The organism is Pseudomonas sp. GW821-FHT01C01 (assembly GCF_059422645.1).
In genome coordinates this window covers 1-56,365 of record NZ_JBWKXF010000021.1, presented here as the reverse complement: position 1 = coordinate 56,365, position 56,365 = coordinate 1, and the positions used below count along the sequence as shown (strand labels likewise).

Here is a 56,365-nt window from a genome sequence, read left to right as displayed (position 1 = left end):
CGCGACGTTCGCCGCGCTGATCGTGCTGCCGGCGATGGGCTTGCCGGTGTCACTGGTAGCGTTGTTGATTTCGGTCGAGCCGCTGATTGATATGGGGCGTACGGCGTTGAACGTCAGCGGTTCGATGACGGCCGGTGCGATTACCAGCCAGGTGATGCAGCAGACCGATAAGGCGCTGCTGGATGCAGATGAGCATTCGGCGTTGGCGCAGGCTTAAATCCTTCAGCGACTGAGGGGGGCCCCTTCGCGAGCAAGCCCGCTCCCACATTGGAATGCATTTCCCTGTGGGAGCGGGCTTGCTCGCGAAGCTCTTAAGCTTTTTCCCACACTTCGAAGTTGTACGCCGGCTTGTCGCCCTCCGCCGGGTTCGGCACATTCGACACCAGTTTCCACTGGTTCAAATCAAACTCCGGAAACCACGCATCCCCTTCCGGGCTCAACGCTACGCGGGTCAGGTACAAACGATCAGCCTGTGCCAGGCCTTGCGCATACAACTGAGCACCGCCAATCAGCATCAACTCATCGACGCCCTGTTCCTTCGCCCATGCTTCGGCGCGAGCGACGGCGGCTTCCAGCGATGGATAAACCTCCGCGCCTTCGAGCACCAGGTCCGCCTGACGGCTGACCACGATGTTCAAGCGGCCCGGCAGCGGGCGACCGAGGGAATCCCAGGTCTTGCGACCCATGATGATCGGCTTGCCGAGGGTGGTGGCCTTGAAGTATTTGAAGTCCCCCGGCAGGTGCCAGGGCATGCTGTTGTCGACGCCGATCACACGGTTTTCACCGAGGGCTGCAATCAGGCTGAGGGGGAGTGATTTAGTCATGCCGGCGAGGATACCAGAGCCTTGCTTTCGCCGATAAGCGCCACAGCGGTTATGCTCACAGCTCATTTAAGCGACGGGATGCCGCGTGACTGAACTCAATACCCTCTGGCTGACAGAAACCATCCGTCTGCGCGAAGAACACGCAGGCCCCCTGGACGATCTGGAAGCCAACCGACTGGCCCGCAGCGTCGGCGGCGATTTGCCGTCGCGCATTCAACGCCGGGCCCTGTGGCTGGCCGAACGCGATGGCCTGGCGGCGGCCCTCAAACACTGGCTGCAAGGCGCACGACTGGCGCTGCTGGTGTTGGCGGTGCTGGCCGTGATCAGCGGCACCGGCCTGGCGTTTGCTGCATTAAATGACGGGCAAACCCCGGTGAATGTGTTCTGGGCCTTGGGCAGTCTGCTCGGGCTGAACCTGATTCTGCTGCTGAGCTGGGCCCTGGGCCTGGTATTCGCCGGCGAACACGGCGCCAGCCTCGGGAGATTGTGGCTGTGGCTAAGTGAAAAACTCGCCCGGGACGCCAAGGCCGCACAACTGGCCCCCGCGCTGCTCCTGTTGTTGCAACGGCAGAAGCTCAATCGCTGGGCCCTCGGCGTGCTGGTCAACAGCCTGTGGTTGCTGGCGATGCTCAGCGCGCTGGTCATCCTGCTGATGTTGCTGGCAACCCGGCGCTACGGCTTCGTCTGGGAAACCACGATTCTCGGCGCCGACACCTTTATTGCCGTGACCCAGGCCCTAGGCGCGTTGCCGGCCCTGCTCGGCTTCAGTGTGCCGACCGAGGAAATGATCCGCGCCAGCGGCGATGCGGCGTTGAACATCGAAAGCGCCCGACAGGCCTGGGCCGCGTGGCTGGTCGGTGTGCTGTTGGTCTACGGCGCGGTGCCACGCCTGCTGCTCGCGCTGTTTTGCCTGTGGCGCTGGAAGACGGGTCAAACTGCGCTGCGCCTGGACTTGAATCTGCCCGGCTACGCCCAACTGCGCGAACGCTTGATGCCCACCAGCGAGCGCCTCGGCGTCAGCGATGCGGCACCGGCACAACTGCATCGCGTGGAAAGCGGTGTCACCGAGCAGCAAAGCGACGGCGCGCTGTTGGTCGCCATCGAGCTGGACGACCAGCGCCCATGGCCGCCGCATTTACCGAAAAACGTCAGCAACGCCGGCATCCTCGACAGTCGCGAATCGCGGCACAAACTCCTCGAACAATTGAGCCGTTTCCCTCCGGCGCGCCTGGCCATCGCCTGCGATCCACAGCGTTCGCCGGATCGCGGCAGTCTGGCGCTGATCGCCGAACTGGCCCGCAGCGCCAGCGCCACTCGCGTGTGGTTGTTGCAGGCGCCCCCCGGTCAAGCGCTGGACGCCGAACGCCTGGGCGACTGGCACGTGGCGCTGCAACAGCTTGAGCTGCAGTTTGCCGATTGTGCACCGATGAACTGGCTGGAGACGGGTCATGACTGACACCTGGAAGCAGCCTCTGAAACTCGCCGTGGTCGGCCACACCAATGTCGGCAAAACCTCGTTGCTGCGCACCCTGACTCGCGACGTCGGCTTCGGTGAAGTGTCCCATCGCCCCAGCACCACGCGGCATGTCGAAGGCGCACGGCTGTCGGTGGACGGCGAGCCGCTGCTCGACCTCTACGACACCCCGGGCCTGGAAGATGCCATCGCCCTGCTCGATTACCTCGAACGCCTGGAGCGTCCCGGCGAACGCCTCGACGGCCCGGCGCGGTTGGCTCGGTTCCTGGAGGGCAGCGAAGCACGCCAGCGCTTCGAACAGGAGGCCAAGGTGCTGCGGCAATTGTTGACCTGCGATGCCGGCCTCTACGTGATCGACGCCCGCGAACCGGTGCTGGCCAAGTACCGTGACGAACTGGAAGTGCTGGCCGGTTGTGGCAAACCACTGCTGCCGGTGCTGAATTTTGTCAGCAGTGCCAACCACCGCGAACCGGCGTGGCGCGAAGCCTTGGCGCGTCTCGGTTTACATGCGTTGGTGCGGTTCGACAGCGTCGCGCCGCCCGAGGATGGCGAGCGTCGACTCTATGAAAGCCTCGCGCTGTTGCTGGAACATGCCCGCCCGCAACTGGAGCGGTTGATTGCCGATCAACAGGCGCAACGCCTGGCTCGTCAACAGAGTGCCGCGCGGCTGATTGCCGAGTTACTGATCGATTGCGCCGCCTGCCGGCGCAGTGTGGCCAGCGATACCGAACAAGAACAGCAGGCGATCAGCGAACTGCGCAAAGCCGTGCGCCAACGTGAACAGCGTTGCGTCGAAGCCTTGCTCAAGCTCTATGCCTTCCGCCCCCAGGATGCCGCGGCCAGTGATTTGCCGCTGCTCGATGGCCGCTGGGGCGACGATTTGTTCAACCCGGAAACCCTCAAGCAATTGGGCGTGCGCGTCGGTGGTGGTATCGCAGCGGGTGCCGCTGCCGGGGCCGGAGTCGATTTGCTGGTCGGTGGCATTACCCTCGGTGCGGCCGCACTGGCCGGTGCCATCGCCGGCGGCGCGCTGCAAACGGCGCGCAGTTACGGCAGCCGCTTATTGGGCAAGATCAAGGGCCAGCGCGAACTGACCGTCGATGACAATGTGCTGCGGCTGTTGGCGCTGCGCCAGCGACAACTGCTGCACGCCCTGAATGCCCGCGGGCACGCGGCGATGGACAGCATTCAGGTGGCCACGCCCCAGGACAAAACCTGGCGCGAAGGCAAACTGCCGGACGCCCTGAACAAGGCCCGGGCGCATCCGCAGTGGTCGTCGCTCAATCCTCATCCCAAGTTGAATCAGGCGGAACGGCAGGAGCAGGTTGAGGTGTTGGCGCAGCAGCTTTAGTGGCCTGACCGATGATTTATGGTGTCAGCGCTGGCCTCTTCGCGAGCAAGCCCGCTCCCACAGGGTTTTGTGCTGGAACATCCATCAGTGACCAGATGCAAATCCAATGTGGGAACGAACTTCAAAAACTCGCGCACCAAAGCCCTGACCCGGTTCCGATCCGTGCGATTTGCCCGGCCGTCATTGTCCACATCGCTGCTCAAGATCACCTCGAACACCCCGTCGCGATCAAGGTCATGGGCCGCGGCCTTGTAGACGACCGTTTGGCCGTCATGGAAATGCAGCCGCACCGAACCGGGGGTTGGCGAGAACATTCGCAGGTGCCGTTCTTCATGTTCGCCCGCGTTAAACCAGGCGCACTTCAAATAGGTCACCCCCAACGACTTGAGCTGCCGAAGCTCAGCGGGAGTCGCTTCACGCTGCATCTGTTCATTTTCATGAAACCGAAAATGCAGACTGTCCGGCAGCCCCTTGCCGCCTCGATCCTGTGCGATGACTTTTAAATAACGCATCCGTGCGCTCCTTGCCGAAAAGCTCAGTCTGAACCTTGCCGGCAACGCACTCCATGCGCTCTTTCGCTATCGCCAGTCAGACAACTCAACAGGCTTCGCGGGACAACAGACCGGCAGCCTTGCCTTTCAAAATACTGAGGTCGATCACCGGTACGTGCATTTCCTTGGCCAGCTCATCCCACTGGCGCATGCGCAAACTCACGGCACACAGCGGATCCTGTTCGAACGCCTCAGCCTCTTCAGCCGTCATCACCCCGCCCTGATACTCCAGGGTCCGGCGGCTGGCTTCGCTCAGGCGATCGTAGTATCCCGCCTCCTTGAGCGTCAGATAACGCTTGGCCTGCACGTGGTATTCGACCAGTCGTGCCATGCGTTCGCTGAAGCCGGCGCGGCGCAGGTAGTCGGCACCGAGGCGCTCATGGCTGACCACCCCGAAGCCGCCCATGTTCTGCGCGCTTTCAGCGCAGATATGCCCGATGTCATGAAAGAACGCCGCCAGCACCACTTCATCATCGAAACCTTCGGCCATGGCCAGCTCTGCTGCCTGGGACATGTGCTCGATCTGCGACACCGGCTCGCCGATGTAGTCGCTGTCGCCAAAGCGCTCGTACAAACCGAACACCTCGGCGATCACTTGTTCATTGCGCTCCATCAGATTTCTCCCAATACCGTGGCCACATTGCGTTCGGCCATTGCCGGTCCGACGCTCATGCCGACGCCAGTGTGCATCAACGCCACACTCAGGCCTTTTGCCGGGCGCAGGAACGAGAACGGTCCCGGCCCCCGTGAACCATAGACACCCTGCCAGCGTTCGACCACTTGCACCTTGCAGCCCAGGGTCTGCTCGGCCAGCTCGATCATCCAGTCGTCGACCTGCTCGGCATTGAAGGGCAACGGATCGCGGCCGTAATGGTGCGAATCGCCAATGATCAACTCGCCATAGGGCGTCGGGCTGATCAGCAGGTGAATGCCGTTTTCCTGCAGGTGCGGCGCGTACTGCAGAATTTCTGCCTGCACCGCCACGGCCTCCGGCAAGTCGGCGAAGGCGCCGTAGTGCACACAACTCAAACCGGTGAGCAACGCGTGTTGCAGGTTGAGGTTGATGTGCGGGCGGGCGCGGAGCATTTGCAGGCGGCAGATTTGCGGGTCGAGTTCGGCGATCTGCTCGGCCAGCAAGGTCTGATAATCATGGCCGGAACAGACGATGATCTGCTCGGCGCTGAAGCTGCCGGCGGTGCTGTGCAAACGGCCCGGCTCGATGTCACGCACCAGGGTGGAGAAGTGGAACTTGACGCCCAGGTCGCGGCGCAGAAAGTCGATCAGTGCCGGAATCGCTTCGCGCGAATACAGTTGCTGGTCGTCCATGCCGTGCAACGCCGCGCGGTGGTGGCGGAACTGGCCGCCGTACAAATCGCGCAATACGGCGCCGCGCAACAGGTCGACGCGGTAACCGTGCTCCACCGCGCGGCCATCGCAGAAGGCTTCCAGCAATTGCTCTTCCGCCTCGGTGCGGGCGAACAGGTACGAGCCATTGCGCTTGAGTTGCAGGCCGGCGAGCTGTGCCCAATCGCCCCAGATTTCACGACTGGCGCGGGCCAGTTCGAGCATCGGTCCCGGCGGTTGGCCGGTGACCAGTGCCTGACCGAAGTTACGCACCGAAGCGCCGACAGGCGTTTCGCTGCGCTCGAAAACCGTGACCTTCAGACCGCGTTTGGCGGCGGCATACGCGTGGGACAAACCCAGGATGCCGGCGCCGACGATCAGCATGTCGTTGTGTTGTGTCATGAAGTCTTGTCCTGAATTTGAAACCGCTTTCGCGAGCAAGCCCGCTCCCACATTGGAATGCATTTCCCTGTGGGAGCGGGCTTGCTCGCGAAGAGGCCCTTTCAGCCGATGAAGATCTTACTTGGCTACGACTTTCTCGGACTTGCCGTCATAGCGCTTGCGCCATTCGGTCAGGATCTCGTCGCGGTTCTTCGAAGCCCAGGCGAAGTCGTTCTTGATCAGGCGCTGCTCGTAGTCAGCCGGCAGTTCGGTCTGTGGCTTGGCGATGCCAGGCTGGGCGAGCACGGCGAAGTTTTCTTTGTAGAGTTCCATCGCCTCGGGGCTGGCGGAGAAGTCAGCCAGTTTCTTTGCGGCTTCTTCGTGAGCCGTGCCCTTGATCACGGCAGTCGCTTCGATCTCCCAGCCCAGGCCTTCCTTCGGCAGGATGATGTCCAGCGGTGCGCCCTGGCGCTTCAACTGAACAGCCGGGTATTCGAAGGAAATACCGATCGGGAATTCGCCAGCAGCCGCCAGCTTGCAAGGCTTGGAGCCGGAGTGAACGTACTGGCCGATGTTTTGGTGCAAGCCGTCCATGTACGCCCAGCCCTGCTTCTCGCCGAAGGTTTGCAGCCAGGCGCTGACGTCGAGGAAACCGGTGCCGGACGATGCCGGGTTCGGCATCACGATCTTGCCTTTGTACTCAGGCTTGGTCAGGTCTTGCCAGCTCACCGGCTTGGTCAGGCCCTGTTTTTCGGCTTCGACGGTGTTGAAGCAAATGGTCGCGGCCCAGACGTCCATGCCGACCCAGGCTGGCGGGTTGGCGGCGTCGCGGTAGTTGGCGCCGATCTTGCCAAGGTCCTTCGGTGCGTAGCTTTGCAGCATGCCTTGCTGATCGAGGATCGCCAGGCTGGAAGCGGCCAGGCCCCAGACGGCGTCAGCCTGCGGGCGGGCTTTTTCGGCCAGCAGTTTGGCGGTGATGATGCCGGTGGAATCACGCACCCATTTGATTTCGACGTCCGGATTGGTCTTTTCAAACGCTGCTTTATAAGCGGTCAGCTGTTCGGCTTCGAGGGCGGTGTACACCGTCAACTCGGTTTTCGCCGCATAGGCGTTCAGGCTGAAAGCGGTGAGGACAGCAGCGGCCAGGGCCATAGGCTTGAACATGATCTTTTCCTGTTGTTGAGTTGAGTGGGTTGTACAGAATCAGTGACCGGGTGCGGTCTGCCGCCAGGCTTGGGACCGGCGCAGCAAGCCGCGCGAAGCCCAGGCCAGCAGCAGGGACACGCCCGCCGAGGTGATCAGAATCAGGGTCGACATCGCTGCCGCGCCGCCGACGTTGCCGGCGTCGTCCATGTTCAGCACCGCCACCGCCGCGAGGATGGTGTCGGGGCTGTAGAGGAAGATCGCCGCCGAGACAGTGGTCATGGCCGAGACGAACAGGTAGCGCACGATGTCCAGCAACGCCGGCAGGCAAATCGGCACGGTGACGCGCAGGTAGTGGCGGTACAGCGGCGCCTTGAGCGACAACGCGGCCGCTTCGAACTCGGCATCGAGTTGACGCAGCGCGGTGGTGGCGGTCATTTGCGCGGTGGTCAAATAGTGAGCAATGGTGCAGACGATCAGCAGGGTCATCGTGCCGTAGAGCACATGCAGCGGGTTGCCGGTGAGGTTGAAGAAGAAGACGTAACCCAACCCGAGCACCAGGCCCGGCACCGCCATTGGTACGAAACTGAGCATGCGCAAGGTCAGGTTCAGGCCGCGCTGACCCTTGGTTTTTTCCATCAGGTAGGCACCGGTGAAAATCAGCAGGCTGCCGATCAACGCCGTGCCCAAGGCCATCTTCAGACTGTTGCCATAGGCCAGCCAGCCACCGCCGGCGGTTTCGTTGAACTGGTAATGGTTGAGCGACAGCGACAGGTTGTACGGCCAGAACTTCACCAAGGACGAGAACACCGCCATGCCGAACACCAGCAACAACGCGGTGCTGATCAACAGGACAATGGCCAGGTAGCAGCCGTCGCGCAGTTTCGATGGCGCCGGTTTGAACACCTGGGCACGACCACTCATGGCGTCACCGTGACGTCGACGCAACCAGGCATCGACGCCGAAGCTGAACAGCGCGGGCAGCAGCAACACCATGCCGATCAACGCACCACGACCGAATTGCTGCTGACCCACCACAGCCTTATAGGCCTCCAGAGCCAGCACTTGATAGTCGCCACCGACCACCACCGGCACGCCGAAATCGGTGATGGTCAGGGTGAACACCAGGCAGAACGCGGCGAACACGGCCTGACGGGTCGCCGGCCACGTAATGCTGCGAAAGGCTTTGGCAGGACTGGCGCCCATGCTGGAGGCGGCATCGAACAGTCGTGCATCGGCCAGGGACAGGGCCGACAGCAGAATCATCAAGGCGTGTGGGAACGTGTAGATGACTTCGCCGAGCACAATGCCCCAGAAGCCGTAGATGTTGTCCGAGAGCAGGCCACGCAACATGCCCTGGTTGCCAAACAGGTACACCAGCGCAATACCCGGCAGCATCGATGGCGCCATCAATGGCAGTAGCGAAATACCACGCCAGATGCCTTTGGCCGGAATCAGGGTTCGCTGCAGGGCGTAGGCAAACAGATAGGCCAGCGGTACGACAATGGCCGCGACACTGAGGGAAACCTTCAAGCTGTTACCGAGCAACCAGTGGAAGTTTTCGCTGGTCACCAGTTCTTTGGCGGCGACCCAGCCACCACCCTGCCCGGCTTCTGCGCTAAAACCACGCCAGAAGATCGCCAGCAACGGCATCAACACGGCAACGCCCAACAACACCAGCAGGAGGACTTTGCCGCCGACCACGAACAGCCGGTCACCGATCTCGGCACGAGAAGTCTGCCGAACCTGCTTGTGTGGCAGCGGCAGCGCGATGTTCGCGCTCATCAGGCAAACACCTGCAGGCTGCGCGGCGGCAAGGCGACCATGATCTGCTGGGCGCCAAGGCGCGGCATGGCTTCCGGTGCCAGTTCCGCCAACAGCGCATGGCCCGGCAATTGATCGAGCTCGAAGCTCATGCGGCAACGGTTGCCGAGGAAGGTGATTTCACGAACCTTGGCCGGGAACAGGTTTTCCTCATGCACCAGCGGGTTGACGTTGATCGCTTCCGGACGGCAGAACAAACGGCCGGACGAGGTTTTAGCGCTGCCATTGGCCAGGCGCATGTTCATCCCGCCGACTTGGGCATGGCTGTCGCTGCTGCTATGGAACGGCAACCAGTTGCCCTGGCCGACGAACTCCGCCACGAATGGTGTGGCCGGGCGGTTGTAGATTTCCTGCGGCGTGGCGTACTGCTCGACCTTGCCGTTGTTCATCACGGCGATGCGGTCGGCCATCAACATGGCCTCGTCCTGGTTGTGGGTGACCATCAGGGTGGTGATGCCGAGGTTGCGTTGCAGTTGACGCAGCTCGGTGCACAGATGCTCGCGCACCCGGGCATCGAGGGCCGACATCGGTTCGTCCAGCAGCAACAACGAAGGCGCAGGCGCCAGTGCGCGGGCCAGTGCCACACGTTGCTGCTGGCCGCCGGACAATTGACCGGGATATTTTTTCTCGCTGCCGGTCAGGCCAACCAGTTCCAGCATCTGACCGACCCGACGGCGCACTTCGTCGCGACCGCTGCCGGCGAGGCCGTAGGCGATGTTCGCTTCGACGGTGAGATTGGGGAACAACGCGTAGGACTGGAACAGAATGCCGTAGTCCCGCGCCTGGGGTGCCAGGTGGGAAACGTCTCGATCACCCAGGTACAACTCGCCGCTGTCCTGCTCTTCCAGACCGGCTATGCAGCGCAGCAAGGTGGTTTTGCCACAGCCCGACGGGCCGAGCAGGCACACCAGCTCACCGGCCGCCACGTCGAGGGAAACGTTATCCAGCGCCGTGAAGGCGCCAAAACGTTTCTGTACGCCGCGCACTTTCATCGGTGCGCCGGGGTTGGTCAGGGCAGTTGCGATCGAGTTGTTCATGGACGGACCTCATCTAGCAGATGGGGCCATCCTAGGGTTGTAATGAGTCCGTCATGTGGCAGTAAGGCAAAAACTGCCGATAGTGGTATTCAAGGATTTTGGTTCAGGTGCTGTGTTGTCAGGACTGACGCCTTCGCTGGCAAGCCAGCTCCTACAAGGTTATCGCGCTCCTGTAGGAGCTGGCTTGCCAGCGAAGAAGCCCGCACAGGCAATGAAGAATTCAGGCCGGGGCCATTTCCTGCGCCAGCCCCAGAAACGCCGCCGGCAATCGTGCGCCTTTGCGCTCCTTGAGGCAGTACAGGTACTCGGGAATCTGCGGCGCATTCTCAATGGTCAGCACCCGCAGCTGCGGATCATGGGGCACCTCCTGGCGGGCAATGATGCTGATACCGATATTGCGCAGCACTGCTTCGCGGATCGATTCGCGACTGCCGATCTCCAGCAGCGGACCGAAACACACGCCGGCGCTGGCCAGCAACTCTTCGGTCAGACGACGTGTAGTCGAGCCCGGTTCGCGCATCAGCAAGGTATGTCCGGCCAAGGCGCCGAGCGGCACATGATCGTGTACCGCCAGCGGATGATTGCGATGCACCGCCAGCACCAGTGGATCGCTGCCGAGCACCCGGCGAATCAGCCGCGTGTCATCGAGCAACTGCGACGACGCCGCGACATCGACCCGGTAATCTTCCAGCGCTTCAAGCACCTGTTGGGAATTACCGATCTCTACCGACACCTCCACCTGCGGCAGGCGTTCGCGGAAGGTCTTCACCAGGTCGAGGATGTAATACGGCGCCGTGGCGGCAATGCGCAAAGTGCCCTGGACTTGGCCGCAGTTGCGCAGGAAAAACTCGATGTCGGCTTCCTGCTGCATCAGCGTCTTGACCATCGGCAGCAGCCGCGCACCTTCTTCGCTGACGCTGAGGCGCCGGCCGCCACGGTAGAACAATTCGACCGAATACTGACTTTCGAGGTTGCGGATCTGTGTCGTCACCGTCGGCTGGCTCAGGCCGAGCTTTTTTGCAGCCTGGGTAATGCTGCCCAGGCGGGCCACCATGTAAAACGCCTTCAGCTCGGCACTCAGCACAACCGTCCCTCATCCTTTATTTGCGCAGCAGGCGCAAACCGTTGAACACCACCAGCAAACTCACGCCCATGTCGGCGAACACTGCCATCCACATGGTAGCGAGCCCGGCGAAGGTTACCCCAAGAAAGATCGCCTTGATGACCAAAGCCAGGGCAATGTTTTGTTTGAGGATGCTCGATGTCTGCCGCGACAGGCGAATGAATGCCGGGATTTTGCGAAGATCGTCGTCCATCAAGGCGACATCGGCAGTTTCGATAGCGGTATCGGTGCCCGCGGCGGCCATCGCAAAACCGATCTCGGAACGCGCCAGCGCCGGAGCGTCGTTGATACCGTCGCCGACCATGCCGACCCGATGCCCTTGGCCATAAAGAGCCTCGATAGCCTGCAATTTGTCCCCCGGCAACAGGTCGCCCTTGGCCTCGTCGATGCCGACTTGCGCAGCAATGGCTTGCGCGGTGTGGACGTTATCGCCCGTGAGCATCAGGGTTTTGATGCCCAGGTCATGCAGTTGCCGGATGGCTTCGCGGCTGGATGCTTTTACCGTATCGGCGACGGCGAACAGCGCCAACGGGCCGGACGAATCAAGCAGCAGCACCACCGACTTGCCCTGTTTTTCCAGGGCAAACAGTTTTTCTTCCAGCGCCGGCGAGCACAGGCCAAGATCCTCCACCAGACGATGGTTGCCCAAATGGTAGAGCTGGCCGTTGATTTCGCCGCGCACACCACGCCCGCCCAGCGCTTCGAAGTTATCCACAATCAGCGTCGCGATTTGATTATCCACAGCCGCTTTGGCGATGGCCTGGGAAACCGGGTGATCCGAGCGCCCGGCCAACGCTGCCGCAATCGCCGGGGCCGATTCGTCGGCGGTCGGGTCAAGCGACAGGTAATCGGTCTGCACCGGTTTGCCGTGGGTGATCGTCCCGGTTTTATCGAGAGCCAGGTAATCCAGCTTGTAACCGCCTTCCAGGTACACGCCGCCCTTGACCAGAATGCCTTTGCGCGCCGCCGCCGCCAGACCGCTGACAATGGTCACCGGGGTGGAAATCACCAGTGCACATGGACAAGCCACCACCAGCAACACCAGCGCGCGGTAGATCCAGTCGAACCACATAGCGCCCATGAACAACGGCGGAATCACCGCCACCGCCAGGGCCAGGACGAACACCGCCGGGGTGTAGATTTTCGAGAAGCTGTCGACAAAACGCTGGGTTGGCGCCCGAGCGCCCTGGGCCTGCTCGACGGCGTGGATGATGCGGGCCAGGGTCGAGTTATCTGCCGCGGCGGTCACCGCGAACTCCAGGGACCCGGCCTGATTGATGGTGCCGGCGAATACTTTGTCGCCGACGGTTTTTTCCACCGGCAGACTTTCACCGGTAATCGGCGCCTGATCGATGGTCGACCGGCCGGACAACACTTCGCCGTCCAGGCCGATACGCTCGCCGGGACGGACCCGTACCCGCGCACCGAGCCCAATGGTTTTGACATCCTGTTCCAGCCAGCTGCCGTCAGCCTGCAACACCGTCGCCGTGTCCGGAGTCATCTGCATCAGGCCGCCGATGGCATTGCGTGCGCGGTCGAGGGATCTGGCTTCGATCAACTCGGCCACGGTGAACAGGAACATCACCATCGCCGCTTCCGGCCACTGACCGATCAGGACCGCGCCGGTCACGGCAATGCTCATCAGCGCATTGATATTCAGGTTGCGGTTTTTAAGGGCGATCCAGCCTTTTTTGTAGGTACCGAGGCCACCGCTGAGGATCGAAACCAGAGCGATAACCGCCACCACCCAGTTCGGTGCGGAACTGCTGAAGTGGATAACTTCTGCCAGCAATGCACCCACACCGGACAGCGCCAAGGGCCACCACGGCTTTTTCCGGGACACCGGCGTCGGGGTTTCAGCCCCCTGATCCATCGGCTCGGCCTGCATGCCCAAGGATTTGATGGCCTCGACGATCGGCTCGATACCGGGCAAATCGTGGGTCACGCCGAGCACTCGATTAATCAGATTGAACTCAAGCTGCTGCACGCCGGTCAGTTTGCTTAACTTGTTCTGGATCAGCGTCTGCTCGGTCGGACAGTCCATCGCCTCGATGCGAAAACTGCTCAGTCGGGCCCCTGGCGTCGGCGCTGCGCTCAGTTTTATCAACGCGGGTACCGTCACACTGGATGAACAGCAGGTGTCGTCGTGACCGCCGTGGCCATGTTTTTGCACGGGCTTGAGCTTGTGGCTGTGCTCGTGTTCAGCCCCGGGTTTGTGGGAATGCAGGGAATCGCTCATTGGGTGTGTCCATAAGAGTGCCTGTTGCCTAGTTAAGACCCTGTAGCCACTATAGGGTCAAGCACCCATTCTGGAGTTTTGGAGATTGTTGTCATGAAGATTGGAGAATTGGCGAAACTCACGGACTGCGCCGTGGAAACGATCCGCTACTACGAGCGCGAGAACCTGCTGCCGGAACCGGCCCGCAGCGACGGCAACTATCGCGTCTACACCCAGGCCCATGCCGAGCGCCTGACCTTCATTCGCAACTGTCGCACCCTCGACATGACTCTCGAAGAAATCCGTAGCCTGCTGGCGTTTCGCGACAGCCCGCAGGATCAGTGCGAAAGCGTCAACGCGCTGATCGACGAGCACATCCACCACGTCAAGGCGCGGATCGACGGCTTGCTGGCCTTGCAGACGCAACTGCTCGACCTGCGCCAACGCTGCAGCGAAGGGCCGGGTATCGATCAATGCGGGATTTTGCAACGGCTGGAAGTGAGCGGCGGGGTTATGGCGACGGAGGTTGAGCATTCCCATGTTGGCCGTAGCCACGGCCACTAAAAACACCGCAAAACCCAATGTGGGAGCGGGCTTGCTCGCGAAGGGGCCGTGTCAGTTGATATAGATTTCACTGACAGACCGCTTTCGCGAGCAAGCCCGCTCCCACATTGGTTCGGTGCTGTGCTTCAGACCGCCATCGGTGCCGTCATCGGCGCGTGGTGTTCGTAGCCTTCCAGCGAGAAGTCGCCCGGTTCGACCAGTTCCAGCCATTCCGGCTGGTACACGCCGGTCTTGGCAAACTCTGGCACACGGTCGGAAATCACCAGTTTCGGCATCGGGAACGGCTCGCGCTTGAGCTGTTCATTGAGCATGTCCAGGTGGTTTTCGTAGACGTGCGCATCACCGATGAAATAGGTGAACCAGCGCGGCGTGTAGCCGGTCAGGCGACCGATCAGGCTCAGCAGTGCGGCACCTTCGGTCAGGTTGAACGGCGTGCCCAGACCCAGGTCGTTGGAGCGGATGTAGAGGGTCAAGGAAATCTCTTTGGTCTCGACATTCGGGTGGAACTGGTACAGCAGGTGGCACGGCGGCAGGGCCATTTCATCGAGTTGGGCGCAATTCCAGCCGTGGAACAGGATACGGCGGCTGCCTGGGTCCTTGATGATGGTGTCGACGCATTGGCGGACCTGATCGATGGCCTTGTACAGCACCACGTAGGCCTGACCGTCTTCTTCACCTTCGGCGATCTGGCGGTAGCCTTGCTTCAGAGTCTGCTCGATGGCGGCCTGATTGCTGACCGGGATCTGCTTGTACGCCGGCCATTTGCGCCATTGCACGCCATAGATTTCGCCGAGGTCGTCTTCACCCTGGCGGAACGGGTTGGCCAGCCACTGAGCGTTTTCGTTGGCGTTCTGGTCCCAGACCTTGCAGCCCAGGGCACGGAATTCGGCAGCGTTGTTCACGCCACGCAGGAAACCGCACATTTCGCCGATGGCCGATTTGAACGCCATCTTGCGCGTGGTGATCGCCGGAAAACCTTCCTGCAGGTCATAACGCAGCATCGCACCGGGAAAACTGATGGTGTTCACGCCGGTACGGTTGGCCTGCTTGGTGCCGTTCTTGATGACGTGGGCGACCAGTTCGAGATATTGCTTCATGAGTTACCTGTGTCCTTGAACCCGCAGCCATCGCTGCGGGGTTCGAATTTTATACGGCTGCCGCTGGAGTCGCCGGGGCGCGGTGATACGCCAGCCAGATCAGGACCAGGCCGCCGACGATCATCGGCAGGCACAGCACCTGGCCCATGGTCAGCCAGTTCCAGGCCAGATAGCCCAGCTGCGCGTCCGGTACGCGGACGAATTCGACGATGAAACGGAAGATACCGTAGAACAGCGCGAACATGCCCGATACCGCCATGGTCGGCCGCGGCTTGCGCGAGAACAGCCAGAGGATCAGGAACAGCGCCACGCCTTCGAGGGCGAACTGGTACAGCTGCGACGGGTGACGCGGCAACTGCGCCGGGTCGCTGAACGGCGGGAAGATCATCGCCCACGGCACGTCGGTCGGCTTGCCCCACAACTCGGCGTTGATGAAGTTGCCGATACGTCCGGCACCCAGGCCAATCGGTACCATCGGCGCAACGAAGTCCATCAGTTGGAAGAACGACTTGTTGTTCTTCTTGCCGAACCACAACGCCGCCAGCATCACGCCGATGAACCCGCCGTGGAACGACATGCCGCCCTTCCACACTTCGAAAATCAGCGTCGGGTTGGCGAGGTAAGCGCTCAGATCGTAGAACAGCACATAACCCAGTCGCCCGCCGACGATCACCCCCATCGACATCCAGAACACCATGTCGGAGAGTTTTTCCTTGGTCCAGGTCGGGTCGAAACGGTTCAACCGGCGGGACGCCAGCAGCCAGGCGCCGCCGATGCCGATCAGGTACATCAGGCCGTACCAGTGGATTTTCAGCGGACCGATGGCCAGGGCCACCGGGTCGATCTGCGGGTAAGGCAGCATTGCGACTCCTCGTTAGAGTTCAAATCTTAAAAATTCCCGGGCGACGCTGCCACCTCAGGATTAAGCCAGGATTGCGCTGTGCGTCAGAGCAGATGCTTCAGACTAGAAAGTTCAGGCCGACGCAGAACAGCAAAGCGGCAAACAGCCTTTTCAGCAACTTCGGCGACAACCTGTGGGCCAATCGCGCACCCAAGCGGGCGAACACCATGCTGGTCAGGGCAATGCCCAGCAGCGCCGGCAAATAAATGAAACCCAGACTATGGGCCGGGAGCAACGGATCGTGCCAGCCCAAAATCATGAAACTTAACGCACTGGCCAGGGCAATCGGCAGACCGCAGGCCGATGAAGTGGCCACCGCTTGCTGCATCGGCACGCTGCGCCAGGTCAGGAACGGCACGGTCAGCGAACCGCCGCCAATGCCGAAAATCGCCGAAGCCCAGCCAATCACGCTGCCGGCCACGGTCAGACCGAGTTTACCCGGTACGGTTCGGCTGGCCTTGGGCTTGAGGTCCAGTGTCAATTGCGCGGCGATCACCAACGCGAACACGCCAATGATTTTCTGCAGGTTCGGCCCGGAAATCGCCTCGGCGGTCAGCGCACCGAACCCGGCACCGATCAGGATCCCGACGGTCATCCACACGAAGACCGGCCAACGGACGGCGCCACGGCGGTGATGCTCGCGCACTGCGTTGACCGAGGTGAAGATGATCGTCGCCAGGGAGGTACCCACTGCCAGATGCGTGAGGATCGACGGGTCGAACCCTTGCGCCTTGAAACTGAACACCAGCACCGGAACGATAATGATCCCGCCGCCTACCCCGAACAGCCCGGCCAGCACGCCTGCGCAGGCGCCGAGCGCCAGATAGAGCAGAAATTCCATGGTCGTCCCCGCTCACCTCCCCAAAACCGGAGCGGCATGGTAACGGATGCATGGCCTCAAGCTCCACTGTGCAAGGCGATGGATCGATGAGCGATGTCTGCGTAGAGTGGGCAAAAAACACACAAGGACAGCCTTATGTGCCTGATTGTTTTTGCCTGGCGCCCGGGTCATGCCCAGCCGCTGGTCGTGGCGGCCAATCGCGATGAGTTCTACGCCCGCCCCAGCCTGCCGCTGGCGCAATGGCCCGAAGCGCCGCAGGTGTACGCCGGACGCGACCTGGAGGCCGGTGGCACCTGGCTCGGTGTCGGCGCCAACGGACGCTTTGCCGCGCTGACCAACATTCGCGATCCCCACCAACCACCGGGGCGCAAGTCTCGTGGAGAACTGGTGGCGCGGTTTCTCACAGCGGAACTACCGATTGATGAATATTTGAGCGACGTTGTCGCACGTTCGCCGGAATATGGTGGGTTTAACCTGCTGGTTGGCAATGCCAACGAACTCTGGCACTTCAATGCCCGGGAATCCGAGGCTGTGATGTTGCCTGCGGGGGTTCATGGGCTGTCGAACGCCGGGCTGGATACGCCCTGGCCGAAACTGCTCAAGGCCAAAGCCGCGTTGAGCGAGGTGCTGGACGATCCGCAGCCTCAAGCATTGCTGGCCTTGCTCAGTGATTCGCAGCCAGCGCCGTTTGCCGAGTTGCCGGACACGGGGGTCGGCCTGGCCACCGAAACATTGCTATCGAGTGTGTTTATCGCCAGTCAGAGTTACGGGACTCGGGCGAGTACGGCGTTGATCGTGCAGGCGGATGGGACGCGTCATCTGGTCGAACGGAGTTTCGGGCCGTTTGGCGGGCATCTTGGGGAGGTGGAGATCAGGCTTTAGGGATGTGTTGTCTGACCTGCCGTCTTCGCGAGCAAGCCCGCTCCCACATTTGATCTCCAGGGCACACAGATTTTGTGTACGACGCAGATCCAATGTGGGAGCGGGCTTGCTCGCGAAGGGAGCACCGCAGGTTTAGAGGGGTTTGATCGCCGCCGGGTTGATCATCCGCGCCAACCCGAGGTTCTTCAACGCCAGTTGCAGCGAGCTGTGGATAACCTGCGGGTTGTCGATGGTCATCAGCTCGGCCAGCAATTCCTTGGCCTTGCTCAGGTTGATCTGGCGCAGCATCCACTTCACTTTCGGCAAGTTGGTGGCGTTCATCGACAAGCTGTCGAAACCCATCGCCATCAACAGCACGGCCGCCGCCGGGTCACCGGCCATTTCACCGCAGATGCTGACTGGCTTGCCTTCGGCATGGGCGTCGCGCACTACGTTTTGCAGGGCTTGCAGCACCGCCGGGTGCAGGTAGTCGTAAAGATCGGCGACCCGCGGGTTGTTGCGGTCCACGGCCAACAGGTACTGGGTCAGGTCGTTGGAACCGACCGACAGGAAGTCCACTTGCCGCGCCAGCTCCTTGGTCTGGTACACCGCAGCCGGGATCTCGATCATCACGCCAATCGGCGGCATCGGCACGTCGCAGCCTTCATCGCGCACTTCGCCCCAGGCGCGGTGGATCAGGTGCAGCGCTTCTTCCAATTCATGAGTACCGGAGATCATCGGCAGCAGAATGCGCAGGTTGTTCAAGCCTTCGCTGGCCTTGAGCATGGCACGGGTCTGCACCAGGAAGATTTCCGGGTGGTCGAGGGTGACGCGAATGCCGCGCCAGCCGAGGAACGGGTTGTCTTCCTTGATCGGGAAGTACGACAGTGACTTGTCGCCACCGATGTCCAGGGTGCGCATGGTCACCGGTTGCGGGTGGAACGCGGCCAGTTGTTCGCGGTAGATCGCCAGTTGTTCCTTTTCGCTCGGGAACCGCTGGTTGATCATGAACGGCACTTCGGTGCGGTACAGGCCCACGCCTTCGGCACCGCGCTTCTGCGCCCGCGCCACATCCGCCAACAGGCCGGTGTTAACCCACAGCGGCATGCGGTGGCCATCGACCGTGATACATGGCAGATCGCGCAAGGCATCCAGCCCGAGAGCCAGTTGCTTCTCTTCCTCGACCACCTCGGCGAATTGCTTGCGCAGCACATCACTCGGGTTGGTGTAGACCTCGCCGTGGTAGCCGTCGACGATCATCTGGATGCCGTCGACCTTGGAGTACGGCAGGTCGACCAGGCCCATCACAGTCGGGATGCCCATGGCACGAGCCAGGATGGCGACGTGGGAGTTGCCGGAGCCGAGTACCGACACCAGACCGACCAACTTGCCTTCCGGCACCTCGCCGAGCATCGCCGGCGTCAATTCTTCGCTGACCAGAATGGTGTTGTCGGGGTAGACCAGGGTTTGCTGGCGTTCTTCCTGCAAATAAGCCAGCAAGCGCCGGCCGAGGTCCTTGACGTCCGAGGCGCGCTCACGCAGGTAAGCGTCGTCCATCAATTCAAAACGGTTGACGTGATCGGTGACCACCTGGCGCAACGCGCCCTGGGCCCACTGGCCGGTCTTGATCACGGTGGTGACTTCGCTGCCCAGCGCGGCATCGTCGAGCATCATCAGGTAGACGTCGAACAAGGCCCGCTCTTCCGGGCGCAATTGCGTGGCGAGCTTGGTGGACAACGCACGCATGTCGGCGCGCACGCCTTCGATGGCGGTCTTGAACAGCCCGAGTTCGGCGTCGATGTCAGAGATGGTCTTGTCCGGCACCACGTCCAGATCGGCCGGTGGCAGCATGACCACCGCCGTACCGACCGCCGCACCCGGCGAACCCGGCACGCCGACGAACTTGGCTTCCTGGATGCCCTTGCCCTGACGACCGAGGCCACGAATCGAACCGGTGGCTTCGGCGTGGGCGATAACGCCGGCGAGCTGCGCGCTCATGGTCACGAGGAAGGCTTCTTCACCCTCGTCGAACTGGCGGCGCTCCTTTTGCTGGATAACCAACACGCCGACGACGCGACGGTGGTGAATGATCGGCGCGCCGAGGAACGACGCGAAACGCTCTTCACCGGTTTCGGCGAAGTAGCGGTAGCGCGGGTGGTCCGCGGCGTTTTCGAGGTTCAGGGGTTCTTCGCGCGTGCCGACCAGGCCGACCAGACCTTCATTGGGCGCCATGCTGACTTTGCCGATCGAGCGCTTGTTCAAGCCCTCGGTGGCCATCAGCACGAAACGGTTGGTCTCGGGATCAAGCAGGTAGACCGAGCAGACCTGGCTGCCCATGGCCTCTTTGACGCGCAACACAATAATCCCCAACGCCGCCTTGAGATCCTTGGCGGAGTTAACTTCCTGGACGATCTTGCGCAGCGTATTGAGCATGGCTCGGGGTCGAACTCCGTCGTCAGTCGCGCGCTAAAAGGCGCGGGGCAAGCTCTTTGAGAGCGCGTCGATACACCTCGCGCTTGAATGTCACCACCTGGCCCAACGGATACCAATAGCTGACCCAGCGCCAGCCATCGAATTCCGGTTTACCGGTCAAATCCATCCGCACCCGCTGCTCGTTGGAGATCAGGCGCAGGAGAAACCATTTCTGTTTCTGGCCGATGCACAGCGGTTGGCTGTGGGTACGCACCAGACGTTGCGGCAAACGATAGCGCAACCAGCCCCGGGTGCAGGCGAGAATTTCAACATCTTCGCGCTCCAGGCCTACTTCTTCGTTCAACTCGCGGTACAAGGCGTCTTCCGGCGTCTCTTCGGGGTTGATTCCCCCCTGCGGAAACTGCCAGGCATCTTGATTGATTCGGCGAGCCCATAGCACCTGGCCGGCGTCATTCGTCAGAATGATCCCGACATTGGGGCGAAAACCATCGGGGTCGATCACGGCAACAACCTCGCAAACGCATGTCGCCGCATTGTTCCACAAAGGTTGTTAAGGCGGCAACGAAGGTTCCTACCTTATGTGCACTCTTGTGAAAAGACCGTATTCTTGTCGCCTTTTTACTGACTTTTCAGCGGGTAACTGCAATGCGCCTGGCTTTATTCGATTTGGACAACACCCTTCTGGGCGGTGACAGCGATCACGCTTGGGGCGATTACCTGTGCGAGCGCGGCTTTCTCGACGCCGTCGCCTACAAGGCACGCAACGATGAGTTCTACCAGGATTACCTGGCCGGCAAACTGGATAACGCCGCGTACCTGAACTTCTGCCTGGAAGTCCTCGGGCGTACCGAAATGGCCACGCTGGATCAGTGGCACAGCGACTACATGCGCGACTGCATCGAACCGATCATGCTGCCCAAGGCTATCGAGCTTTTGGCCAAGCACCGCGCGGCCGGCGACAAACTGGTGATCATCACCGCGACCAACCGCTTCGTCACCGGGCCGATTGCCGAGCGCCTGGGCGTCGAAACCCTGATCGCCACCGAATGCGAAATGGTCGACGGCCGCTACACCGGGCGCAGCACCGATGTGCCGTGCTTCCGTGAAGGCAAGGTGACGCGGTTGAATCGCTGGCTGGAGGAAACCGGGTATACGCTGGAAGACAGCTGCTTCTATAGCGACTCGATGAATGATTTGCCGTTGCTGGAGCTGGTGGCGAATCCGATCGCTGTCGATCCTGATCCGAATCTGCGGGCCGAGGCCGAGAAGCGTGGCTGGCCGGTGATTTCGTTGCGCGACTGATTACGCCTGTAGCAGCTGCCGAGGCACGAGGCTGCGTTGCGGTCCGCAGGACCGCCCTTAGGGGCCGCTTCGCAGCCCATCGCAGCCTCGTGCCTCGGCAGCTGCTACAGATCCGCCTTAAACCGGTTTGGCACCCATCAACCCGGCAATGGCGATCAAACAGACAAAACTGAACAACGCCAGGGCAAAGGTGAATTTCCCCACGCTACCCGGCGCCTTGCGCAGTTTGTTCAGCCGCACCAGCAACCAGAACCACGCCAGCGCCGCCACGGTGTACAACACGCTGGACGCCAGCAGCCAGGTCTGACCCAGTGGCCAGCCCACCAGATGCACCATCCACCAGCCGGTAAACGGCATGCTCAGCAGCGCCAGCCCCATCAACAGCCAGATAAATACACGCGGCCGTTGCAGGGTGCGGCTTCCCGCCGTCGCATCACCCTTGCGCCGCGCTAGCAAAACCCAGACTCCCAGACCCAGCGCACAGGCCAGCAGTACAACAGTTGCCACCATGTGCGCCGCTTTCAGGGCTGTTAACGTTTCCATGGTTCGATTTCCTTATGCCTTGCCCATCAGCGTAGCCGTTCAACCAAGAAACAGTTGATAGGCCGGGTTGTCGCTTTCGTCCCAGTACGGGTAACCGATTTCTTCCAGCGCCGCCGGCACCAGGTGGCGCTCGTCGTGCGGCACTTGCAGGCCCGCGACGACCCGGCCATCCGCCGCGCCATGGTTGCGGTAATGGAACATCGAGATATTCCAGCGCCCGCCGAGCTTGTTGAGGAAGTTGAACAGCGCCCCCGGACGCTCCGGGAATTCGAAACGCAGAATCACTTCATCGACCACATGCGCCGCACGCCCGCCCACCATGTGGCGGATGTGCAACTTGGCCAACTCGTTGTCGGTCAGGTCCAGCACCGGGAAACCTTGCTCGCTCAGGCTGGCGATCAGGGCGCTGCGCGGGTCGTTTTCCGGGTGCGTCTGCACGCCGACAAAGATGTGCGCTTCGCTGCCGGTGTTGTAGCGGTAGTTGAATTCGGTGATCTGGCGCTTGCCGATGGCCTCGCAGAACGCCTTGAAGCTGCCCGGTTTCTCGGGAATGGTCACGGCGATGATCGCTTCGCGGCCCTCACCCAATTCCGCACGCTCGGCGACATGGCGCAGGCGGTCGAAGTTGACGTTGGCCCCGGAGTCGATGGCCACGAAGGTCTGGCCACTGACGCCGCGCTGCTCGACATACTTCTTGATCCCGGCCACGCCCAAGGCGCCGGCAGGTTCGGTGATCGAACGGGTATCGTCGTAGATGTCCTTGATGGCGGCGCAGATTTCGTCGGTGCTGACGGTGATCACTTCATCGACATGATCCTTGCAGATATCGAAGGTGTGCTGACCGATCTGGGCCACCGCAACACCGTCGGCGAAGAGGCCCACAGTCGGCAACACCACACGCTCGCCCGCCGCCATGGCGGCTTGCAGGCAATTGGAGTCATCCGGTTCGACGCCAATGATCTTGATGTCCGGACGCAGGTACTTCACGTACGCCGCGATACCGGCAATCAGGCCACCGCCGCCTACCGGGACGAAAATCGCATCCAGTGGCTGCGGGTGCTGGCGCAGAATCTCCATGGCCACGGTGCCCTGCCCGGCAATGGTGTGGGGATCGTCGTACGGGTGAATGTAGACGTAGCCTTTTTCATCGACCAGTTTCAGCGAGTAGGCCAGGGCTTCCGGGAACGAATCGCCGTGCAGCACCACTTTGCCGCCACGGGAACGCACGCCTTCAACCTTGATCTCCGGGGTGGTCTTGGGCATGACGATGGTCGCTTTCACGCCCAACACCTTCGCCGCCAGGGCCAGGCCTTGGGCATGGTTGCCCGCTGATGCGGTGACGACACCACGTGCACGTTCTTCGTCGCTCAACTGTGTCAGCTTGTTGTAGGCGCCGCGAATCTTGAACGAGAACACCGGCTGCAAGTCTTCGCGCTTGAGCCAAATGCTGTTACCCAGCCGCTCGGAGAGCTGGCGGGCAGTCTGCAACGGGGTTTCTACGGCAACGTCATAAACGCGCGAGGTGAGGATCTTTTTGACGTACTGTTCAAGCATCGGAAAGCATCACTGAGCGAGTTGGGCAGGACCAAGGAGTCTAACCCGGCTTTTGTCCGGACGACCACACTAAACCGGTGGTTTTAAAGCGCCGCGAGAGATCATTACCTGTAGGAGCGAGCTTGCTCGCGAAAAATCCATTGGCGCCGTTGGGTGTCTGGTTTCACGCGTTATCGTTCAAGACCATCGCGAGCAAGCTCGCTCCTACAGTTGTCGGGGCTGCAGGTATACACATCTGACCCGCCAATCGGGCAATGACCTTCCTCTCCCCCCGGCCTATAATGCCGGCCTTTCGTTCCCTCCTCGGCACCTCGGAGCCCGCATGAACCAGGATCAACTCAAACAGGCAGTGGCTCAGGCCGCCGTCGACTTCATCCTGCCGAAACTCGACGACAAGAGCATCGTCGGGGTCGGCACCGGCTCCACCGCCAACTGCTTCATCGATGCTTTGGCCCAGCACAAGGGTGCGTTCGATGGCGCCGTCGCCAGTTCCGAAGCCACCGCCGCGCGCCTCAAGGGCCACGGGATTCCGGTGTACGAACTGAACACCGTCAGCGACCTGGAGTTCTACGTCGACGGCGCCGATGAAAGCGACGAACACCTGAACCTGATCAAGGGCGGCGGCGCCGCCCTGACCCGCGAGAAAATTGTCGCGGCCGTGGCCAGGACCTTCATCTGCATCGCCGACGCGAGCAAACTGGTACCGGTCCTCGGTAATTTCCCGTTGCCGGTGGAAGTGATCCCGATGGCCCGCAGCCACGTCGCCCGCGAGCTGGTGAAGCTCGGCGGCGATCCGGTTTACCGCGAAGGCGTGCTGACCGACAACGGCAACATCATCCTCGACGTGTTCAACATGCAGATCACCAACCCGGTGGAGCTGGAGACGCAGATCAATGCGATCGTCGGCGTGGTCACCAACGGCTTGTTCGCGGCGCGTCCGGCGGATTTGCTGCTGCTGGGTACAAGCGAAGGCGTGAAGACACTGCGCGCTGAGTAAGCCAGACGCATATCCCTGTAGGAGCTGGCTTGCCAGCGAAGAGGCCTTAATGCTCAACATCGATGTTGGCCATTACGCCGCTTTCGCTGGCAAGCCAGCTCCTACAGAAGCCAGCCGGTTTTAGGGTTGTGCCGGTTTCTTGAATACGTAAAACAGGTTCGGCTCACTGACGAGATACATCGTACCGTCGTCATCCATGGCAATCCCTTCCGCTTGCGGCACGTTTTTTTGCAGGCCCTGGCTCCACTTGCTCAGGGACATGGTACTCAGTGGACGCCCGTCCACATCGAGTTCCAGAATCAACCGCGACTCATCGGACAGCGCCAGCAAATGCCCGCTGCGCTCGTCGTATTGCAGGCTCGACAGGTCCCGCACAAACATCCCGGCATCACGCTTGGGGTCGTTGATCACGTGTACCGAGTAGGATTCTTCGGGATTGAAGCGCGGAAAACCGTGCACCTCGTAGATCAGCATCGGGTCGCGCTCCTTGGCGACGAACAGGCGCTTGCCCACCGAATCGTAAGCCAGACCCTCGAAGCCCTTGTTGCTGCCCATGTGTACGCCAATGGTCATCTGCTCCGCGTCTGCTGCATCGACGAAGACGGTGTCCTGTTCCAGATGAATCTTGATCAGCCGTTGCTCGCTTTCATCAGCGACCACATAGGTGTCCGCGCTGATGAACTCCACCGCCTCCGGATCGCCGAAACCGACCAGCGCCACACGGCGCAAAACCCTGCCGTCGAGGGACAGCTCGATCAACTCGCTGTGTTTGTTGGTGACGGTGAACAGGCTTTTGCGCACCGGGTCGTAGGTCAACGCTGAAACGTTGTCAGTCTGGCCATCGATCACCTGCGCTTCGGTCACGACCTGATATTGGTCCAGCCCCATGGACCGGGAGTTCACCGGTTGCAACAGCGTGTGCAGATTGAACCAGGCGCGCTCGAACAGGCGCTGGTACTGGGCGATCACTGTCAACGTGATCAGCAAGACCACCGACAGGATCAGAATCAGGGATTTGGGGCGGGCAAATCGACGCATTCGGGCGGGCTCAGAGTCAGAACAGGCGGATGAAATATCACGCCTGTCTGAATTGCAGCTTAATGGCCGCTGGCCCGATCCTACAACCGAACACAGGCAATCCTGCAAATCGTAACCGTCAGTGCTGTTTTTCGAAGCGATAAAACAGGTTCGGCTCACTCACCATGTACAGCGTGCCCGCTTCATCCATGGTCACGCCTTCGGCACGGGGAATGGTATGTTTCAGGCCGTTGAAGCCACGCAGCAGGGTGATGAAACTGACCTGCTCGCCCTTCTTGTCCAGCTCCAGCAACAGGTGCGATTCGGCGGACAGCACCAGCATGTGGCCGGTCCGCGGGTCGATGGCCAGTGCCGACAGGTTACGCACGTCCAGCGCATGGCTGGCCAGTTTCAGCTTGTCACCGGTAAGGGTCTTGCCATCACCGTTCCAGGTAAACAATGCCGGCGGGCGCTCTTCGCCCAGCACCAGTTGCTGATTTTGAGGATCCCAGGTGACACCCTCAAAGGCCTTGTTCTGGTCTTTGGAAGGCCCGAGGTCGTATTTCGGGAAATCGGCGATGTTCAGTTCGCGGGTGTCGGCATCGACCTTGACGATAGCAATCAGATGCTCGCGCTCATCGACTATCGCCAGTCGGCCGTCGCCCAGCACGGTGACGCCCTCAGGGTTGCTCCAGCCCACCAGCGGCATTTTACGCAGCACATCGCCTTGCAAGGTCAATTCGACCAGGAACGGGTTCTTGCCCATGACCGAAAACAGGGTCTTGGTCTGGGGATCGTACGAGAGGTCTGACGCTTCGTCCTTTTCCATGCCCGGCAACGGCTTGGCATCGATCACCGCCCGATAGTCCGGAAGCCAGATGCTCGCCTGGCGCTCGGCCGGGCTCTTGAATTGCTCTTTCACCCAGAGCACGCCCCGCGCATCCCAGTGCATGGCGAATGCAACACCGTAGGCGACAACGGCCACCAACAGAAGCCAGGTGTACCAACGCAGGGCGAAGCGCGAGCGGCGGGCAGGATCAAGCGTGGAAAGCGGAGGAGTGGCCATCGGGGAATGCATTCCAGAAATTCAGGTATGGGTAATAGCTGTAGGAGCTGGCTTGCCAGCGAAAGCGGTGTAACAGCCAACATGGATGTTGAGTGTCAGGGCCTCTTCGCTGGCAAGCCAGCTCCTACAGGGGCAGGGGTAGATCAGCGAACGCTGCTGGTAAAGCGGCTGGCGCCCGGCAGCTCCAGGACGATCTCATCACCGACATTCAGCGGACCAACGCCCACTGGCGTGCCGGTGAGGATCACGTCCCCGGCCTGCAACGAGAAGCAGCCGGCCATGTGCTGGATCATCGGCACGATCGGGTTGAGCATTGCGCTGCTGTTGCCGTCCTGGCGAACCTCACCGTTGATGGTCAGGCGAATGCCAATGTCGGTCAGGTCGGCAAACGTGCTGCCGGACACGAACGGAGCAATCACTGCCGCACCGTCGAAGGACTTGGCGATTTCCCAAGGCAAACCCTTGGATTTCAGCTCGGCCTGCTTGTCGCGCAGGGTCAGGTCCAGGGCCGGGGCGAAACCGGAGATGGCGTCGAGCACTTCTTCACGGCTCGGTCTGGTCGACAAAGGCTTGCCGATCAACACCGCGATTTCCGCTTCGTAATGCACCGAACCGCGCTCGGTCGGAATGCTGAAACCACCTTCCAGCGGCACCACGCAACTGCCCGGCTTGATGAACAGCAGTGGCTCGGTCGGCACCGGGTTATCCAGTTCCCTGGCGTGTTCGGCGTAGTTACGACCGATGCACACCACTTTCCCCAACGGGAAATGAATACGCGTACCGTCGACATACTGGTGCTGATAGCTCATTTCCGACTCCTTCCTTCATTGACGCTTGAGGGGTGCAGATCAAACCGCGAAGATCTTGCCCGGGTTCATGATGCCGTTCGGGTCGAACACCGCCTTGACCGCTTTCATGTACTCGATCTCAACCGGCGAACGGCTGTAGGTCAAGTAGTCACGCTTGGTCATGCCCACGCCGTGCTCGGCGGAAATCGAACCGTTGTACTTCTCGACGGTTTCGAACACCCACTTGTTCACGGTCGCGCACTTGGCGAAGAACTCGTCCTTGCTCAGGTTATCCGGCTTGAGGATGTTCAAGTGCAGGTTGCCGTCGCCGATGTGGCCGAACCAGACGATTTCGAAGTCCGGGTAATGTTCGCCGACGATCGCGTCGATTTCCTTCAGGAATGCCGGGACTTTCGATACGGTGACCGAGATGTCGTTCTTGTACGGCGTCCAGTGGGAAATGGTTTCGGAGATGTATTCGCGCAGCTTCCACAGGTTCTGCAGCTGGGTTTCGCTCTGGCTCATCACGCCGTCCAGCACCCAGCCCTGCTCGACGCAGTGCTCGAAGGTTTCCAGGGCGTGGTTGGCCACTTCTTCGGTGGTCGCTTCAAACTCCAGCAGTGCGTAGAACGGGCAGTCGGATTCGAACGGCGCCGGTACATCGCCACGGGCCATGACTTTGGCCAGGGCTTTGTCGGAGAAGAATTCGAAGGCGGTCAGGTCGAGTTTGCTCTGGAAGGCGTGCAGCACCGGCATGATCGAGTCGAAATCGGCGGTGCCGAGAACCATCGCGGTGAGGTTTTTCGGTGCGCGGTCCAGACGCATGGTCGCCTCGACCACAAAACCGAGGGTGCCTTCGGCGCCAATGAACAGCTGACGCATGTCGTAGCCGGTGGCGTTCTTGATCAGGTCGCGGTTCAGTTCCAGAACGTCGCCCTTGCCGGTGACCACTTTCATGCCGGCGACCCAGTTACGGGTCATGCCGTAACGAATCACCTTGATTCCGCCGGCATTGGTGCCGATATTGCCGCCAATCTGGCTCGAACCCGCCGAAGCGAAGTCCACCGGGTAGTACAGGCCCTTTTCTTCGGCCACGTTCTGCAAATGCTCGGTGACCACGCCCGGCTGACAAACGGCGGTACGGTCAGTGAGGTTCACGTCGAGGATCTGGTTCATGTAGTCGAACGATACGACCACTTCGCCATTGGCCGCCACGGCAGCGGCGGACAACCCGGTACGACCGCCGGACGGCACCAGCGCCACCTTGTGTTTATTGGCCCACAGGACAATGGCCTGGACCTGCTCGGTGGTCTTGGGGAACACGATGGCGGTCGGGGCCGGAGCGAAATGCTTGGTCCAATCCTTACCGTAAGCATTCAGGGAGTCGGCATCGGTCAGCACCTTGCCAGGCTCAACCAGGGTCTTCAGCTCTTCAATCAGGGCAGGATTGGTCATCGACAGAACTCTCGAACAATTCATGGTCATCCTGAGAACGCTTCACGTCGCAGGAATGAGTGTTTAGCGGGGCGCATATGCTAGCATACCGACCCCGCAGCATAGTGCCCAACGGCTATTCTGCGGCGACGGCTGTCATGCCGCTCGGGTCAGCGTCTGTTGACCATTTCCTGCCAATTTTCTCCGGGATACAGGTTTACGCAGATGAGCAAGACTTCTCTCGATAAGAGCAAGATCAAGTTCCTTCTTCTCGAAGGCGTCCACCAATCGGCTGTCGACGTCCTCAAGGCGGCGGGCTACACCAGCATCGAGTACCTCACAGGTTCTCTGCCGGAAGCCCAGCTCAAGGAAAAGATCGCTGATGCTCACTTCATCGGCATTCGCTCCCGCACTCAACTGACCGAAGAGATCTTCGATCACGCGAAGAAGCTCGTGGCTGTAGGGTGTTTCTGCATCGGCACCAACCAGGTCGACCTGGACGCTGCTCGCGAGCGCGGCATCGCGGTGTTCAACGCGCCGTACTCCAACACCCGCTCCGTTGCGGAGCTTGTGCTGGCAGAGGCGATCCTGCTGCTGCGCGGCATCCCTGAGAAGAACGCTTCCTGCCACCGTGGCGGCTGGATCAAGAGTGCGGCCAACTCCTTCGAAATCCGTGGCAAGAAGCTGGGCATCGTCGGCTACGGCTCGATCGGTACTCAACTGTCGGTCCTGGCTGAAGGCCTGGGCATGCAGGTGTACTTCTACGACACCATCACCAAGCTGCCACTGGGTAACGCTACTCAGGTAGGCAACCTGCACGAGCTGCTGGCGATGTCTGACATCGTTTCGCTGCACGTACCGGAAACTGCCGCCACCCAGTGGATGATGGGCGAGAAAGAAATCCGCGCTATCAAGAAAGGCGGCATCCTGATCAACGCCGCCCGAGGCACCGTGGTCGAACTGGACGCCCTGGCGGACGCGATCAAGGACAAGCACCTGATCGGCGCGGCCATCGACGTATTCCCGGTGGAGCCACGCTCCAACGACGAAGAGTTCGAAAGCCCGTTGCGTGGCCTGGACAACGTGATCCTGACCCCGCACATCGGCGGTTCCACTGCCGAAGCCCAGGCCAACATCGGTCTGGAAGTCGCGGAAAAACTGGTCAAGTACAGCGACAACGGTACTTCGGTATCGTCCGTGAACTTCCCGGAAGTGGCCCTGCCGGCTCACCCTGGCAAGCACCGCCTGCTGCACATCCACGAGAACATCCCGGGTGTGATGAGCGAGATCAACAAGGTCTTCGCCGAAAACGGCATCAACATCTCCGGTCAGTTCCTGCAGACCAACGAGAAGGTCGGCTACGTGGTGATCGACGTCGACGCCGAGTACTCGGACCTGGCGCAAGAGAAGCTGCAACACGTCAACGGCACCATCCGTAGTCGCGTGTTGTTCTGATCACGACCTGAGCGACAAAAAAGGGAGCCTCCGGGCTCCCTTTTTCATTCACGCAACAAGGTCACTTGACGTTGACAGTGATCTTCTCGGAAACGATCGGCGGATCGAACGGCATGTGGTTGCTATCGCCCAGTTCAAGCTGCAGGGTGTGTTTGCCCGGCGTGAGCGTTATTTCCGCCTGGGTTTGCGCGCCGCCGAAATGCAGGTGGTTGGCATCCTTGGGGATCGGCGCACCGGCGGCTGGCAGCTCATCGACGTCGATCAACACGTGGTGATGACCGGTGTTCTTGGTGGGATCGCCCGCCGGTGCCAGGGCAATGTTCTCGACCGCGAACTTGACGACGACTGTCTGTGGAATCGTCGCGCCGTCCTTGGGAGACACGATGGACACTTCGGCACCTTTCGGAGCCGGCGTGGCAGCACTGGCCAGCACTGAAACACCCATCAACAAGCCAGCCAAAGCAGCACGTGACATAAAGGTTTTCATTCTCTTCTCCAGTTTTTCCGTAAAATTCGCGTGGTCATGACAACTTCATGGCCATTTGTTGTCGAAGGCACTCGACAACCATAGCAAAGCGAGCCTGAATCAGAGGGTCGCAATAAAAAATCAAAGGAGTGACCATGCGCTTTCTGCCTGGCCTGATCTGCCTGCTACCCCTTCTGAGCCCTTTGGCTCACGCCGAACTGATTGATGACATCAACGACCGGGGCGAATTGCGCATTGCCGTTGAAGCCAACACTCCCCCATTCAATTTCAAGGAAGACGACAAACTCACCGGGTTCGAAGTCGAGCTGGGCCAAATGCTGGCAAGTGAACTCGATGTCCGGGCCGACTTTGTCGTCACCGACGGCAGCGATCTGCTGAGCGGCGTCGAAAGCGGCAAATACGACATCGCCATCAATCACATAACAGAGACGCCGGATCTCAAGGATCGTTTCGACTTCAGCGAACCCTACATTCAAACCAATGCGCAATTGATCGCGCAGAAAGAGGAGCCACGCTCCATTTTGCTGGTGCAGTCACTGACAGAAGAGAAGCCCAAGAGCAACCCGGCCGTGAGCCTGGCAATTCCGTTTCAGAAGGGTAATCCGGCATTCCATGCCAGCCTGGAAAACGCCTTGCAGCGGATCAAGGATGATGGGCGCCTGCAAGCGCTGGAACAGAAGTGGCTGGGAGCGGATACGGATGTGGTGCCAAAACAATAACCTGTAGGAGCTGGCTTGCCAGCGAAGAGGCCTTAACCTTCAACACCTGTGTTGCCTGTAATGCCATCTTCGCTGGCAAGCCAGCTCCTACAGGGTTATGTGTGGGGCGTTAATCGAGTGCGGCCAAGGCTGCCGCCACCTGCGGCAACTCCAGCTCACTGAACACCTGCACCCCGTGGCGCCTGAGCAGCGCCGCCGTCACGCCCTCGCCACTGACCTTCACACCGCTGAACGTCCCGTCATAGGTCAGCAGATTGCCGCAGGACGGGCTGTTGGCCTTGAGGATGGCGACGCGGATGCCATGCTTCCGGACCAGTTCCAGTGCCTGATACGCCCCTGAGAGAAACTGCGCACTGACGTCCTCGCCTTCGGTAGTGATCACCGACGCCTGGCCGTCGAGGACTTGCGCGCCCTGCCCGCCAGGGATTTCCGCTGCCGCCCGAGGTGTTGGCAAGCCACCGGCCACCTCCGGGCACAACGGCACGACCCGTCCTTCATCAAGCCACTGCTGAAGCTGATCGAACGGCCCGCTGGCCCCACCGTCGTAACGGACCCGGTGGCCCAACAGGCACCGGCTGACGAGAACTTTCTGCATGATCAGAACGGCTCGTTGCCGCGCCGGCGGAACCAGCCGGTCAGTGACAGGCGATCCCGGCTCGCAGGCAGGACTTCGTGGGGCACCTCACCGGAGAGAAACACCACCAGGCAGCCGCCAATAGGCTGCACGTCGTGGATGCGATCATTGTCGAGGTACATGCGCAACTGGCCGCCGTGTTCGGGAAGCCAGGCGTCATTGAGGTAAACCACCGCCGAAACCATGCGCCGGTCGTCATCGCGAAAGCGGTCGACGTGCTTCAGGTAGAACGCACCGGGCGGGTACATCGCAAAATGGCTTTCGAAATCCTCCAGGCCGAGAAACAGACCGCGATTGATCGCCTCGCGCAGGCTGTCCATCAAACTCAGGTAGCTGTCGCAGGCTTCGGCCTGGCCGGGATCGATCCACTGGATATGGTCGCCACGAATCCCTTCGCGGATCTCCGATGACGGCCCACGGCCCACGGCGGCCGGAGCCAGTTCACCCTCGGCGGCACGTCTGTGGCACTCGGCCGCCAGCGCTCGGGTCAGATCCAGAGGCAGGAAAATATTCTGCTGCGACCAGCCGTGCTCGGCCAGGTCGTCGACGATTCGTAACAGCAGCGGGTGATCAGAGGATATTTGCATGTCGCGCATAGTATTCCTGCGCCCGGAAATCCGACAGAGCCGCGCAGCGGGTTGATACGAATTCTCGACAAGTACGGATGCCGCACGGAGAATAGTCGCCTGCTGACTGGAGTCCCTATGCGCCGTTTGCTTTTATCACTGCTGATGTTCTGCGTTTTGCCCGCCTGGGCAGACGGCCACGACCAGTTGTACAAGGTCGCCGGCTGGCCGGAACAACGCGCGCACTTCAACGACGCCCTCTCGGCTGCTCAGCAACGCTACCAGGGTAGCCTGCCTCCGGCGGTGTTTCAGGCACTGGTCAATAACAGCAATCAACGTTTTGCCGACCAGGCCGTGGACCAGCGCGCCGAAGCACAATTGCGCAAGAACCTCGCCGACCCCAAACCCGCGCTGACGTTTTTCCAGTCGCCCCTGGGCAAGAAAATCGTCGCCGCCGAGCTGCTGGCGACCCGTCGCGACCAACTGGCGAAAAACGCCAAGGGTCTGCCGAAGATGCAGGCGAGCGACAGCCGCATGCTGATCATCGGCCATTTGGCACAAGCCCTGCCCGCACGCGAAGCCGGCGCGGAAGTCAGCCTGGCGATTGCTGGCGTCGCTGCGGACAGTTTGAGCTCGATGATTCCTGGTCTGCTGGGTGCCGGTCAGGCACAGGGCATGTTGAACGGACAACGTCAGCGCCTGATGGATCAGATCGGCAGTGACCTGAACAACACGCTGCTCTACGTCTATCGCGACCTGTCGGACAACGAGCTGGAAGAGTTCGCGACCTTTGCCGAATCGGCGCAAGGCCAGGCTTATTATCAGGCGGCACTGGCGGCGATTCGCGCAGGGTTGGCGGTGGGGCAGAGTAATTCGAACCTGACCCAGTGATTTTTAGCGCCTGATAGATCGCTTTCGCGGGCAAGCCCGCTCCCACAGTGGATCGGTGTAAGCCCCGAAAAACCTGTAGGAGCGGGCTTGCCCGCGAAGGGGCCATAACTGCCGCTAGGGATTCCGGCCCTTGATCCGCCTGGTCAAAAACCCGAAATACTCCTGCCGCATCACCAGCGTCTCATTCGCCAGATGATGCCGGGCCTCGGGCAGCATCAGCACCTGTGGCCGATCAAACTTGCCCCGCAACATTTCCAGGTTGTGCTCCCAATCCACCGTCATGTCGGCCTGCCCCTGCACGATCAACGGCCGGCGGGTACTCATGGGCGCGGCTTCGATGCGCTTGATCCAGCGCGCCAATGCGCCCACCCAGGCCGTCGGCAGGCGCAGCGGCTGCAACGGATCGGCTTGCAGGAACGGTAGAAAGGCCGGGTCGTTGGAGTTCTCGCTGAAGCGGCGGGCGATGGCTTTGACGAAAGGCTTGAGCATGTAGTAACTCAGTTGCGACCAACCCCACGCCCGCGGCCGCACCAGTGGCGACAGCAGAATCACCTGGCCCTGGGCCGGGCTGTCCGCCCCCGCATTCAACACATGATCGATCACGATCGCCCCGCCGGTACTCTGCCCGCACAGGTGCCACGGTTGCGGCAAGTCGAGGGATTGCGCCTCGCTGAACAACCCTTGCAACGCGTCCTGATACTCGGCGAAATCCTTGATGCTCGCCCGTTCGCCGCTGGACAAGCCATGCCCCGGCAAGTCGCAGGCAATCACCGCAAAGCCCTGGTCCAGCGCCCATTCGATCACATGTCGGTAAAGCCCGGTGTGGTCGTAGAAACCGTGGATGACAAACAGCGTCGCCTTGGCCTGCTCAGGCCACCAGAACTGGCTGACCAGCTCATAACCATCGACCTCGAATCGCCCAAGGCCACTGCGCACCTGACGCTGCGCAAAATCCAGCCCGTAGAATCGCTGATAAGCCTGCGCCTGTGCCGACAACGGCTGCCCGGCCGCCAATGGCAGCAAGCTTGCGCGTAGAAGATCGGGGTCGAAAGTAGCCGGCATGGACGATTCCAGAAGGTGAAACGGACTTTATAAGCCTGCGATATTCTTCTGTCGCGGCAAGCATGGCAAGCTAGCCGCCCTTCGAGGATTGAACCGATGCGCTCGCCCTTTCGCGCCACCCTGTTTGCCAGCCTGTTCGCCGTGGTGTGTGCCGGCGTACTGTGGGCGGCCTACGACTGGTTTCAAGGGCGTTACCTGCGGGCGTTCAGCGAGCACACGGCGATGTTTTCGGGGGATCCGCTGCGCCTTCCCGAATCCCTCGCCGGCCCCGGCCCCATCCGCCTGGTGCATTTCTGGGACCCGGCCTGCCCGTGCAATGTCGGCAATCAACAACACCTGAGCGAACTGGTCGAGCGCTATGCACCCCATGGCGTGGAGTTCTATGCCGTGCAAAAACCCGGCAGCCACGGCCAGTTGCCGAGTACCTTGAGCGGCCTCAAATCCATCGACATCCTGCCCGGCTCCGAACAGGTCCCCGCCAGCCCGGCCGTGGCGATCTGGGACCGCAGCGGCAAACTGGCGTACTTCGGCCCTTACAGCGAAGGCCTGACCTGCAATTCGAGCAACAGCTTTATCGAGCCGATCCTGCAAGCGCTGGATGAGGGGCGTGCGGTGAGTGCCACGCACACACTGGCCGTGGGTTGTTACTGCCCGTGGCCTGTCGATCCAGCGAAGGAGGGAAAGACGCGGTAATACGAATCCCTCCTACGGGCGATGCGCCAAGCCGGCGCGCCGTGTTACACAGTGGCACCAGGAATCACAATAACAACAAGGAGTCGCCATGAAACGCAGCTTGACCGCTCTCGCTCTGTTGATCGTCGTGCTGGCCGTCGGGGCCGGCGGGTATCTCTACAGCAAGCAGCCGTCACGCCAGGGCATGGTGGAACTGCAACACCTGCAAGGCTCCGTCACCGTGCGCTACGACGAGCGTGGCATCCCGCACATCCGCGCCGACAACGAAACCGACCTGTACCGCGCCCTCGGCTATGTGCATGCCCAGGACCGCCTGTTCCAGATGGAAGTCCTGCGTCGCCTGGCCCGTGGCGAGCTGGCCGAAGTGCTCGGGCCAAAATTGCTCGACACCGACAAACTGATGCGCAGCCTGCGCATTCGCGAACGTGCCGAAACCTACCTGGCGAATCTCTACAAACAGTCACCCTCGTTCATCGCCCTGCAAGCCTATCTGGACGGCATCAACCAGTATCAGGACAGCCACGCAAAACCCGTGGAATTCGATGTGCTGGGCATTCCAAAACGCCCGTTCACGGCCCAGGACACCATTAGCATCGCCGGTTACATGGCCTACAGTTTTGCCGCCGCGTTTCGTACCGAACCCTTGCTGACATTCGTGCGCGATCAACTGGGGCCCGAATACCTGAACATCTTCGACCTCGACTGGCAGCCTAAGGGCGTGCTCAACGGCACCGCACCCTCCCTGGCCAGCGCCGACTGGAAAGACCTCAATGCCCTCGCCCGCCTGAGCGAACAAGCCCTGGCTGACAACGGCCTGCCACAGTTCGAGGGCAGCAACGCCTGGGTCGTCGCGGGCAGCCGGACCCAAAGCGGCAAGCCGCTGCTGGCGGGTGATCCGCATATCCGTTTTTCCGCGCCGTCGGTGTGGTACGAAGCGCAGCTCTCGGCGCCGGGCTTCGAACTCTACGGCCACTATCAGGCCTTGATGCCGTTCGCCTCCCTGGGCATGAACCGTGACTTCGGCTGGAGCATCACCATGTTCCAGAACGACGACCTCGACCTGATCGCCGAGAAGGTCAACCCGGATAACCCTAATCAAGTCTGGTATCGCGGCAAGTGGGTGGACATGACGACCAGCGAACAGCAGATCGCGGTCAAAGGCCAGGACCCGGTCACCCTGGTGCTGCGCCAGTCGCCCCACGGCCCGATCGTCAACGATGCCTTGGGCAACGGCGTCGGCAAGACACCGATCGCCATGTGGTGGGCGTTTCTCGAAAGCCAGAACCCGATCCTGGAGGGCTTTTACCAGCTCAATCGCGCCGACACCCTGGCCAAGGCCCGTGGTGCCGCGGCAAAAATCCAGGCACCGGGCCTGAACGTTGTCTGGGCCAACGCCAAGGGTGACATCGGCTGGTGGGCCGCAGCGCAATTGCCCAAGCGCCCTGCGGGTGTACGCCCGTGGTTCATCCTCGACGGCAGCACCGCCGAGGCGGACAAGGACGGCTTCTATCCGTTCACGGCCAACCCTCAGGAAGAAAACCCGGCGCGGGGCTACATCGTCTCGGCCAACTTCCAGCCCGTGTCGCCGACCGGCATGGAGATTCCCGGCTATTACAACCTTGCCGATCGTGGCCAACAGCTCAATCGCCAGCTCAGCGACAAAGCCGTCAAATGGGACCTGGAAAACAGCCAGACACTGCAACTGGGCACCACCACCGCCTACGGCCCGCGCTTGTTGGCGCCGCTGTTGCCGGTGTTGCGCGAAGTGGTAAGCGATCCTGCCGAGCTCAAGCTCGTGGAACAACTGGCCCAGTGGAAAGGCGATTACCCGCTCGATTCGACCAGCGCCATGCTGTTCAACCAGTTTCTGTTCAACCTGGCTGACGCGACGATGCACGATGAGCTGGGTAACGACTTCTTCGAGACACTGCTCTCGACCCGGGTGATCGACGCCGCACTACCCCGCCTGGCTGCCAGTGCCGATTCGCCGTGGTGGGACAACCGCGACACGCTCGGCAAGGAAACCCGTGCCGATACGGTCAAGGCTGCGTGGCAGGCCAGCATCGCGCACCTCAAGACCACCTTCGGCGCAGACTTCACTCAATGGCAGTGGGGCAAGGCGCACACATTGACCCATGGCCATCCGCTGGGGCAGCAAAAGCCGCTGGACCTGATCTTCAATGTCGGCCCCTTCGCCGCACCCGGCAGCCATGAAGTGCCGAACAACCTCTCGGCGAAAATCGGACCGGCACCATGGCCCGTCACCTACGGTCCCTCGACCCGCCGCCTGATCGACTTTGCCGACCCGACCCACAGCCTGACCGTCAACCCGGTCGGCCAGAGCGGCGTACTGTTCGACAGCCACTATGATGATCAGGCCGAGGCCTACATCGAGGGGATGTACTTTCAGGCGCATCTCAATGACGAAGAAGTCATGGCCAATACCCGCAGCACCCTGAAGCTGTTGCCTGCGCGGTAGGTTTTTGCTGGCTGGACCGGCCCCTTCGCGAGTAAGCCCGCTCCCACAGTTGCAATGCGTTCCCCTGTGGGAGCGGGCTTGCTCGCGAAGAGGCCCTCACAGGCAACAAAGATGTCAGCTCAAACCATTGCCGCAAAGTTCAGCCGGAACTGTTGCGGCGTCACCCCCAGCCGACGATTGAACACGCTGCGCATGTGCTGGGCATCACGAAAACCGCATTGATAGGCCACGGTCTTGAGCGGTGCCCGCGTGCTTTCGAGCATCACCCGCGCCGCATCGACCCGCGCGCGTTCGACGAACTCGGCCGGGGTGATTTTCGCTTCCCTGGCAAACACCCGGGAAAAATTGCGCGCGCTCATGTTGGCGGCATTGGCCAGGTCAGCGATGGCTAAATCACCCGTCAGGTTGGCCAGCACGTAATGCTGGACCATCGCCACCGCCGAAGTCGGTTCGGCGTGAGGTGTGAGGAACGGGCTGAACTGCGACTGCCCACCCGAACGCTGGGTAAACACCACCAGACGCTTGGCGACATTCAGTGCCACTTCCGGCCCGTGATCCCGGCCCAATAGATACAACGACAGATCGATCCCCGCTGTGACCCCGGCCGAGGTGAACAGGTCGCCGTCCTCAACGTACAGTCGATCCGCCTCCACCCGGGACGAGGGACAAAGCACCGCCAGATCCGATGCGTCCTGCCAATGCGTGGTGACCGTGCGCCCTTCCAGCAACCCCGCCCGGGCGAGCATGAAGGCACCGTTGCAGATCGAGCCAAACCGTTGCGCCCGCCCGCAGGCTTCGCGCAGCCAGGTGTCAAATGCCGCGCCGAAACTCATGAACGGCAGCTGCGGCCCGCCAGCGACCAATAACAAGTCGTACCCCTCCAGCGCTTCGCTGAAATGCCGATGGGCATTGAGTGCCAAGCCATTGGAGCACGCCATTTTCCCGTGCTCGACGCCAATCACCTCCAGCCGATAGTGATCTGCCGGGGCAAGAAAACGGTTGGCCTCGGAAAACACATCCATGGGTCCGGTGACGTCCAGCGACTGGACGCCGGCGAAGACCACGATGGCAACGGTTTTACTCATGGTTCGGATTTACCCTCAATGGATCATCAACGCATTCCTGTGGCGAGGGAGCTTGCTCCCGCTCGACTGCGCAGCAGTCGTAAAACCATCAAATGCGGTATGACTGGCAGAATTCGGTTGCAGGTTTTGGGGCTGCTTCGCAGCCCAGCGGGAGCAAGCTCCCTCGCCACAAAAGCGGGTTTAGTGCGAGCAACCCTAGCCAATCCGCGCCCAACAAGCGAGGTTGGCGCGATATGCATGCTCATTGGCCGGGATCGCAGCCATGGCGCGATTGTCCGGTTTCGGGGGGCGGAACAGACTGAACCCCTCAGCGCCGCCAAGGCGTTCACGACGAGGAAAACTCCATGAGCACCACCATCGCCGGCATCAAAATCCCCGACAGCGCATTGGCCAAGGCCACCACCGAATACATCCGCGACATCGAATCCGACCTGCTCTATCACCACTCGCGCCGGGTATTCCTGTTCGGCGCACTGAGTGGTGAGCGCAAGCAACTGGCCTACAACCCGGAGTTGCTGTACGTCGGGGCAATGTTCCATGACCTGGGCCTGGTGGAAGGTCATCGCAGTGACAACGAACGCTTCGAAGTCGATGGAGCCAATGCGGCAGCCACATTTCTCAAGCCTTACGGGCTGAGCGACGACGATATCGAACAGGTCTGGCTATCGATTGCCCTGCACACCACACCGGGTGTTCCTCAGCACTTGCGGCCCACCGTGGCGCTGGTCACGGCGGGTGTCGAGATGGACGTGCTGGGCATGGACTACGCGGCGTTCTCCGCCGTGCAGCGTGAAGCGGTGGTGCATGCGCACCCACGGGGTGAGGGATTCAAGGAGTGCATCATCTGCGCGTTTGCCGACGGTTTGCGCCATCGTCCGCTGACTATGTTCGGCAATGTGAAGACTGATGTGCTGGTGGATCAGGAGCCGGGGTTCAAACCGATGAACTTCGTCGAGGTCATCCGCAAATCCCCTTGGGTCGCCTGAAAAACCTTGTAGGAGCGAGCTTGTTCGCGAGGGTGTATCAGTCACATTGACCTCGACTGACACACCTTCGCGAGCAAGCTCGCTCCTACAGAGGATTGGGTTGATCACAAGAGCGTGGTCAACCCGACTTCAGGCTCAAGCCGCTTCCGGTGCCTGCGCGCGACGCACGTCCGGTTGCTTCCACGAATCGGCTGCCGCTTCTTCGATCGCTTGCTGGATCGCACGACGACGGCCTTCTTCGGCGCGACGGCTGAAGAACCAGACCATGAAGGTCACGATCGACACCGCCAGCAGGATCAGGCTGGCCACGGCGTTGATCTCGGGTTTAACACCCAGACGTACCGCCGAGAACACTTCCATCGGCAGAGTCGTGGACCCCGGACCCGACACGAAACTCGCCAGCACCAGGTCATCGAGGGACAACGCGAAAGACATCATGCCGCCCGCTGCCAGCGACGGCGCGATCATCGGAATGGTGATCAGGAAGAACACCTTCCACGGTTTCGCACCGAGGTCCATGGCCGCCTCTTCGATGGACAGATCCAGCTCGCGCAAGCGCGCCGAGACCACCACCGCCACATAGGCCGCACAGAACGTGGTGTGGGCGATCCAGATGGTGATGATGCCGCGCTCCTGCGGCCAGCCGATCATCTGCGCCATGGCCACGAACAGCAGCAACAGCGACAGACCGGTGATCACCTCAGGCATTACCAGCGGCGCGGTGACCAGGCCACCGAACAGGGTACGGCCCTTGAAGCGCGTAATACGCGTCAGGACGAACGCCGCCAATGTACCCAGTGCCACCGCCGCCACCGCCGTGTAGCAGGCGATTTCCAGCGAACGCACCACCGAGCCCATCAATTGGCTGTTGTCGAGCAGGCCGACGTACCACTTGATCGACCAGCCACCCCACACCGTTACCAGTTTCGAGGCGTTGAACGAGTAGATCACCAGGATCAGCATCGGCAGATAGATAAACAACAGACCCAGTACCAGCATCAGGCTGGAGAAACGGAAGCGCTTCATTCTTTACCCTCCATTTCCTTGGCCTGACTACGGTTGAACAGGATGATCGGCACAATCAGAATCGCCAGCATCACCACCGCCAGGGCAGACGCCACCGGCCAGTCACGGTTGTTGAAGAACTCTTGCCAGAGCACTTTACCGATCATCAGGGTTTCCGGACCGCCGAGCAGTTCCGGAATCACGAACTCGCCCACCACCGGGATGAACACCAGCATGCAGCCGGCGATGATGCCGTTTTTCGACAGCGGCACGGTGATTTTCCAGAAGCTGTTGAACGTGCTCGAACCCAGGTCCGATGCGGCTTCCAGCAGGCTATGGTCATGCTTCACCAGGTTGGCGTACAGCGGCAGGATCATGAACGGCAGGTAGGAATAAACCACGCCGATGTAGACCGCCAGGTTGGTGTTGAGGATTTGCAGCGGCTCGTCGATCCAGCCCATGCTCATCAGGAAACCGTTGAGCAGGCCGTTGTTGCTGAGGATGCCCATCCACGCGTAAACGCGGATCAGGATCGCGGTCCAGGTCGGCATCATGATCAGCAGCACCAGCACCGTCTGCACTTCCTTGCGGGCAACGGAGATGCCGTAGGCCATCGGGTAGCCGATCAGCAGGCAGAGGATGGTGCTGAAAAACGCCATCTTCAACGAGCCGAGGTAAGCGGCGATGTACAGCTCGTCACCGCCCAGCATCGCGTAGTTGCCCAGGTTAAGCAGCAGTTGCAGCTTCTGCTCGGCGTAGCTGTAGATTTCGGTGTACGGCGGAATGGCCACGTCGGCTTCGGCGAAGCTGATCTTCAGGACGATGAAGAACGGCAACATGAAGAACAGGAACAGCCAGATGAAGGGAACCCCGATGACCAGTTGGCGGCCACCGGGAATTATTCGATTGAGTCGGCGTTTGAGTTTGCGCATGTTCATGAGCGAAGTACCACGCCACTGTCGTCTTCCCAGTACACGTAGACCTGATCACCCCAGGTCGGACGAGCGCCACGGCGTTCGGCGTTGGCCACAAAGGACTGGACGATCTTGCCGCTCGGCAGTTCAACGTAGAACACCGAGTGACCGCCGAGGTAGGCGATGTCGTGCACCTTGCCGCTGGACCAGTTGTATTCGCAAGTCGGCTGCGTCGGTGTCACCAGCAGTTTTTCCGGACGAATCGCGTAGGTGACCGATTTGTCCTGCACTGAAGTGCTGATGCCGTGGCCGACATAGATCTTGCGGTCCAGGTCTTTGCAGGTGATGGTCGCGTGGCCTTCGGCGTCGTCGATCACTTCACCGTCGAAGATGTTGACGTTGCCGATGAACTCGCAGACCAGGCGGCTGGTCGGGGTTTCGTAGATGTCGATCGGGCTGCCGATCTGGGCGATCCAGCCCAGGTGCATGATCGCGATGCGCTCGGCCATGGTCATGGCCTCTTCCTGGTCGTGGGTCACCATCACGCAGGTTACGCCGACGCGCTCGATGATCTCCACCAGCTCCAGCTGCATTTGCGAACGCAGCTTCTTGTCCAGTGCACCCATCGGTTCGTCGAGCAGCAACAGTTTCGGTCGCTTGGCCAGGGAACGGGCCAGGGCCACACGCTGACGCTGACCACCGGACAACTGATGCGGCTTGCGCTTGGCGTACTGGCTCATCTGCACCAGCTTGAGCATGTCGGCCACGCGGGCGTCGATTTCAGCGTTCGGGATCTTGTCCTGCTTGAGACCGAAGGCGATGTTCTGCGCCACAGTCATGTGCGGGAACAGCGCATAGGACTGGAACATCATGTTGATCGGACGCTCGTACGGCGGCATATCGGTGATGTCTACGCCATCAAGGAAGATCCGGCCTTCGGTCGGTCGCTCGAAACCGGCGAGCATGCGCAGCAAAGTGGATTTGCCCGATCCCGAGCCGCCGAGCAGGGCGAAAATTTCGCCTTTCTTGATTTCCAGGGACACATCGTCCACGGCAATCGTCTCGTCGAACTTCTTCGTGACCCGGTCGATTTTGACCAGCACCTGCTTAGGTTGCTGGTCGCCCTCGAGGGCTTTCTTATAGGCGCCGGAGGCAACTGCCATTTACGAAACTCCCAGAAAAAAAGAGTGCAGTTCGCTCAAGGTGAGCCAACCTTGGATAGTTTGAGCCTTGAAGCTACTTACTTGCCCGACTTGACCTTGGTCCAGCTGCGGGTCATCAAACGTTGAATATTGGGTGGTAACTCGATGGACACGTAGGTCTTGTCGAGGACCGCTTGCGGTGGATAAACCGCTTCGTCGGTGCGTATGGACTGTTCCATCAGTTTGTCCGACCCCGGGTTAGGGTTGGCATAGCCGACGTAATCACTGACCTGGGCAATCACCTCAGGCTTCAGCAAATAGTTGATGAAGGCGTGGGCTTCCTTGACGTTGGCCGAATCCTTCGGAATCGCCAGCATGTCGAACCACAGCGCACCACCTTCCTTGGGAATCGAGTAGGCGATGTTCACGCCTTTCTTCGCTTCAGCCGCACGGTTGCGGGCCTGGAACATGTCGCCGGAGAAACCGATCGCGATGCAGATATCGCCATTGGCCAGATCCGCAATGTATTTGGAGGAGTGGAAGTAGGTCACGTAAGGCCGGACTGCCAGCAATTTGGCTTCGGCCTTTTTGTAGTCTTCGGGGTTGGTGCTGTTGGCATTCAGGCCCATGTAGTTGAGGACCGTCGGCATCATTTCATCGGCAGAATCGAGGAACGCCACGCCGCAGCTGTGCAGCTTCTTGATGTTCTCCGGTTCGAATACCGCAGCCCAGGAATCGATCTTGTCGACGCCCAGCACAGCCTTGATCTTGTCGACGTTGTAACCGATGCCGTTGGTGCCCCACAGGTAAGGAACGGCGTAGAGGTTACCCGGGTCGTTCTGTTCGAGACGCTTGAGCAGGACAGGATCAAGGTTCGAGTAGTTCGGCAATTTGGACTTGTCGAGTTTCTGGAAAGCGCCGGCCTTGATCTGCTTGCCCAGGAAGTGGTTCGACGGCACGACCACGTCGTAGCCCGTACGCCCGGCGAGCAGCTTGCCTTCCAGGGTTTCGTTGGAATCGAAGACGTCATAAACCGGCTTGATACCGGTCTCTTTCTGGAAGTCGGCCAGTGTCGTCTCGCCGATGTAGTCCGACCAGTTATAAATATGCACGGTGCCGGCGGCCTGAACACTGACGGCAATCGTCAGCCCGGCGCCAACCAGCATGGCATTGCGCAACAAAGAAAAAATAGGCAAGTGGAGGTCCTCTAAAATTAGTTGGGCCCAAGTTGCCCAGCGTTACATGACAACCGTGGTTGCCCAGCAACAAAACCGGCGCGCAACTTACCCTCGAAAAACCGTTCCAGCAAAACTTTTATGCAGACCCTTGTAGGAGCGAGCTTGCTCGCGATGGTCGTCAACGATAACGCGTGGTGCCTGACACCCTGCGGTGTTCCGGCTTTTTTCGCGAGCAAGCTCGCTCCTACAAGGTTTAACTACTTACTTGCCCGATTTGATCTTGGTCCAGCTGCGGGTCAGTTCACGCTGAGTCGCCGCCGGCAAATCGGCAATCGCGTACAGCTTGGCCTGAACGTCCGCCGGCGGGTAAATGCCCGGATCGCTGGTGATGTCCTTATCCACCAATGCCGTGGCAGCTGCGTTACCGTTCGGGAAACGTACGGCGTTGGTGATTTCAGCCATGACTTCCGGCTTCTGCAGGAAGGTCATGAACTTGTAGGCGCCTTCGACGTTTGCGGCATCTTTAGGGATGGCGACCATGTCGTAGAAGCTGCCTGCACCTTCTTTCGGAATGTTGTAGCTGACTTTCACCTTGTCACCGGCTTCAGCCGCGCGGGACTTGGCCTGGTACACGTCACCCGAATAACCCACGGCTACGCAGATGTTGCCGTTGGCCAGGTCGGAGATGTACTTGGACGAGTGGAAGTAGGCGATCGAAGGACGCACCTTGAGGAGCAGTTCTTCCGCTTTCTTGATGTCTTCTTTCTTCTGGCTGTCGGTTGGCAGACCCAGGTAGTGCAACGCCACAGGAATCATCTCGGTTGGCGAGTCGAGCATGCTGATACCGCACGCTTTCAACTTGGCGGCGTTTTCAGGCTTGAAGATCAGGTCCCAGGAATCGGTTGGTGCGTCGGCACCCAGTGCAGCCTTGACCTTCTCGGCGTTGAAACCGATACCGATCGAACCCCACATGTACGGGAAGGCATGTTTGTTGCCCGGGTCGCTCACCGATACGGCCTTGAGCAGCGACTCGTTGAGGTTTTTCCAGTTAGGCAGCTTGGATTTGTCCAGTTCCTGGTAAACGCCAGCCTTGATCTGCTTGGCCAGGAAGTTGTTCGACGGCACGACGATGTCGTAACCGGACTTGCCTGCCAGCAACTTGGCTTCCAGGGTTTCGTTGCTGTCGAAGACGTCATAGACAACTTTGATGCCCGACTCGTCTTCAAACTTCTTGATGGTGTCCGGTGCGATATAGTCGGACCAGTTGTACACGTGCAGAACTTTGTCGTCGGCCTGAACCGCGCCCGCCATCAAGCCCATCAGGGACATGGCAAGAAGAGTCTTGCCAGCGAGCTTTTTACCTAGTGCCTTCATGCGTAATGCTCCAAATTTTTCTTTTTTGAACCACTTGTTCAGCGGCCGAACCCGGGCAACTGGAACCGCGGCTAGTCTGGCAAGATCCACATCGGTCTTTCAAGGAAACGGCCATGCTTTCTGACAGTTCTGAGCGAAAGTTCCTACTTCATACGCAGAACTTTGGACCTTCGCTCAGAGCCTAGCACTTAGCCCTGCAATGCACTCAGGGTCAGGTCAAGACACTTGCGAGCCTTGGTCACCAGCTCATCGATTTCCGCCGGTGTGATCACCAGTGGCGGAGCGATGATCATGGTGTCGCCGACTGCGCGCATGATCAGGCCATTATCGAAGCAGAACTGACGACAGATCATGCCGACGCCCTTACCTTCGTAACGCTTGCGAGTGGCCTTGTCCTGGACCAGTTCGATGGCCCCCAACAGCCCAACCCCACGCACTTCACCCACCAGCGGGTGATCGTTCAGTTCCCGCAGACGCTTTTGCAAATACGGTGCCGTTTCTGACTTCACGCGCTCGACAATTTTTTCGTCGCGCAGGATACGGATGTTTTCCAGCCCCACAGCCGCCGCCACCGGGTGACCGGAGTAGGTGAAGCCGTGGTTGAAGTCGCCGCCCTCATTAAGCACGTCCACCACTTCATCACGCACGATCAGGCCGCCCATCGGGATGTAGCCCGACGTCAGGCCCTTGGCGATGGTCATCATGTCGGGCTTGAGGTCGTAGAAATCGGTACCGAACCACTCGCCGGTACGACCGAAACCGCAAATCACTTCGTCAGCCACGAACAGGATGTCGTATTTGGCGAGGATTTCCTTGATGCGCGGCCAGTAGGTGTCAGGCGGAATGATCACGCCGCCGGCGCCCTGGATCGGCTCGGCAATAAAGGCACCGACGTTGTCGACGCCGACTTCCAGAATCTTTTCTTCCAGCTGGTTGGCCGCCCAGATACCGAATTCTTCCGGGGTCATGTCGCCGCCTTCGGCGAACCAGTACGGCTGGGCAATGTGGACGATGCCCGGAATCGGCAAGTCGCCCTGTTCGTGCATATAGGTCATGCCACCCAGGCTCGCGCCGGCCACGGTGGAACCGTGATAGCCGTTCTTGCGGCTGATGATGACTTTCTTGTTCGGCTGGCCCTTGATCGCCCAGTAGTGACGAACCATGCGCAGCATGGTGTCGTTGCCTTCAGAGCCGGAACCGGTGAAGAACACATGGTTCATGCCTTGCGGTGCGATGTCGGCGATGGCCTTGGCCAGTTCCAGTACCGGCGGGTGCGCGGTCTGGAAGAACAGGTTGTAGTAAGGCAGTTCGCGCATCTGTTTGCTGGCGGCATCCGCCAGTTCATCGCGACCATAACCAATCGCGACACACCACAGGCCGGCCATACCGTCGAGGATCTTGTTGCCTTCGCTGTCCCAGAGGTAAACGCCCTTGGCGTTGGTGATGATCCGCGGGCCTTTCTCTTTCAGCTGCTTGAAGTCGCTGAACGGAGCCAGGTGGTGATCGTTGCTCAGGGTTTGCCATGCACGGGTTTGCGGATTGTTACTGGTCATACGAATCTCCTAAAAAATCAGGTGAAAGCGCCACCAGACAACGGTGGCGCCCGGCGTATCAGACGGCAAAGAGCAGGAATTCCCTTTCCCACGAACTGATCACGCGCTTGAAGTTTTCATGCTCGGCCCGCTTGACCGCAACGTAGCCAGTGATGAAATTTTTGCCCAGGTAGCGCTCGATGATCGCGCTGTTTTCCATGCGTTCCAGCGCGTCTTCGATGGTCAGCGGCAGGCGCAGGTTGCGGCGCTCATAGCCACGCCCCACCACCGGCGCACTCGGGTTCAGGCCTTCGACCATGCCGATGTAACCGCAGAGCAGGCTCGCGGCAATCGCCAGGTACGGGTTGGCATCGGCGCCCGGCAGGCGGTTTTCCACCCGACGGTTTTGCGGCCCCGCATCCGGAACCCGCAGGCCCACGGTGCGGTTTTCTTCGCCCCACTCCACGTTCACCGGCGCCGAGGTGTCCGGCAGGAAGCGGCGGAACGAGTTGACGTTGGGTGCGAACAGCGGCAACAGCTCGGGAATGAGTTTCTGCAGACCACCGATGTGGTGCAGGAACAGCTGGCTCATGGTCCCGTCTTCATTGGAAAAGATGTTCTTGCCGGTCTCGATGTCGATGATGCTCTGGTGCAAGTGCATCGCGCTGCCCGGCTCGCCGGTCATCGGCTTGGCCATGAAGGTCGCGGCCACGTTGTGCTTGAGCGCGGCCTCGCGCATGGTGCGCTTGAACACCAGGATCTGGTCGGCCAGAGACAGGGCATCGCCGTGACGGAAGTTGATTTCCATCTGCGCCGTGCCGTCCTCGTGGATCAGCGTATCGAGGTCAAGGTCCTGCAGTTCACACCAGTCGTAGACGTCTTCGAACAGCGGATCGAACTCGTTCGCCGCTTCAATGGAGAACGACTGACGACCGGTTTCCGGACGACCGGAGCGACCGATCGGCGGCTGCAACGGGTAGTCCGGGTCGTCACTGCGCTTGGTCAGGTAAAACTCCATTTCCGGCGCCACGATGGGCTGCCAGCCTTTGTCGGTATAGAGTTTCAGGACTTTCTTGAGCACGTTGCGTGGCGACAGCTCGATCGGGTTGCCTTGCTTGTCGTAGGTATCGTGGATGACGATGGCGGTCGGCTCGATGGCCCAGGGCACCAGGTACACCGCGCTCTGGTCGGGGCGGCAGATCATGTCGATGTCGGCCGGGTCGAGCAGTTCGTAATAGATGTCGTCTTCGACGTAATCGCCGGTCACGGTCTGCAATAGAACGCTTTCTGGCAGACGCATGCCTTTTTCGGCGATGAATTTGTTGGTCGGCGAAATCTTGCCCCGGGTAATCCCGGTCAAGTCGGCGATCATGCATTCGACTTCTGTGATCTTGTGGTTTTTCAACCAATCGGTGAGCTGGTCGAGGTTGTTACTCATAAATGCCTCTAGGCTTGAGTTGTCTGACCCTTTTAATGTCAGGCGTTGTTTGACGCATCGGCGTCGCGTTGTAGAGCGCTTGCGCGGCAGATTATCGTGTTTGCCAACACGGCTGCAGAAGCCAGGCGTGCAGAATCGCGAGCGGTGCCCTGAACGATGGTCAGGCCGCTATTGTGAATCGGTTCTATATTGAATGGAGTAACCGTAATGGGGGTGCCATCGCGACCGTCCAGAATATCGGACGGGGACGGTCGAACCGTCAGGGACGGAAGGATCATCGGAACCGCTGGGGCCACTGAGCGGACGGACGTGTCACCACTGATGTGATAAACATGCCGACCGACCTGTCTTGAGCAGTCGATGATGCCGATTATCGGCAGGCGAGACATGAAGCACCCCGGTATTATTGCTGTTATGGGTTTGATTCGAGCTTAGCCTTGTTCATTTTTTTACACAACACCCCCGTAAAAAATACAACACGGCCCGCTCAAGCCCGCGGCCGCCACCACGTCCAGCGGAGTAAAAACGCCCTAAAGTGCCTCAAAAAAGCCACACGAGCGCTTTTTTAGGGCAAAAAAGGCCTCGCTTGACTTCGGCATGCCGTTCGGGTTGACTGAAACCAGAAAAGATCAATGATTGATATTTTTAACAACAAAGGTGTTGCATCATGTCGGTACCCCCGCGTGCCGTTCAGCTTAACGAAGCGAACGCGTTCCTTAAGGAACATCCTGAGGTTCTGTACGTTGACCTTCTGATTGCGGATATGAATGGTGTGGTGCGCGGCAAGCGCATTGAACGCACCAGCCTCCACAAGGTTTACGAGAAAGGCATCAACCTGCCGGCCTCTCTATTTGCTCTGGATATCAATGGCTCCACGGTGGAAAGCACCGGCCTGGGCCTGGACATCGGCGACGCCGATCGAATCTGCTATCCAATCCCCGATACCCTGTGCAACGAGCCATGGCAGAAGCGCCCTACCGCGCAACTGTTGATGACCATGCACGAACTCGAAGGTGACCCTTTCTTCGCCGACCCGCGCGAAGTGCTGCGACAAGTCGTGGCCAAGTTCGATGAGATGGGCCTGACCATCTGCGCCGCGTTCGAACTGGAGTTCTACCTGATCGACCAGGAGAACGTGAACGGTCGCCCGCAACCGCCTCGCTCGCCAGTGTCCGGCAAGCGTCCGATGTCGACCCAGGTGTACCTGATCGACGACCTCGACGAATACGTCGACTGCCTGCAAGACATCCTCGAAGGCGCTAAAGAGCAGGGCATCCCGGCTGACGCCATCGTCAAGGAAAGTGCCCCGGCACAATTCGAAGTCAACCTGCACCATGTGAAAGACGCGATCAAGGCCTGCGATTACGCGGTCCTGCTCAAGCGCCTGATCAAGAACATTGCCTATGACCATGAGATGGACACCACCTTCATGGCCAAGCCGTACCCGGGCCAGGCAGGTAATGGTCTGCACGTGCATATTTCGATTCTCGACAAAGAAGGCAACAACATCTTCGCCAGCGAGGATCCCGAGCAGAACGCCGCGCTGCGACACGCGATCGGCGGTGTGCTCGAGACCCTGCCTGCACAGATGGCGTTCCTCTGCCCGAACGTCAACTCCTACCGTCGTTTCGGCGCACAGTTCTACGTGCCGAACTCGCCGAGCTGGGGCCTGGACAACCGTACCGTGGCCGTTCGCGTACCGACCGGTGCTCCAGACTCCGTACGCATCGAGCACCGCGTGGCCGGTGCCGATGCCAACCCGTACCTGCTGATGGCGTCGGTGCTGGCCGGTATTCACCACGGCCTGACCAACCAGGTCGAGCCAGGCGATCCGGTGGAAGGCAACAGCTACGAGCAGAACGAGCAGAGCCTGCCGAACAACCTGCGCGATGCACTGCGCGAGCTGGACGACAGCGAAGTCATGGCCAAGTACATCGATCCGAAATACATCGATATCTTCGTGGCCTGTAAAGAGAGTGAGCTGGAGGAGTTCGAACACTCCATCTCCGACCTCGAGTACAACTGGTACCTGCATACCGTGTAAGCGGTTGCAGTAAAAAAAACGCCGCCGGCCTACAGCCTGCGGCGTTTTTTTATGGGTGATTTCAGTTGGACCGAGTCGCCTGCTTCGCGAGCAAGCCCGCTCCCACACTGGAGCTGCGCCGTACACAAACTCTATGTTCACCAAGGGCAAAATGTGGGAGCGGGCTTGCTCGCGAAGGCGTCCGGGCAGACAACACACAACCCGACTCGTACAATGCCCGCTGCCCCGCAGGAGACTCCAATGACACGCGTAGCCACTCCCCGCAAACCCCGCGCACGCAGCCAGGCCCGGATCGATTCGATACTCGATGCGGCCCGCACGCTGCTGGCTGCCGAGGGTGTGGCCAGCCTGTCGATCTACAGCGTCGCCGAGCGCGCGGAGATTCCGCCCTCCTCGGTCTACCATTTCTTCGCCAGCGTGCCGGCGTTACTGGAAGCCTTGACCGCCGACGTCCACGCCGCGTTCCGCGCCTGCCTGCAAGCGCCGATCGAGCATGATGCACTGAGCGGCTGGCGCGATCTGTCGCGACTGGTGGAACAACGCATGCTCGACATCTACGGTGAAGACGCCGCCGCCCGCCAACTCATTCTGGCCCAGCACGGCCTGACCGAAGTCACCCAGGCCGACCGTCAGCACGACATCGAACTGGGCGACCTGATGCACAAACTCTTCGACCACCACTTTGAGCTGCCGAAGCTGCCGGGGGACGTCGATGTGTTCGCTTTGGCCATGGAACTGGGCGACCGGGTGTATGCGCGCTCGGTGCAGCAGCATGGGCAGATAACACCACGCATGGCTGAGGAAGGGATGCGGGTGTTTGATGCTTATCTGGGGCTGTATTTGCCGCCGTATTTGCCCAAGCGCAGCATTCCAGCCTGACGGCCTCTTCGCGAGCAAGCCCGCTCCCACATTTGAAATGCGTTCCCCCTGTGGGAGCGGGCTTGCTCGCGAAGGCCACACCACCGTTCTCACTGAATCACACGCACAAAAAACCCCGAAGGGCTCAAACCCTTCGGGGTTGTCGTTTACGCGCACGATTACAATTTGGCGATCGACACCTCCGTGGACTTCACAAACGCGATCACTTCACTGCCGACCACCAGTTCCAGCTCTTTTACCGAGCGCGTGGTGATCACCGAAGTGACGATGCCGGACGCGGTCTGCACGTCGATTTCCGACAGCACGTCGCCGAGGACGATTTCCTTGATGGAGCCTTTGAACTGGTTGCGAACGTTGATGGCCTTGATAGTCATGATGTTGATTCCTGTCGTTGGATAAAACTTGAGTTATTGAGCCCAACGCAATTGCGTGGGCAAGGGTGAAACAGGTTCCGGTTCCGGCGGCTGGCCGGGCAGCGCCAGCACGCGATTGAGCACTTCGGTTTCCAGCGCCGCCAGCCGGTGGGAACCGCGCACCCGAGGGCGCGGCAGTTCCACGTGCAGGTCAAGGCCGACTTCACCGTCTTCGATCAGGATCACCCGATCGGCAATCGCCACCGCTTCGCTGACGTCGTGGGTCACCAGCAACACCGTGAAGCCGTGCTGCTGCCAAAGCCTTTCGATCAACTGCTGCATTTCAATTCGGGTCAGAGCATCCAGCGCCCCCAAGGGTTCGTCGAGCAACAGCAGGCGCGGCTGATGAATCAATGCACGAGCCAAAGCCACGCGTTGCTTCTGTCCACCGGACAACGCGGCCGGCCACTCGTTGGCGCGGTCGGCCAGGCCCACCGCTTCCAAAGCTTCAAGTGCTTGCGGCCGCCAGTTGCCCTTGAGGCCGAGGCCGACGTTATCGATGATCTTTTTCCACGGCAGCAATCGCGCTTCCTGGAACATCAGCCGCGTGTCCTCCCGCGCGTCACTCAATGGCGCGGCACCGGCGAGCAATTCACCGCCCGTGGGTCGATCGAGGCCGGCGAGCAATCGCAGCAAGGTACTTTTGCCGCAACCGCTACGGCCCACCACGGCGACAAACTGCCCCGCCGGAATGTGCAGATCGATCTCGCGCAGCACCTGCCGCGAGCCAAAGGTTTTTTGCAGCTTGCGCACCGCCAGCGGAATCCCGCGCAGCAGGCGTGGAGGTCGCTCTGCGATCATGCTGCACCTCCCTTGGCAACCTGATACGCCGGGTGCCAGCGCAGCCACACACGCTCAAGTCCACGGGCCGCGAGGTCGGCCAGTTTGCCGAGCACCGCGTACAGCAGAATCGCCAACACCACCACGTCGGTCTGCAAGAACTCCCGGGCATTCATTGCCAGATAGCCGATGCCGGAACTCGCGGAAATGGTTTCCGCCACGATCAACGTCAGCCACATGAAGCCCAGGGCGAAGCGCACGCCGACCAGAATCGAGGGCAGTGCACCCGGCAGAATCACCTGCCAGAACAGACCGAAACCGGACAAGCCATAACTGCGCGACATCTCCACCAGCGCCGGGTCGACGTTGCGGATGCCGTGATAGGTGTTGAGGTAAATCGGGAACAACGTGCCCAGTGCCACCAGGAAAATCTTCGCTGACTCGTCGATGCCGAACCACAGAATCACCAGCGGAATCAACGCCAGGTGCGGCACGTTGCGGATCATCTGCACCGAACTGTCGAGCAAGCGTTCACCCCACTTCGACAGGCCGGTAATGAAGCCCAGGGTCAAGCCCAGGCCACCGCCGATGGCGAAGCCCAACGCGGCACGCCAGCCACTGATGGCCAGGTGCGTCCAGATTTCGCCACTGCGCACCAGGCTCACACCGGCTTCGATCACGGCGATCGGTGCTGGCAGGATCCGTGTCGACAACCAGCCTGCCGACACACTCAACTGCCACACCGCCAGCAACAACACCGGTAACGCCCAGGGCGCCAGGCTGTGGATGATTTTCTTCATGAGCGCGCCTCAGCTCTGGGACGCGGCTTTGGGCAGAATGTCGTTGGCGACCATCTCGCCGAACGGGCTGACGTAACCGGCACTTTTCGGCAGCTCGGGACGCTCGACATCGAGGTGCGGGAACAACAACTCGGCGACGCGATACGACTCCTCAAGATGTGGATAACCGGAAAAAATAAACGTATCGATGCCCAGATCCGCGTACTCCTTCACGCGGGCGGCCACAGTCGGACCATCGCCCACCAGCGCCGTACCGGCACCACCGCGCACCAGACCGACACCGGCCCACAAATTAGGGCTGACTTCCAGATTGTCGCGGCTACCGCCATGTAACGCAGCCATGCGTTGCTGACCGACTGAATCGAAACGTGCCAGCGAAGCCTGGGCACGAGCGATGGTCTCGTCGTCGAGATGGGAGATCAGCCGATCCGCAGCTTTCCAGGCCTCATCGTTGGTTTCGCGCACGATCACATGCAGGCGGATGCCGAAGCGCACGGTGCGGCCAAGCCTGGCGGCTTTGGCACGGACTTGTTCGATTTTTTCCGCGACGGCGGCCGGTGGTTCGCCCCAGGTCAGGACCATTTCCACCTGTTCGGCGGCCAGATCCTGTGCGGCTTCCGAGGAACCGCCAAAGTACAGCGGCGGACGCGGTTGCTGGATGGGCGGATAGAGCAATTTCGCGCCCTTCACGCTGATGTGCTGGCCGTCGTAATCGACGGTTTCACCTTCCAGCACGCGGCGCCAGATGCGGGTGAACTCCACCGAGGCCTGATAACGCTCTTCGTGGCTGAGGAACAGGCCATCACCGGCCAACTCTTCCGGATCACCGCCGGTTACCAAATTGAACAACGCACGCCCGCCGGACAGTCGATCCAGGGTCGCGGCCTGCCGCGCCGCCACCGTCGGAGAAATGATCCCGGGGCGCAGGGCGACAAGGAATTTCAAGCGCTGGGTCACCGGAATCAGCGATGCCGCCACCAGCCATGAGTCCTCGCAGGAACGCCCGGTAGGAATCAGCACCCCGCCAAAACCCAGGCGGTCAGCGGCTTGCGCGACTTGTTGCAGGTAACCGTGATCGACGGCGCGTGCGCCTTCGGCGGTGCCAAGGTAATGGCCGTCGCCGTGGGTAGGCAGGAACCAGAAGATATTGAGGCTCATGGAGTGGTCTCCTTGGGGAATCGAATTATTGGGCTTGGGCAACGGCGGCCGGCGGCGTCCAGATCACGTCTTTGATGCTCAACGGCTTGGGAATCAGCTTGAGCTGGTAGAAGCTGTCGGCGATTTTCTGCTGTGCCGCGACGACTTCCGGGGTGAGGAGCAGCGCGCCGTAGCCCTGGCGTTTCACCGCGGTCAGAGTGATATCCGCCGGCAGGCCGAGCAGTGGTGACACCTGTTCAGTCACCTCCTGGGGATTGGCCCTGGACCACTCGCCGACCGCGCGCACTTCTTCCACCAGGGTCTTGATCACCTCGGGATTTTTTTGCGCGTAGGGTTTGGTCGCCAGGTAGAACTGGTGGTTGTCGACGATGCCCTGGCCATCGCGCAGGGTGCGCGCTTGCAGTTGCTGTTCGGCGGCGGCCTGGTACGGGTCCCAGATCACCCAGGCGTCGACGCTGCCACGCTCGAACGCGGCGCGGGCATCGGCCGGCGGCAGGAATACGGTCTGGACATCGGTGTATTTGAGGCCGGCATCTTCCAGCGCACGCACCAGCAGGTAGTGCACGTTGGAGCCTTTGTTGAGCACGACTTTCTTGCCCTTGAGCTCTGCTACCGATTTGATCGGCGAGTCCTTCGGCAGCAGGATCGCTTCGCTGTGTGGCGCTGGCGGTTCATAGGCGACGTAGAGCAGATCAGCGCCAGCCGCTTGGGCAAACACGGGAGGGGTTTCGCCGGTAACGCCAAAGTCGATGGAGCCAACGTTCAAGCCTTCAAGCAGTTGCGGGCCGCCGGGGAACTCAGTCCATTGCACGTCCACACCTTGGGCGGCGAGGCGTTTTTCCAGGGTGCCTTTGGCTTTGAGCAGCACCAGGGTGCCGTACTTCTGATAGCCGATGCGTAATACGCCTTCCTGGGTAGAAAGCGCCTGAGCTTGAGTAATAACGCCGAAGGCGGCCGCAGCAAACAGAGCGACCAGACCACGACGCAAAATGACAGGGCGCATGGCGCTCTCCTTTTTGCAGTTGGGTTTTGGCTGCACCTGCTTGCCCGTTGGCGGGCGAGTAAGGCCAGTACTTCAATTTTCGGTGGGGCTAATGTTCAGTGGAGCTCATATGCTCCAGCGAGCACTCAGCAAACGATCATTCAACAGGTTCGGATCGAGCGGCTTGGGCCGCCGTGCCATGGCACTGAAAAACAGCTCCAGCGATTCATTCAGCCGTTGCTCCAGCTCCGGCGCCAACTGCGCCAGGGCGCTGCCTTCGCCATAAGCGATCTGACTGTCGACGGCGAAAATCCCTTGCAGCATTTCCTGGGCCTTCAATGCCGACAGCACGGGCTTGAGCGCGTAATCCACCGCCAGCATGTGGGCGATGCTGCCGCCAGTGGCCATCGGCAGAACCACCTTGTGGCTCAAGGCGCGTTCGGGCAGCAGATCCAGCACGACTTTCAGCGCTCCGGAAAACGATGCCTTGTAAACCGGTGTGGCGATCAGCAGGCCATCGGCGTTTTCAATCTGTTGCAGCAGGTCGATCACCTTGGGGCTGTCGAAGCGTGCGTGCAGCAAGTCCTCGGCCGGGAAGTCCCGCACCTGATAACTCACCACTTCCACGCCCTGCCCTTGCAACCAACGCCGGGAGCGATCCAGCAGCACCCCGGAACGAGAGCGCTGACTGGGACTGCCACCGAGTGAGACAACCAACATTCAGACGATTCCTTGTACGGTGTTGGCGATTCGCGGTTTGCGATCTCGCTTCGATGGAGTGACCTTAACAGCTGATTTATATATCCATAAATCATATTTATTCATTTGGTTATTCGTTTAAGAGATATACAAGCTCACTTCTTCCAGGCAAAAAAACAGGCCGTCGAAACGGCCTGAAATCCCCTGCTTTGTGGGTGCCTTTACTGTGAAAGCTGTGGTGTCTGAACCGCCGCTTTCGCGAGCAAGCCCGCTCCCACAGGGGGGTGGGAGCGGGCTTGCTC

53 protein-coding genes (1 of these 53 cut by a window edge) are annotated in these 56,365 nt (G+C 60.5%); 15 read left to right on the top strand and 38 right to left on the bottom strand.

Annotated elements, in window-relative coordinates; genetic code table 11:
• Positions 1-217, top strand: partial view of an L-cystine transporter gene (locus AC07XF_RS14995; protein WP_495027102.1) — the 3' end only. It extends 1,175 nt beyond the left edge of the window; the window shows 217 of its 1,392 coding nt (coding positions 1,176-1,392); its start codon lies off the left edge, out of view; it ends in the stop codon at positions 215-217.
• Positions 218-311: 94 nt separating this feature from the next.
• On the opposite strand, the gene AC07XF_RS14990 is transcribed toward AC07XF_RS14995, so the two are convergent.
• Positions 312-824 (bottom strand): dihydrofolate reductase, encoded by a 513-nt coding sequence (locus AC07XF_RS14990; protein ID WP_495027101.1) that lies wholly within the window; start codon positions 822-824, stop codon positions 312-314.
• Positions 825-909: 85 nt separating this feature from the next.
• Here AC07XF_RS14990 and AC07XF_RS14985 point away from each other — a divergent pair, with 85 nt between their 5' ends.
• Positions 910-2,280, top strand: a complete 1,371-nt coding sequence (locus AC07XF_RS14985) for a DUF2868 domain-containing protein (protein ID WP_495027100.1) — start codon at positions 910-912, stop codon at positions 2,278-2,280.
• Positions 2,273-3,649: a GTPase/DUF3482 domain-containing protein gene (locus tag AC07XF_RS14980; RefSeq protein WP_495027099.1), complete on the top strand. Its 1,377-nt coding sequence runs from the start codon at positions 2,273-2,275 to the stop codon at positions 3,647-3,649. The genes AC07XF_RS14985 and AC07XF_RS14980 overlap by 8 nt, the downstream gene beginning before the upstream one ends.
• Here the strand turns inward: AC07XF_RS14980 and AC07XF_RS14975 are convergent.
• The 8 genes from AC07XF_RS14975 to AC07XF_RS14940 all read right to left on the bottom strand — a co-directional run bounded on the left by AC07XF_RS14975 (position 3,646) and on the right by AC07XF_RS14940 (position 13,291).
• Positions 3,646-4,161, bottom strand: a complete 516-nt coding sequence (locus AC07XF_RS14975) for a hypothetical protein (protein ID WP_495027098.1) — start codon at positions 4,159-4,161, stop codon at positions 3,646-3,648. The two genes, AC07XF_RS14980 and AC07XF_RS14975, sit on opposite strands and share 4 nt — an antisense overlap.
• An 85-nt stretch (positions 4,162-4,246) precedes the next feature.
• The gene (locus AC07XF_RS14970; RefSeq protein ID WP_495027097.1) at positions 4,247-4,813 is read right to left on the bottom strand and encodes a phosphonate degradation HD-domain oxygenase; all 567 of its coding nucleotides are present in this window, start codon (positions 4,811-4,813) and stop codon (positions 4,247-4,249) included.
• Positions 4,813-5,946 (bottom strand): TIGR03364 family FAD-dependent oxidoreductase, encoded by a 1,134-nt coding sequence (locus AC07XF_RS14965; protein WP_495027096.1) that lies wholly within the window; start codon positions 5,944-5,946, stop codon positions 4,813-4,815. Before AC07XF_RS14965 ends, AC07XF_RS14970 begins: the two co-directional genes overlap by 1 nt.
• Before the next feature lie 117 nt (positions 5,947-6,063).
• Entirely contained in the window at positions 6,064-7,089 is a 1,026-nt protein-coding gene (locus tag AC07XF_RS14960; RefSeq protein ID WP_495027095.1) for a putative 2-aminoethylphosphonate ABC transporter substrate-binding protein, read from the bottom strand.
• 39 nt (positions 7,090-7,128) lie between these two features.
• Complete coding sequence (locus AC07XF_RS14955; protein WP_495027094.1) at positions 7,129-8,853, bottom strand: putative 2-aminoethylphosphonate ABC transporter permease subunit; 1,725 nt, start codon at positions 8,851-8,853, stop codon at positions 7,129-7,131.
• Complete coding sequence (locus AC07XF_RS14950) at positions 8,853-9,929, bottom strand: putative 2-aminoethylphosphonate ABC transporter ATP-binding protein (RefSeq protein WP_495027093.1); 1,077 nt, start codon at positions 9,927-9,929, stop codon at positions 8,853-8,855. The genes AC07XF_RS14955 and AC07XF_RS14950 overlap by 1 nt, the downstream gene beginning before the upstream one ends.
• 220 nt (positions 9,930-10,149) lie before the next feature.
• A complete protein-coding gene (locus AC07XF_RS14945; protein ID WP_495027092.1) occupies positions 10,150-11,013 on the bottom strand; it encodes a LysR family transcriptional regulator in 864 nt (287 codons plus the stop codon).
• Between the two features lie 16 nt (positions 11,014-11,029).
• Positions 11,030-13,291 carry a heavy metal translocating P-type ATPase gene (locus AC07XF_RS14940; RefSeq protein ID WP_495027091.1) on the bottom strand — a complete coding sequence of 754 codons (2,262 nt, stop codon included), beginning with the start codon at positions 13,289-13,291 and terminating at the stop codon, positions 11,030-11,032.
• Positions 13,292-13,384: 93 nt separating this feature from the next.
• Between AC07XF_RS14940 and cadR the strand changes: the two genes are divergently transcribed.
• The gene (cadR, locus tag AC07XF_RS14935; RefSeq protein ID WP_495027090.1) at positions 13,385-13,834 is read left to right on the top strand and encodes a Cd(II)/Pb(II)-responsive transcriptional regulator; all 450 of its coding nucleotides are present in this window, start codon (positions 13,385-13,387) and stop codon (positions 13,832-13,834) included.
• A 125-nt stretch (positions 13,835-13,959) separates the two neighbouring features.
• Here cadR and AC07XF_RS14930 read toward each other — a convergent pair whose 3' ends face one another.
• The 3 genes from AC07XF_RS14930 to AC07XF_RS14920 all read right to left on the bottom strand — a co-directional run bounded on the left by AC07XF_RS14930 (position 13,960) and on the right by AC07XF_RS14920 (position 16,673).
• Positions 13,960-14,931 carry a thymidylate synthase gene (locus tag AC07XF_RS14930; protein WP_442096301.1) on the bottom strand — a complete coding sequence of 324 codons (972 nt, stop codon included), beginning with the start codon at positions 14,929-14,931 and terminating at the stop codon, positions 13,960-13,962.
• A 49-nt stretch (positions 14,932-14,980) separates the two neighbouring features.
• A complete protein-coding gene (gene lgt, locus AC07XF_RS14925) occupies positions 14,981-15,793 on the bottom strand; it encodes a prolipoprotein diacylglyceryl transferase (protein ID WP_007976415.1) in 813 nt (270 codons plus the stop codon).
• Positions 15,794-15,890: 97 nt separating this feature from the next.
• Entirely contained in the window at positions 15,891-16,673 is a 783-nt protein-coding gene (locus tag AC07XF_RS14920; protein WP_495027089.1) for a sulfite exporter TauE/SafE family protein, read from the bottom strand.
• A gap of 135 nt (positions 16,674-16,808) precedes the next feature.
• Here AC07XF_RS14920 and AC07XF_RS14915 point away from each other — a divergent pair, with 135 nt between their 5' ends.
• Complete coding sequence (locus AC07XF_RS14915; RefSeq protein WP_495027088.1) at positions 16,809-17,555, top strand: NRDE family protein; 747 nt, start codon at positions 16,809-16,811, stop codon at positions 17,553-17,555.
• Between the two features lie 132 nt (positions 17,556-17,687).
• Here the strand turns inward: AC07XF_RS14915 and ptsP are convergent, their stop codons facing one another.
• Positions 17,688-19,967, bottom strand: a complete 2,280-nt coding sequence (gene ptsP, locus AC07XF_RS14910) for a phosphoenolpyruvate--protein phosphotransferase (RefSeq protein WP_495027087.1) — start codon at positions 19,965-19,967, stop codon at positions 17,688-17,690.
• 22 nt (positions 19,968-19,989) lie between these two features.
• Positions 19,990-20,469, bottom strand: a complete 480-nt coding sequence (locus AC07XF_RS14905) for an RNA pyrophosphohydrolase (protein WP_003229203.1) — start codon at positions 20,467-20,469, stop codon at positions 19,990-19,992.
• 143 nt (positions 20,470-20,612) lie between these two features.
• On the opposite strand from AC07XF_RS14905, the gene AC07XF_RS14900 reads away from it, so the two are divergent.
• Positions 20,613-21,269 (top strand): histidinol-phosphatase, encoded by a 657-nt coding sequence (locus AC07XF_RS14900; RefSeq protein ID WP_495027086.1) that lies wholly within the window; start codon positions 20,613-20,615, stop codon positions 21,267-21,269.
• Between the two features lie 117 nt (positions 21,270-21,386).
• On the opposite strand, the gene AC07XF_RS14895 is transcribed toward AC07XF_RS14900, so the two are convergent.
• Together AC07XF_RS14895 and ilvA are read right to left on the bottom strand one after the other, a co-directional pair.
• On the bottom strand, positions 21,387-21,812 hold the full coding sequence (locus AC07XF_RS14895) for a DUF2269 domain-containing protein (protein WP_495027085.1): 426 nt from the start codon (positions 21,810-21,812) through the stop codon (positions 21,387-21,389).
• Between the two features lie 39 nt (positions 21,813-21,851).
• The gene (gene ilvA, locus AC07XF_RS14890; RefSeq protein ID WP_008015353.1) at positions 21,852-23,366 is read right to left on the bottom strand and encodes a threonine ammonia-lyase, biosynthetic; all 1,515 of its coding nucleotides are present in this window, start codon (positions 23,364-23,366) and stop codon (positions 21,852-21,854) included.
• Positions 23,367-23,688: 322 nt separating this feature from the next.
• Between ilvA and rpiA the strand changes: the two genes are divergently transcribed.
• On the top strand, positions 23,689-24,363 hold the full coding sequence (rpiA, locus tag AC07XF_RS14885) for a ribose-5-phosphate isomerase RpiA (RefSeq protein ID WP_495027084.1): 675 nt from the start codon (positions 23,689-23,691) through the stop codon (positions 24,361-24,363).
• Positions 24,364-24,483: 120 nt separating this feature from the next.
• On the opposite strand, the gene AC07XF_RS14880 is transcribed toward rpiA, so the two are convergent.
• The 4 genes from AC07XF_RS14880 to AC07XF_RS14865 form a co-directional block, all read right to left on the bottom strand.
• On the bottom strand, positions 24,484-25,401 hold the full coding sequence (locus AC07XF_RS14880; protein ID WP_495027083.1) for an SdiA-regulated domain-containing protein: 918 nt from the start codon (positions 25,399-25,401) through the stop codon (positions 24,484-24,486).
• A 118-nt stretch (positions 25,402-25,519) separates the two neighbouring features.
• Positions 25,520-26,446 (bottom strand): SdiA-regulated domain-containing protein, encoded by a 927-nt coding sequence (locus AC07XF_RS14875; RefSeq protein WP_495027082.1) that lies wholly within the window; start codon positions 26,444-26,446, stop codon positions 25,520-25,522.
• Between the two features lie 143 nt (positions 26,447-26,589).
• Positions 26,590-27,255, bottom strand: coding sequence for a fumarylacetoacetate hydrolase family protein (locus tag AC07XF_RS14870; protein WP_495027081.1), 666 nt, complete (start codon positions 27,253-27,255; stop codon positions 26,590-26,592).
• A gap of 39 nt (positions 27,256-27,294) precedes the next feature.
• Complete coding sequence (locus AC07XF_RS14865; protein WP_033052123.1) at positions 27,295-28,689, bottom strand: FAD-binding oxidoreductase; 1,395 nt, start codon at positions 28,687-28,689, stop codon at positions 27,295-27,297.
• 204 nt (positions 28,690-28,893) lie between these two features.
• Between AC07XF_RS14865 and serA the strand changes: the two genes are divergently transcribed.
• The gene (gene serA, locus AC07XF_RS14860; RefSeq protein WP_007995536.1) at positions 28,894-30,123 is read left to right on the top strand and encodes a phosphoglycerate dehydrogenase; all 1,230 of its coding nucleotides are present in this window, start codon (positions 28,894-28,896) and stop codon (positions 30,121-30,123) included.
• Between the two features lie 61 nt (positions 30,124-30,184).
• Here serA and AC07XF_RS14855 read toward each other — a convergent pair whose 3' ends face one another.
• On the bottom strand, positions 30,185-30,610 hold the full coding sequence (locus AC07XF_RS14855; RefSeq protein WP_495027080.1) for a DUF4399 domain-containing protein: 426 nt from the start codon (positions 30,608-30,610) through the stop codon (positions 30,185-30,187).
• Positions 30,611-30,744: 134 nt separating this feature from the next.
• Here AC07XF_RS14855 and AC07XF_RS14850 point away from each other — a divergent pair, with 134 nt between their 5' ends.
• The gene (locus AC07XF_RS14850; protein ID WP_495027079.1) at positions 30,745-31,329 is read left to right on the top strand and encodes a transporter substrate-binding domain-containing protein; all 585 of its coding nucleotides are present in this window, start codon (positions 30,745-30,747) and stop codon (positions 31,327-31,329) included.
• A 109-nt stretch (positions 31,330-31,438) separates the two neighbouring features.
• Here AC07XF_RS14850 and AC07XF_RS14845 read toward each other — a convergent pair whose 3' ends face one another.
• Both AC07XF_RS14845 and AC07XF_RS14840 read right to left on the bottom strand, forming a co-directional pair.
• Positions 31,439-31,924, bottom strand: a complete 486-nt coding sequence (locus tag AC07XF_RS14845) for a 2-thiouracil desulfurase family protein (RefSeq protein WP_495027078.1) — start codon at positions 31,922-31,924, stop codon at positions 31,439-31,441.
• Between the two features lie 2 nt (positions 31,925-31,926).
• Positions 31,927-32,559 (bottom strand): 2OG-Fe(II) oxygenase, encoded by a 633-nt coding sequence (locus tag AC07XF_RS14840; RefSeq protein WP_495027077.1) that lies wholly within the window; start codon positions 32,557-32,559, stop codon positions 31,927-31,929.
• 108 nt (positions 32,560-32,667) lie between these two features.
• Here AC07XF_RS14840 and AC07XF_RS14835 point away from each other — a divergent pair, with 108 nt between their 5' ends.
• On the top strand, positions 32,668-33,420 hold the full coding sequence (locus AC07XF_RS14835) for a DUF2059 domain-containing protein (protein WP_495027076.1): 753 nt from the start codon (positions 32,668-32,670) through the stop codon (positions 33,418-33,420).
• Positions 33,421-33,534: 114 nt separating this feature from the next.
• Here AC07XF_RS14835 and bipL read toward each other — a convergent pair whose 3' ends face one another.
• The gene (bipL, locus tag AC07XF_RS14830; protein ID WP_495027075.1) at positions 33,535-34,482 is read right to left on the bottom strand and encodes a phospholipase BipL; all 948 of its coding nucleotides are present in this window, start codon (positions 34,480-34,482) and stop codon (positions 33,535-33,537) included.
• A gap of 96 nt (positions 34,483-34,578) precedes the next feature.
• Here bipL and AC07XF_RS14825 point away from each other — a divergent pair, with 96 nt between their 5' ends.
• Together AC07XF_RS14825 and AC07XF_RS14820 are read left to right on the top strand one after the other, a co-directional pair.
• Complete coding sequence (locus AC07XF_RS14825; protein WP_495027074.1) at positions 34,579-35,175, top strand: DUF6436 domain-containing protein; 597 nt, start codon at positions 34,579-34,581, stop codon at positions 35,173-35,175.
• Between the two features lie 88 nt (positions 35,176-35,263).
• Positions 35,264-37,654: a penicillin acylase family protein gene (locus AC07XF_RS14820; RefSeq protein WP_495027073.1), complete on the top strand. Its 2,391-nt coding sequence runs from the start codon at positions 35,264-35,266 to the stop codon at positions 37,652-37,654.
• A gap of 119 nt (positions 37,655-37,773) precedes the next feature.
• Here AC07XF_RS14820 and AC07XF_RS14815 read toward each other — a convergent pair whose 3' ends face one another.
• A complete protein-coding gene (locus AC07XF_RS14815) occupies positions 37,774-38,739 on the bottom strand; it encodes a GlxA family transcriptional regulator (RefSeq protein ID WP_495027072.1) in 966 nt (321 codons plus the stop codon).
• Between the two features lie 344 nt (positions 38,740-39,083).
• Between AC07XF_RS14815 and AC07XF_RS14810 the strand changes: the two genes are divergently transcribed.
• Positions 39,084-39,725, top strand: coding sequence for an HD domain-containing protein (locus AC07XF_RS14810; protein WP_495027071.1), 642 nt, complete (start codon positions 39,084-39,086; stop codon positions 39,723-39,725).
• A gap of 135 nt (positions 39,726-39,860) precedes the next feature.
• Here AC07XF_RS14810 and AC07XF_RS14805 read toward each other — a convergent pair whose 3' ends face one another.
• From AC07XF_RS14805 to AC07XF_RS14775, 7 genes are all read right to left on the bottom strand, one after another.
• The gene (locus AC07XF_RS14805) at positions 39,861-40,751 is read right to left on the bottom strand and encodes an ABC transporter permease subunit (RefSeq protein ID WP_495027070.1); all 891 of its coding nucleotides are present in this window, start codon (positions 40,749-40,751) and stop codon (positions 39,861-39,863) included.
• Positions 40,748-41,629 (bottom strand): ABC transporter permease subunit, encoded by an 882-nt coding sequence (locus tag AC07XF_RS14800; protein ID WP_495027132.1) that lies wholly within the window; start codon positions 41,627-41,629, stop codon positions 40,748-40,750. The genes AC07XF_RS14805 and AC07XF_RS14800 overlap by 4 nt, the downstream gene beginning before the upstream one ends.
• 35 nt (positions 41,630-41,664) lie before the next feature.
• A complete protein-coding gene (locus AC07XF_RS14795; RefSeq protein ID WP_495027069.1) occupies positions 41,665-42,807 on the bottom strand; it encodes an ABC transporter ATP-binding protein in 1,143 nt (380 codons plus the stop codon).
• Between the two features lie 77 nt (positions 42,808-42,884).
• Positions 42,885-43,982: a polyamine ABC transporter substrate-binding protein gene (locus AC07XF_RS14790; protein ID WP_495027068.1), complete on the bottom strand. Its 1,098-nt coding sequence runs from the start codon at positions 43,980-43,982 to the stop codon at positions 42,885-42,887.
• Between the two features lie 243 nt (positions 43,983-44,225).
• On the bottom strand, positions 44,226-45,338 hold the full coding sequence (locus tag AC07XF_RS14785; RefSeq protein ID WP_495027067.1) for a polyamine ABC transporter substrate-binding protein: 1,113 nt from the start codon (positions 45,336-45,338) through the stop codon (positions 44,226-44,228).
• Between the two features lie 188 nt (positions 45,339-45,526).
• Complete coding sequence (locus AC07XF_RS14780; RefSeq protein ID WP_495027066.1) at positions 45,527-46,891, bottom strand: aspartate aminotransferase family protein; 1,365 nt, start codon at positions 46,889-46,891, stop codon at positions 45,527-45,529.
• 58 nt (positions 46,892-46,949) lie between these two features.
• Positions 46,950-48,308: a glutamine synthetase family protein gene (locus AC07XF_RS14775; protein WP_495027065.1), complete on the bottom strand. Its 1,359-nt coding sequence runs from the start codon at positions 48,306-48,308 to the stop codon at positions 46,950-46,952.
• Between the two features lie 667 nt (positions 48,309-48,975).
• Between AC07XF_RS14775 and AC07XF_RS14770 the strand changes: the two genes are divergently transcribed.
• Together AC07XF_RS14770 and AC07XF_RS14765 are read left to right on the top strand one after the other, a co-directional pair.
• Positions 48,976-50,352 (top strand): glutamine synthetase family protein, encoded by a 1,377-nt coding sequence (locus AC07XF_RS14770; protein WP_277532840.1) that lies wholly within the window; start codon positions 48,976-48,978, stop codon positions 50,350-50,352.
• A gap of 240 nt (positions 50,353-50,592) precedes the next feature.
• A complete protein-coding gene (locus AC07XF_RS14765; protein WP_495027064.1) occupies positions 50,593-51,231 on the top strand; it encodes a TetR/AcrR family transcriptional regulator in 639 nt (212 codons plus the stop codon).
• A gap of 158 nt (positions 51,232-51,389) precedes the next feature.
• Here the strand turns inward: AC07XF_RS14765 and AC07XF_RS14760 are convergent, their stop codons facing one another.
• From AC07XF_RS14760 to ssuE, 6 genes are all read right to left on the bottom strand, one after another.
• The gene (locus tag AC07XF_RS14760; protein ID WP_003229256.1) at positions 51,390-51,605 is read right to left on the bottom strand and encodes a TOBE domain-containing protein; all 216 of its coding nucleotides are present in this window, start codon (positions 51,603-51,605) and stop codon (positions 51,390-51,392) included.
• Positions 51,606-51,638: 33 nt separating this feature from the next.
• Positions 51,639-52,445 carry an aliphatic sulfonates ABC transporter ATP-binding protein gene (ssuB, locus tag AC07XF_RS14755; protein WP_458373734.1) on the bottom strand — a complete coding sequence of 269 codons (807 nt, stop codon included), beginning with the start codon at positions 52,443-52,445 and terminating at the stop codon, positions 51,639-51,641.
• Positions 52,442-53,224 (bottom strand): aliphatic sulfonate ABC transporter permease SsuC, encoded by a 783-nt coding sequence (gene ssuC, locus AC07XF_RS14750; RefSeq protein ID WP_204929550.1) that lies wholly within the window; start codon positions 53,222-53,224, stop codon positions 52,442-52,444. The genes ssuB and ssuC overlap by 4 nt, the downstream gene beginning before the upstream one ends.
• Before the next feature lie 9 nt (positions 53,225-53,233).
• Positions 53,234-54,382 carry an FMNH2-dependent alkanesulfonate monooxygenase gene (gene ssuD / locus AC07XF_RS14745; RefSeq protein ID WP_495027063.1) on the bottom strand — a complete coding sequence of 383 codons (1,149 nt, stop codon included), beginning with the start codon at positions 54,380-54,382 and terminating at the stop codon, positions 53,234-53,236.
• 25 nt (positions 54,383-54,407) lie between these two features.
• Complete coding sequence (locus tag AC07XF_RS14740; RefSeq protein ID WP_495027062.1) at positions 54,408-55,385, bottom strand: sulfonate ABC transporter substrate-binding protein; 978 nt, start codon at positions 55,383-55,385, stop codon at positions 54,408-54,410.
• A 105-nt stretch (positions 55,386-55,490) separates the two neighbouring features.
• Positions 55,491-56,084: an NADPH-dependent FMN reductase gene (gene ssuE, locus AC07XF_RS14735; RefSeq protein WP_495027061.1), complete on the bottom strand. Its 594-nt coding sequence runs from the start codon at positions 56,082-56,084 to the stop codon at positions 55,491-55,493.
• Positions 56,085-56,365 lie beyond the last annotated feature (281 nt).

Bases quoted from the DNA above. Each gene is read 5' to 3' on its own strand.
- AC07XF_RS14920 (WP_495027089.1), bottom strand. From the start codon at position 16,673: ATGGAATTTCTGCTCTATCTGGCGCTCGGCGCCTGCGCAGGCGTGCTG.
- AC07XF_RS14785 (WP_495027067.1), bottom strand. From the start codon at position 45,338: ATGAAGGCACTAGGTAAAAAGCTCGCTGGCAAGACTCTTCTTGCCATG.
- AC07XF_RS14870 (WP_495027081.1), bottom strand. From the start codon at position 27,255: ATGAGCTATCAGCACCAGTATGTCGACGGTACGCGTATTCATTTCCCG.
- AC07XF_RS14820 (WP_495027073.1), top strand. From the start codon at position 35,264: ATGAAACGCAGCTTGACCGCTCTCGCTCTGTTGATCGTCGTGCTGGCC.
- AC07XF_RS14965 (WP_495027096.1), bottom strand. From the start codon at position 5,946: ATGACACAACACAACGACATGCTGATCGTCGGCGCCGGCATCCTGGGT.
- AC07XF_RS14770 (WP_277532840.1), top strand. From the start codon at position 48,976: ATGTCGGTACCCCCGCGTGCCGTTCAGCTTAACGAAGCGAACGCGTTC.
- AC07XF_RS14805 (WP_495027070.1), bottom strand. From the start codon at position 40,751: ATGAAGCGCTTCCGTTTCTCCAGCCTGATGCTGGTACTGGGTCTGTTG.
- AC07XF_RS14765 (WP_495027064.1), top strand. From the start codon at position 50,593: ATGACACGCGTAGCCACTCCCCGCAAACCCCGCGCACGCAGCCAGGCC.
- bipL (WP_495027075.1), bottom strand. From the start codon at position 34,482: ATGCCGGCTACTTTCGACCCCGATCTTCTACGCGCAAGCTTGCTGCCA.
- ptsP (WP_495027087.1), bottom strand. From the start codon at position 19,967: ATGCTCAATACGCTGCGCAAGATCGTCCAGGAAGTTAACTCCGCCAAG.
- AC07XF_RS14895 (WP_495027085.1), bottom strand. From the start codon at position 21,812: ATGGAAACGTTAACAGCCCTGAAAGCGGCGCACATGGTGGCAACTGTT.
- AC07XF_RS14955 (WP_495027094.1), bottom strand. From the start codon at position 8,853: ATGAGCGCGAACATCGCGCTGCCGCTGCCACACAAGCAGGTTCGGCAG.
- AC07XF_RS14880 (WP_495027083.1), bottom strand. From the start codon at position 25,401: ATGCGTCGATTTGCCCGCCCCAAATCCCTGATTCTGATCCTGTCGGTG.
- AC07XF_RS14815 (WP_495027072.1), bottom strand. From the start codon at position 38,739: ATGAGTAAAACCGTTGCCATCGTGGTCTTCGCCGGCGTCCAGTCGCTG.
- ssuE (WP_495027061.1), bottom strand. From the start codon at position 56,084: ATGTTGGTTGTCTCACTCGGTGGCAGTCCCAGTCAGCGCTCTCGTTCC.
- AC07XF_RS14915 (WP_495027088.1), top strand. From the start codon at position 16,809: ATGTGCCTGATTGTTTTTGCCTGGCGCCCGGGTCATGCCCAGCCGCTG.
- ssuB (WP_458373734.1), bottom strand. From the start codon at position 52,445: ATGATCGCAGAGCGACCTCCACGCCTGCTGCGCGGGATTCCGCTGGCG.
- ssuD (WP_495027063.1), bottom strand. From the start codon at position 54,382: ATGAGCCTCAATATCTTCTGGTTCCTGCCTACCCACGGCGACGGCCAT.
- AC07XF_RS14810 (WP_495027071.1), top strand. From the start codon at position 39,084: ATGAGCACCACCATCGCCGGCATCAAAATCCCCGACAGCGCATTGGCC.
- AC07XF_RS14930 (WP_442096301.1), bottom strand. From the start codon at position 14,931: ATGAAGCAATATCTCGAACTGGTCGCCCACGTCATCAAGAACGGCACC.
- AC07XF_RS14740 (WP_495027062.1), bottom strand. From the start codon at position 55,385: ATGCGCCCTGTCATTTTGCGTCGTGGTCTGGTCGCTCTGTTTGCTGCG.
- ssuC (WP_204929550.1), bottom strand. From the start codon at position 53,224: ATGAAGAAAATCATCCACAGCCTGGCGCCCTGGGCGTTACCGGTGTTG.
- AC07XF_RS14990 (WP_495027101.1), bottom strand. From the start codon at position 824: ATGACTAAATCACTCCCCCTCAGCCTGATTGCAGCCCTCGGTGAAAAC.
- lgt (WP_007976415.1), bottom strand. From the start codon at position 15,793: ATGCTGCCTTACCCGCAGATCGACCCGGTGGCCCTGGCCATCGGTCCG.
- AC07XF_RS14775 (WP_495027065.1), bottom strand. From the start codon at position 48,308: ATGAGTAACAACCTCGACCAGCTCACCGATTGGTTGAAAAACCACAAG.
- AC07XF_RS14760 (WP_003229256.1), bottom strand. From the start codon at position 51,605: ATGACTATCAAGGCCATCAACGTTCGCAACCAGTTCAAAGGCTCCATC.
- AC07XF_RS14970 (WP_495027097.1), bottom strand. From the start codon at position 4,813: ATGGAGCGCAATGAACAAGTGATCGCCGAGGTGTTCGGTTTGTACGAG.
- AC07XF_RS14950 (WP_495027093.1), bottom strand. From the start codon at position 9,929: ATGAACAACTCGATCGCAACTGCCCTGACCAACCCCGGCGCACCGATG.
- rpiA (WP_495027084.1), top strand. From the start codon at position 23,689: ATGAACCAGGATCAACTCAAACAGGCAGTGGCTCAGGCCGCCGTCGAC.
- AC07XF_RS14960 (WP_495027095.1), bottom strand. From the start codon at position 7,089: ATGTTCAAGCCTATGGCCCTGGCCGCTGCTGTCCTCACCGCTTTCAGC.
- AC07XF_RS14865 (WP_033052123.1), bottom strand. From the start codon at position 28,689: ATGACCAATCCTGCCCTGATTGAAGAGCTGAAGACCCTGGTTGAGCCT.
- AC07XF_RS14980 (WP_495027099.1), top strand. From the start codon at position 2,273: ATGACTGACACCTGGAAGCAGCCTCTGAAACTCGCCGTGGTCGGCCAC.
- AC07XF_RS14940 (WP_495027091.1), bottom strand. From the start codon at position 13,291: ATGAGCGATTCCCTGCATTCCCACAAACCCGGGGCTGAACACGAGCAC.
- AC07XF_RS14835 (WP_495027076.1), top strand. From the start codon at position 32,668: ATGCGCCGTTTGCTTTTATCACTGCTGATGTTCTGCGTTTTGCCCGCC.
- AC07XF_RS14975 (WP_495027098.1), bottom strand. From the start codon at position 4,161: ATGCGTTATTTAAAAGTCATCGCACAGGATCGAGGCGGCAAGGGGCTG.
- AC07XF_RS14850 (WP_495027079.1), top strand. From the start codon at position 30,745: ATGCGCTTTCTGCCTGGCCTGATCTGCCTGCTACCCCTTCTGAGCCCT.
- AC07XF_RS14900 (WP_495027086.1), top strand. From the start codon at position 20,613: ATGCGCCTGGCTTTATTCGATTTGGACAACACCCTTCTGGGCGGTGAC.
- AC07XF_RS14840 (WP_495027077.1), bottom strand. From the start codon at position 32,559: ATGCGCGACATGCAAATATCCTCTGATCACCCGCTGCTGTTACGAATC.
- ilvA (WP_008015353.1), bottom strand. From the start codon at position 23,366: ATGCTTGAACAGTACGTCAAAAAGATCCTCACCTCGCGCGTTTATGAC.
- cadR (WP_495027090.1), top strand. From the start codon at position 13,385: ATGAAGATTGGAGAATTGGCGAAACTCACGGACTGCGCCGTGGAAACG.
- AC07XF_RS14855 (WP_495027080.1), bottom strand. From the start codon at position 30,610: ATGAAAACCTTTATGTCACGTGCTGCTTTGGCTGGCTTGTTGATGGGT.
- AC07XF_RS14875 (WP_495027082.1), bottom strand. From the start codon at position 26,446: ATGGCCACTCCTCCGCTTTCCACGCTTGATCCTGCCCGCCGCTCGCGC.
- AC07XF_RS14825 (WP_495027074.1), top strand. From the start codon at position 34,579: ATGCGCTCGCCCTTTCGCGCCACCCTGTTTGCCAGCCTGTTCGCCGTG.
- AC07XF_RS14780 (WP_495027066.1), bottom strand. From the start codon at position 46,891: ATGACCAGTAACAATCCGCAAACCCGTGCATGGCAAACCCTGAGCAAC.
- serA (WP_007995536.1), top strand. From the start codon at position 28,894: ATGAGCAAGACTTCTCTCGATAAGAGCAAGATCAAGTTCCTTCTTCTC.
- AC07XF_RS14795 (WP_495027069.1), bottom strand. From the start codon at position 42,807: ATGGCAGTTGCCTCCGGCGCCTATAAGAAAGCCCTCGAGGGCGACCAG.
- AC07XF_RS14845 (WP_495027078.1), bottom strand. From the start codon at position 31,924: ATGCAGAAAGTTCTCGTCAGCCGGTGCCTGTTGGGCCACCGGGTCCGT.